The following is a 57,264-nucleotide window of genomic DNA, read 5'->3' on the forward strand; positions in this document are numbered from 1 at the left end:
CATGCCGGCCAAGCTGGTGGAGTGCCGCTCGAAGGGCGTGGCCGAGACCGAGTTGTTCATCGTCGAGGGCGACTCCGCGCTGGGCACCGCGAAGCTCGCCCGCTCTTCGGACTTCCAGGCGCTGCTGCCGATCCGCGGAAAGATCCTCAACGTCCAGAAGGCCTCGGTTGCGGACATGCTCTCCAACACCGAGTGTGCCGCTCTGCTGCAGGTCATCGGTGCCGGCTCCGGTCGATCCTTCGACCTCGACGCCGCCCGCTACGGCAAGGTGGTGCTGATGACCGATGCCGACGTCGACGGCGCCCACATCCGCACCCTGCTGCTGACCCTGTTCTTCCGCTACATGCGCCCACTGATCGAGGCTGGCCGCGTCTTCGCCGCCGTGCCTCCGCTGCACCGGGTGGAGATCATCCACCTGGGCCGCAGGGCGAACGAGGTCAAGTACACCTACTCCGAGGGGGAGCTGAATCAGCTCCTGGCCCAGCTGGAGCAGGACGGGTTGAACTATAAGGAGCCGATACAGCGATACAAGGGTCTGGGCGAGATGGATGCCGATCAGCTCTCCGAGACGACCATGGACCCGCAGCACCGGGCGCTGCGCCGGATCAGGGTGCAGGACGCCGAAGCCGCCGAACGGGTCTTCGACCTCCTCATGGGTTCGGTGGTCGCGCCCCGCAAGGAGTTCATCATCGAGGGATCCCAGGCGCTGGACCGCGACCGGATCGACGCCTGAGCCGACGCGGGACTACCAAGACCGGCCGACCCAGGCGCGCGCCGATCGACACCGCGCCATTTCTACGAGCTGTAGAAACAATTCGGCGCACAGGCCGGTCGGCTCTGCCGAGGCCATGCGCGACCGGTACACTGAACGACGACGACGAGTGCACCTCGACCCCCTGTGAGCTGAGACGTGACCCAACAGACTTCTGTCGCCCCGACCGGCGATTCCGCATCCCGAGCAGCTTCCGCTGCCCCCGGTGTGGAGGCCGCGACGCCTCGATGGCGACGCAAGATGGCCGCATACTGGTCTCTGACCAAGCCGCGCGTCATCGAGCTGCTCCTGGTCACCACGTTGCCCACCATGTTCTTCGCGCAGCGGGGTGTGCCCGACTTCTGGCTGGCACTGGCCACGCTGGTCGGTGGGGCCATGGCCGCTGGTTCCGCGGGGGCCTTCAACTGCTATATCGATCGCGATATGGACAAGCTGATGAACCGGACCAAGAAGCGTCCGCTGGTCACTGGGGAGCTCAGTCCCCGTGAGGCGCTGATCTTCGCCTCGGTGCTGGGTGCCGCCGCCATCGCGGTCCTCTGGTTCGGAACCAACCCGCTGGCCGCAGGTCTCGGCGCGGCCGCCATCTTCTTCTACGTTGTGGTCTACACGATCATCCTCAAACGCCGCACCGAGCAGAACATCATCTGGGGCGGCATCGCGGGGTGCTTCCCGGTGGTGATCGCCTGGGCCGCGGTGCGCGAGACGCTGGAATGGCCCGCGGTGGTGCTGTTCGTGATCATCTTCCTATGGACCCCGCCGCACTACTGGCCGTTGTCGATGAAGTACCGGACCGACTACCAGACGGCGCACGTGCCGATGCTCGGCGCCGTCGCCACGGCGCGCACCGTGTCAGTCCAGGTGGTGCTCTACGCCTGGGCCACCGTGATGTGCTCGTTGCTGTTGATCCCCATGGGATGGGCCGGCATCACCTACACGGCGTTCGCCCTGGCCTCGGGCGCATGGTTCATCTACGAGGCCCATGCGCTGCACCGGCAGGCGGAGGACGGCACCCTCACGGACAAGAAGGCCATGAAGGTCTTCCATCTCTCGATCCTCTACCTCACCCTGCTGTTCATCGGGCTCTGGATCGATCCGTTCATCGGGACTCCCCTGATGGGCTGATGCTCGCAGCTCCGGAGGACTCCTGGTCCCGACGCCAGGCGCTGATGCTCCCGGGCAGCAGGATGCCTGCGGCTTGGTCCTGATCCAGGACCAGCAACGGTCGGGTGGTGTCCAATACCGGGCTGACCAGCAGCTCACGGATCGGGGTGCTGCGCTGCAGTGCCTGATCGCTCGTCCGGACCAGAGCTGCGCAGCGGCGCTTGGACCAGCCCTTTGGCTGCCGCTGCCGCAAGGACTCGATGTCCGCGCGGGTGATGAGCCCGATGGCTCGGTACGAAAGGTTCAACACCACCACCGGGTCGGACTCTTCGAGAACCTGCGCCGCATCGGCCAGAGACCTTGTGCCGAGAATGGTGGCACCCAGGGGTGCCATGATGTCTTCGATGGCGGTCATGCCCACAGTCCTCTCGGGGTTGTGGCGTGCCCTGTCTGACCCCGACGCGACCGGCGTGTGGAGAGCGTTCGATGCGGAAGCCGCGAAGTCTTGCGGCGCGCCTAGCAGTGGGCGGATCATATCTGCTCCTATGAGTGATGAGCTGAGCCCACTGCTGAACTCGTTTCCCAGTCTAACCACTGACCTCCCCGCCGGGAACCCGTGGAGAAAGAGCTCTGGACAGAGCGGACGACGCTGAAGGATTCAAGTAAACTTGTGGCGTCGCTGAGGGCGGCGCATACGTTCCGAGCGGAGATAACTATGAGCACAGAGTCAAAGCTGAGCGATCACATCCTGGAGACCGACACCCAGACTGTGGATGACGCCGTCCTGGATGCCATCGACACCGATGCCGCGGGTCTCGACGCCTCCGCGGACCTGCAGGTTCTGCTCGAACAGGACACCGACATCTCCAGCTTCCTGCAGGGTCTGGCCCAGGTCTCAGCCGAGCGGTTCAGCGGAACCCAGCCGGTGCTGTGCAGCATCATCCTCGACCGATCCAAGCGCAACGTCGTGGTCGCCGCCAGCAGTCCGGAGGCGGCACGGCTGGATGAGGTCCAGGCAGGCTTCGATGAGGGACCCTGCCTGGAGGCCCAGCGCACCAACACCGTGATCAGCGTGTCCGATGTGCGCTCTGAGCGACGCTGGCCCGGGTATATGGCCGCGGTGCGGGAGTTCGGCATGCGCAGCGTGCTTGCGCTGCCGCTGACCCTGCAGTCCGAGTCCGCCGCCGCGATGAACCTCTACACCAGCACGCCGGAGGCCTTCGGCCCGGCCGAGATCGAGGCGGCCCGCCGCTACGCGGAGCTCGCCTCCAAGGTCGGCGTGATCGCACTGCGACTGGCGGCCTACTCCGAGAACGTCGAGCACCTTCGCGCCGCCATGGAGTCACGCACCGCGATCGACATCGCCATCGGCGTGGTCATGGCGCAGAACCGCTGTACTCAGGAGGAGGCCTTCGCGATCCTGCGCAAGGCCTCGAGCCACCGCAACGTCAAGCTGCGCACGCTCGCCGAAGAGCTGGTGGCCAAGGTGGGACGCCAGTCCGCCTCGACGGTCTTCGACACCTGAGTCACCGGTCCACCCAGCGCTGACCCGCTGGCGTCGGAATCACCGTTCCGGCACTGAGCGCGGCGATCCTGCGATGCAGCTCCTGGGTCTGCACCTCGGTGTCTGGCACCGAGAGTCGGATCTGGGCCTGCGCACCGTCGCTGCTGTACTCGGTCGCGGTCACCTCCACCCCGGTGGCGCGGAGCTCATTCTCCCAGCGGCCTGCCTCAACGATGGGTGCCTCAACGTCGAAGACCCGCATGGAGGTCCGGCTCCGGAGCTGACCCTGTTCCCGGGCGCGGTGCAGCGCGCCGGTCACCGAATCTGAGTAGGCGCTCACCAATCCACCTGGACCGAGCAGCGTCCCACCGAACCAGCGCAGCACCACGGCCACGACATCACTGAGGTCGGCTGCTCCGCCGGGCATCTCGGTCTTCTGCAGCGCCGCCAAGATCGGGGCTCCCGCGGTGCCGGATGGCTCGCCGTCGTCGTGGGACCGCTGGAGCTGCCGCTCCGGCCCGATGACCCAGGCGCTGCAGTGGTGCCGCGCGTCGGGGTGGGCCCGGCGCAGCTTCTCGACCCAGGACTGCGCCTCGGCTTCGTGCTCGACGCGGCGCAGGAGGGTGCGGAACCGTGAGCGTCGACGCTCGATCTCATGGGTGATCTCCGCGCCGGAGCTCAAGACGGTATAGGGCCGGGCGAGCTGCGGGAGATCTGTCCCGGTGGGACCGGCAGAGAATGCGGACATGACTGAGCAGTCTACGATGCCGCTCGCCGAGTCGCCGGCTCACCGGCAGGGGCAGGGGTGGCGCGGAGTGGGCTGGAGCCTACGGCGTGCTGCGTGCCACCAGGACCGCCCGGCGCGGCGAGTATGCCGGCATCACGCGCAGCGCGGTGCGCACGGCGTCCTGGTCTTCGGCGGCCTCGGTGAGCTGCAGATAACGCCACAGATCCTCGGCGGAGCCGTCTGAGAGGACCGCCTCACGCAGCAGCGCCGAGAGTTCCCGGCGCACCCTCAAGACTCCCGGAGCCTCGCTGCCCGGCAGCAGCTGACCGCGATAGAGGTCCAGGGCACCCTGCCGGTCACCCGCGGTGAGAGCAGTATGGGCGTCTCGGGCGTCCACCCGCAACGGGGCGCTGAGCCGGTAGGGGCGCGAGAGCAGGTCGATGCTGGGGGAGTGGTGCTCTGCCAGCAGGCGGCGCAGCCGGACCAGCTCGGCGCGGACCGTCACCTCATGGTCGGCCTCGCCATAGAGCAGCACGGCCAGTTCCTCCGCGGTGAGCCCTCGCTCCGATCCGGGCTCCGAGTGCCACCCCAGCAGGAACAGGATCTCCGCGTGCCGCAGACCGAGCGGCTGATGCGCATCGAAGGTGCCCAGCACGGCCGGCCCGGCCCCGAGTGTGGTCAGTGTGGCCTGCGCCGGAACGGCAGGGTGCAGCCTGAGCTCCGCCTCCGCCGCGGATACCGCGGCGAGCAGCAGCGGCAGCGAATGGACTGCCACGGCCTGGGCATCTCCGGTCAGATCCACCACGCCCAGCAGCGCTCCGGTGGAAGGGTCGCGCACCGGCACCGCCGAACAGGAGAAGCGGTGTGCGGTGTAGGAGAAATGCTGCTCTCGGTGCACCTGTGCGCCGCGTCCTGTGGCCAGGGCGAGGCCCGGGGCCGAGGTGCCGATGGCCCGCTCAGACCAGTTCGCCCCCGGCTGGAAGGCCGAGCGCTCCGCCTGGCGCAGCGTCTCGCGCGCGCCCTCCACCCAGAGGAGCCGCCCCGCCGCATCACCGATAGCCACGATGAGTCCAGCCTCGGCGGCCGGCTCGATCAGCAGGCGCTGCAGCACGGGCAGCACCAGCCGCAGCGGGTGGTTCCTCCGGTACTCCCGCAGCTGGAGCTCGTCGAGCTCGATGGGCGGCAGCGCGCTGATCGGGTCTCGCACGCCCCCGGCGGAACGCAGCCAGGACTCGCGCAGCGCGTGGGGCAGCGCGGCCCAGGTCTTCGGCTCGGTGGAGAACGCCTCCATGACACTCCTTCGACGCTTTGCGGTGCCCGGGAGCTGCGTAAGACTGCAGCGCACCACAACTGCGTGTGTGCTTGCTCACAGTCTAACCATGCAACGGTGCTGCAACCTGAAGAGATCTAAGCTTGTTGCATGTGAGGCAGATCACAGCGCCGGGCGTGGACTCTCGCAATCCGGGAGGATCCTCCGGCGCAAGGCCAAGAGAAGGAGCCCAATATGACCATCTATGCCCAGCCGGGAACCGACGGCGCACTGGTGAGCTACAAGTCCCGCTACGAGAACTACATCGGCGGGGAGTGGGTCGCGCCGGTAGACGGCGAGTACTTCGAGAATCCCTCGCCGGTCACCGGTAAGAGCTTCACCGAGATTCCCCGTTCCAAGGCCGCTGACATCGAACTGGCACTCGACGCCGCCCACCGCGCCGCGCCAGCCTGGGGCAAGACCTCGGTGGCCGAGCGCGCCGTGGTGCTGAACAAGATCGCGGACCGGATCGAGGAGAACCTCGAGATGCTGGCCGTGGCCGAGACCTGGGAGAACGGCAAGCCCGTCCGGGAGACCCTCGCCGCGGACCTGCCCCTGGCGGTGGATCATTTCCGCTACTTCGCCGGAGCGATCCGGGCCCAGGAGGGCGGGATCAGCGAGATCGACGGCGACACGGTGGCCTACCACTTCAACGAGCCGCTCGGCGTGGTGGGACAGATCATCCCGTGGAACTTCCCGATCCTGATGGCGGTGTGGAAGCTCGCGCCGGCGATCTCGGCAGGCAACGCCGTGGTGCTCAAGCCCGCTGAACAGACCCCTGCCTCGATCCTGGTGCTGATGGAGGTCATCGGAGACCTGCTGCCGGCCGGGGTGCTCAACGTGGTCAACGGCTTCGGTGCTGAGGCCGGCGCCCCGCTGGCCTCCAGTCCGCGGATCCGCAAGATCGCCTTCACCGGGGAGACCACCACCGGGCGGCTGATCATGCAGTACGCCTCGCAGAACCTCATTCCGATGACTCTGGAGCTCGGCGGAAAGAGCCCGAACCTCTTCTTCGAAGATGTCGCCCGGGAGGACGACGCCTTCTATGACAAGGCCCTCGAGGGCTTCACGATGTTCGCGCTGAATCAGGGCGAGGTCTGCACCTGTCCCTCACGTGCTCTGATCCAGTCCAGCATCTACGACGAGTTCCTCGAGAAGGCCGTGGCTCGGACCAAGCTGGTCAAGCAGGGCAACCCCCTGGACACCGATACTCAGGTCGGGGCCCAGGCCAGCAATGATCAGCTGGAGAAGATCCTGAGCTACATCGACATCGGCAAGCAGGAGGGCGCTGAGGTGCTCACCGGTGGAAACCGGGTGGACCTCGGTGGAGATCTCGCGGAGGGCTACTACGTGGAGCCGACCATCTTCAAGGGTCAGAACTCGATGCGGATCTTCCAGGAGGAGATCTTCGGTCCGGTCGTCTCGGTCACCGAGTTCAAGGACTACGCCGAGGGCATCGCGATCGCCAACGACACGCTCTACGGTCTGGGCGCCGGAGTCTGGTCCCGCGAGGCGAACATCGCCTATCGCGCCGGTCGGGACATCCAAGCCGGACGGGTCTGGACCAACTGTTACCACCAGTACCCGGCACACGCCGCGTTCGGCGGCTACAAGAACTCCGGGATCGGCCGGGAGAACCACCTGATGATGCTCTCGCACTACCAGCAGACCAAGAACATGCTGGTCAGCTACAGCGAGGACAAGCTCGGGTTCTTCTAGGCTGGATGCCTCGGGCGGAGAGGAGCATGATCAAGGTATGAGCATCTCACGGATCGCGGTCTCCGATGCGGCCGCAGCGCTTCTGGTCCAGCTGCGAGAGAGTCATGGGCAGCCGCTGATGTTTCACCAGTCGGGAGGCTGCTGCGACGGATCGGCGCCGATGTGCTTCACGCAGGGGACCTTCATCACCGGGCCGTCCGACGTGCTGCTGGGTCGGCTGGAGCCCGGGACACCGGAGCCGGTGCCGGTCTGGATCTCGCAGGCGCAGTTCCAGTACTGGTCCCATACTCACATCACCATTGATGTGGCGCCGGGCCGCGGAGCCGGTTTCAGCATCGAGGGTCCGACCGGTCAGCGGTTCATCATCCGCTCCCGGCTGTTCACCGACGAGGAGACCAAGGCGCTGGCGCCGGTGACCACCGGCTGAACGGCGATCCGGGCCTCGGGCTCGATCGGTGACCACCTGCCGCAGCGGCGGGGGTCACCGATCGAGCCCGAGCTGTCTTGTTCCGGGCTGACTCAGATGACACCTTGGGCGATCATCGCGTCCGCGACCTGGGTGAACCCTGCGATGTTCGCGCCAGCCACGTAGTCCCCCGGGACCCCGTACTCCTCGGCGGTCCCGGCGCAGCGGGAGTGGATGTTCTCCATGATCTCCGCGAGCCGGGCCTCGGTGTATTCAAAGCTCCAGGAGTCGCGGATCGAGTTCTGCTGCATCTCCAGGGCCGAGGTCGCCACACCCCCGGCGTTGGCTGCCTTGCCGGGTCCGAAGAGCGCCCCCGCTTCGCGGAGCCGATGGATGGCCGCCGGAGTGGTGGGCATGTTCGCGCCCTCGACCACCGCCTTGACCCCGGCCTTGAGCAGGATCCGCGCGTCGTCGTCGTCGAGCTCATTCTGGGTCGCGCAGGGCAGGGCCACGTCGATGTCGTGCTTCTCCGCCACGGCCCAGACCGAGCGGCCCTCGATGAACTCGGCGGAGCCGCGCTGCTCGGCGTACTCGCTGATCCGCCCGCGCTGGACCTGTTTGATCTCACGCATCAGCTCCAGATCGATGCCTTCACGGTCATGCACCGCGCCGGAGGAGTCGGAGGCGCCGACGACGAGGCCGCCCAGCGCGTGGATCTTCTCGATCGCGTAGAACGCGACGTTGCCGGAGCCAGAGACCAGGACCCGGGAACCGTCGAGGCTGCGGTTGATGGCGCCGAGCATGTGCTCGGTGAAGAACGCCGCCCCATAGCCGGTGGCCTCGGTGCGCACCAGGGACCCGCCCCAGGAGGTCCCCTTCCCGGTGATGACCCCGGCCTCATAGCGGTTCGCGATGCGCTTGTACTGACCGAAGAGATAACCGATCTCCCGGCGCCCCACACCGATGTCTCCAGCCGGCACGTCCACCGAGGACCCGATATGCCGGTAGGCCTCGGTCATGAAGGACTGACAGAAGCGCATGATCTCGCCGTCGCTGCGGCCCTTGGGATTGAAGTCGCTGCCGCCCTTGCCGCCGCCGATGGGCAGCCCGGTGAGTGCGTTCTTGAAGATCTGTTCGAATCCGAGGAACTTCACCGTGCCGAGCATGACCGTGGGATCGAAGCGCAGTCCGCCCTTATACGGGCCCAGAGCGGAGTTGAACTGCACGCGGAAGCCGCGATTGATATGCACCCGACCAGTGTCATCGGTCCACGGGATCCGGAAGATGATCTGCCGCTCCGGCTCACAGATCCGTTCCAGGATCGATTCCTCCACATATTCCGGGAACTTCGTGAGCACCCGCCCCAGCGAGTCGAAGACCTCCTTGACGGCCTGGTGAAACTCATGTTCCCCAGGATTTCGCGCGATGACCTGGTCATACACCGTGGCGATGCGCTGGCTGCTCGGGCTCATGGTCGACTCCTCGATACTCACGCGCCCGGTCCGGACGGCGGAGCCCAGCCTAGTGGACGGCGATGCGCGGCACCTGCGCCGCGGCACTCACTTCACGCTGCCAGCGACCAGTCCCGAGACGATGTAGCGCTGCAGCCCCAGGAACAGGGCCACCGGGATGATCGCGGCGAGGACCGCGCCGGCGGCGAAGATCGACCAGTTCTGTGAGGTCTCCTGGGAGATGAACTGGTAGAGCCCGACGGCCAGCGTCTGCTTCTCCGGATCCCGCAGCAGCACCGAGGCGATGACGAACTCGCTCAGCGTGGCCACCAGGGACAGCAGCGCGACCACGGCGAGGATCGGGGAGACCAGCGGCAGGATGATGGTGAAGAAGATTCGGGCGTGACCGGCCCCGTCGATCCTGGCCGCCTCATCGATGGAGACCGGGATGGTGTTGAAGAAGCCGTACATCAGGTAGGTGTTCACCCCGAGGGCGCCTCCGAGGTAGACCATGATCAGGCCGATCTGGCTGTTGAGTCCGATCGCCGGGAAGATCTCCCCGATCGAGAGCATCAGCAGGAAGATGGCCACCATGGCGAGCAGCTGCGGGAACATCTGCACCAGCAGGATGGTGATCAGACCGAACCGGCGTCCGGTGAACCGCATCCGGGAGAACGCGTAGGCGGCCAGCGCGCCCAGCATCACGCTGCCGGCGGAGGCGCTGAACCCGATGAACAACGTGTTGACGTACCAGGCGGCGAAGGGCTGCCGCGGCAGGTTGAACAGGTCCACGTAGCTGCGCAGGCTCAGATTCCCGAACAGCGTGTTGGCCGTGATCAGCGTCCCACCGGGGTTCAGCGAGGCGGAGAACACGTAGACCAGCGGAAAGGCGGCGAAGATGACCACGGCGATGCCGACCAGGTGACGCCAGCCGGTCTGGGAGAACCAGCGGCGGAAGGGCCGACGACGGGTGGGCGTGCGACGGGAGACCGAGGGGGGCTCGGCTGGGCCTGGGCGGGGTGTGCGGTGCGTCGCGGTGCGCAGTGACTGGGCCATCTCAGTTCAACTCCTCTAGAGCTCGGGTGCGCCGGAAGGCGATCACCGAGATGGTGCCGACGATGAAGAAGATCAGGATTGAGAACGCGCTGGCCAGGCCATAGTCGCTCTGGGATCCCACGAACGCCACCTTGTAGACCATGGAGATCAGGATGTCGGTGGAACCCACATTGATCCCGGCCTCGATGTCTCGGGGACCGCCCCCGGTGAGCATGTACACAAGGTTGAAGTTGTTGAAGTTGAAGGCGAAGGAGGAGATCAGCAGCGGAGCGATCGAGACCAGCAGGAGTGGGAACTTGATCTGCCGGAAGGCCTGGAAGGGTCTGGCCCCGTCCATCTGAGCGGCTTCGGTGAGCTCCTCGGGGATCGACTGAAGCGCTCCGGTGCAGACCAGGAACATGTAGGGGAAGCCCAGCCAGAGATTCACGATCAGGATGCTCAGCTTGGCCAGCCATGGGTCGCTGAGCCAGGGGATCGAGGCCCCGCCGAAGAGCACGTTGTTGATGAACCCGAACTCCTGGTTCATCATCCCGGCCCAGACCAGCGCGGAGAGGAACCCCGGGAAGGCGTAGGGCAGGATCATGACCAGCCGGTAGTACTTACGGGACTTCATCCGAGCATCGTTGAAGACCACGGCCAGGAACAGGCCCATGACGAAGGTGGTTGCCACCGAGAGGAACGCGAACCCGAAGGTCCAGGCCGTGACGTAGAGCAATGGGCCGCGGATGGACTCCTCGGTGACGGCTCGCACGAAGTTCTCCAGCCCCACGTTGACCCGCCAGCCGGGCATCACCTCCGCGCCGTCGGGGGTGACGAACGCGCCCTCCCCGCCGTCGGTGTAGATCTCCCCGCTCGCGGTATTGGTCAAGGTGTCGGCGGACTCGTCGTAGACGAAGCGCGAGGTGTAGACATAGGCCCGCTGCCCGTCCTGGGTGCGCAGCGCCCCGGCATTGGGGTCCTCCGAGAGCGGCACCGACAGGCTGGTCAGCTCCTGCTGACGATCCACCAGTTCCGCGAAGCTCAGCACCTCATGATCGGGCACCTCGATGACGCGGCCGTCCTGGACGACGGCGCCCGGCGCAGCCTCCAGAGGGGCCTCTGCGGATCCGAGAAGCACCTCGCCGTCCTCCGTGGTCACCGCGAATCCCAGCTCCCCGGAGCGTTCGATCACCGTGAGCTGATACGTCGGTGAATCCGGCACTCGGTCCTGGGTCTGGAGCATGATCGCGTGGATCGCGTGATCCTTGGTGCTGTTGTGGCCGGTCCCGTAGTTCGTGAACGCCACGTAGCCGGAGTAGAAGATGACGAAGACCTGGAAGATCAGCAGGAACACCACTCCCGGGGCCAGATACTTCGCTGGCAGTGCTCCGCGCTGGAAGTAGATCCAGGTCAGGAGGGCGCCGCTGACCACCACCAGAGTGCCGATGAGCCACCGCTCGTTGAAGAAGAGCACCATGGCGGCATACACGCAGACGGCGTTGAGCAGCCCCAGCACGGTGATCTTCAGCAGCAGCAGCTTCCACCCGATGCCGGCGGTCTCGGCGGTGCGCCGGGCGCGACGTCGGTCGGCGGTGCGGTCTTCGGTTCTGGTGGTGGTCAGTGGGCGCATTGATCAGTCGATCGCCGAGGAGATGTCCTGGGACATCTTCTGCCAGAGTTCCACCGGATCGCCGTCGCCCTTGATGATCGCGGCCTGGCTGGATCCCCAGTCGTCCCAGACCGCGCCCATCTCCGGAATTGCGGGCATCGGCACGGCCTCGGCCCCGACCTCGCCGAATCCGGCGACGATCTCGTCCTCGCTCAGAGCCTGCTCGAAGGACTCGGTCAGCGCAGGGGCGCGCCCACCGGTCTCATACAGCGCCGTCTGGACCTCAGCGGTGCCGACGTAGTTGATCAGGAAGTTGCTGGCGGCCAGGACGTTCTCGCTCTGCGAGGAGAGGAAGAAGCCCTGGACTCCGGCGAAGGGCTGGGCGTCCTGATCTCCTGCGGCCGGGATCGGATCCACGGCGACGTCGATCCCCGCGTCCTGCGCGCCGGTCACGTTCCACGGACCGGTCAGGAAGAACGGAGAATTGCCGTCGTTGAAGCTCTCCAGGGCCAGGTCGCCGTCGATGTTGAGGTTCAGCACGCCGGCCTCGCCCTGTTCCGCCAACCAGCCTGCGAACTCTTCCCCGCCGGCCTCCGCCATGCTCAGCTGCGAGGGGTCGTAGCTGCCGTCCTCGGCGGTGCCGAAGACCGGGGCGCCGAAGGAGGTCTGGAAGGGGTAGAGGTGGTAGGGGTCGCTCTCATTGGGGTCCAGGCCGACCAGGAACGGATACTCGGTCCCGGCCTCCTCGCCCATCTGGATCATCTCCTCGAAGTCGGCCGGAGCCTCGGGGGCCAGTTCGGTGTTGCGCAGCAGCGCGATGTTCTCGATCGAGTAGGGCAGGCCGTAGGTCTGGCCCTCATAGGTCCAGGCGTCCACGGCGATCTCCTCGAACTCCGCCGCAGCGTCCCCGAGCTCGACCGGTGCGACCACGCCGTTGTTCACCAGGACTCCGAGCCAGTCATGGGCGCCGACGGCGATGTCCGGGCCTTCGCCCGTGGGGACCTGGGAGACGAACTGGTCTCGGATCTCCTCGAAGTCCTGCTGGACGATCTCCACCGTGATGCCGGTGTCGGACTCGAAGTCTTCCGCCACGTCGGTGAGCACCTCGGCGCGGTTGGCGTCGGCCCAGATGGTCAGGCTGCCGGAGGCGGCATCTTCGCCGCCCTCGGTCTCTGTGGTGTCCGAATCTGTGGTGTCCGAGTCCGTGGTCTCTGACTCTGCAGCCTCGGACTCGGTGGTCTCCGAGTCGGCAGGCTCTGCGGCGCCAGCGTCGCCGGAACCGTCTCCCGAGCCACAGGAGGTCAGCGCCAGTGCTCCCAGTCCCAGGAGCGCGGTCATCGTCGTGATTCTTCCGGTGTTCACCGTCATCGGTGTCCCTCTCTGTGAAGAAGCGGAGGCGATCGCCCCGCCATCCTGAGTGCAAGCGCTTCCAGTATGGGGACAGAATGTGATCCACGCAACTCTTGGAGCGTGGTGGTGCTGTGAACTGCCTACCGACCGTTGACCAGTATTTATGCCTCGCGGTGTGGTCTTATCCAGCATAGAGACGCTTGCTGGCTCCAGTGAAAGCGGTTGTGCCGCGTGACGCTCCATGTGGAAGCGCTTGCATATATGCTGGAGACATGACCGCTCAACAGGACCTGCGCAGTTCCCCCGACACCGCCGACGTCGTCCCTCGCGAAACGGGGGCGCCCCCGGGGCCGGGGATGCCGGCCCAGTGGTGGCGCAGTGCAGTGATCTACCAGATCTACCCCCGCTCCTTCCATGACTCCACCGGCGACGGCGTCGGGGACCTTCCGGGGATCACGGCCCGACTCGGTGCGCTCCAGGAGCTCGGCGTGGACGCGATCTGGTTGAGCCCCTTCATGACCTCACCGCAGAAGGACGCCGGCTACGACGTCGCGGACTACTGCGACGTGGACCCGATCTTCGGCACGCTGGCCGACTTCGACGCCCTCCTCGAGCGGGCCCATGGGTTCGGCATCAGGCTCATCGTGGACCTGGTGCCCAACCACTCCTCGGACCAGCACCTGTGGTTCCAGCAGGCCTTGGCCGCAGCCCCGGGCAGCCCAGAGCGCGCCCGGTACATCTTCCGCGAGGGTCGGGGAGAGCAGGGAGAGCAGCCGCCGAACAACTGGCAGTCGATCTTCGGCGGCCCCGCCTGGACCCGCATCACCGAGACCGACGGCACGCCGGGTCAGTGGTACCTGCATCTCTTCGACTCGAGCCAGCCGGATTTCGACTGGTCCCAGGAAGAGGTCAAGGAAGAGTTCCGACGCATCCTGCGCTTCTGGCTCGACCGCGGGGTCGACGGCTTCCGCGTCGATGTTGCCCATGGTCTGGTCAAGGACCAGGACTTCCCGGACTACACCCCGGATGTCGACGCCGCCTCGATGGGTGGGGAGGAGACCCCGGCGCCCTACTTCGAACAGACCGCGGTCCATGAGATCTACCGGGACTGGCGGCTGGTCCTGGAGGAGTATCCGGGGGATCGGGCGCTGTGCGGTGAGGCCTGGGTGTCCTCCGTGGCGAAGGCGGCGCTCTGGGTGCGCCCGGACGAGATGCACCAGACCTTCAACTTCCAGTACCTCGAGACCCCCTGGGAGGCGGAACAGCTGCGCGGAGTCATCGACGATTCCCTGTACGCCTTCAATGCAGTGGGCGCTCCGAGCACCTGGGTCCTGTCCAACCACGACGTGGTGCGTCACGCCACCAGGCTCTCGTTGACCGGGGAGAACCCGCAGGGGACCGGGATAGGACCCGCGCATCCGGGCCTGCCCGACCGCGAGACCGGGCTGGCACGTGCCCGCGCCGCGACCGCCCTGATGTTGGCGCTGCCCGGCTCCGCGTACATCTACCAGGGCGAGGAGCTGGGTCTGGACGAGGTCCACGACCTCCCCGATGCGGCCCGTCAGGACCCCACCTGGTTCCGCACCGCCGGCGAGCGGTTCGGTCGCGACGGATGTCGGGTGCCGCTTCCCTGGGCGGGCGAGGCTGAGAACTTCGGATTCAGCTCCGGGGGCACACCCTGGCTGCCGCAGCCTGAACGCTGGGAAGACCTCTCCCGGGATGTGCAGCGCGCCGATCCCGACTCGACGCTGAGCCTCTACCGGCGGATGCTTGCCCTGCGCGCGGAACACGACCTGGGCCTCGGAGAGGTGCGCTGGCTCCCAGGAGCCGAGGATGCCGTGCTGATGTTCAGCAACCAGGATCTGACCGTGCTCGCGAACACCGGCACAAAGCCGGTGGCGTTGCCCGCGGGGCACCAGGTGCTCCTGGCCACCGCGCCTCTGGCAGGATCCCAGGTACCCGCCGACTGCACCGTATGGCTGCAGCGGCACGCAGGCTGATGACCAGCCTCGATGATGTCGCCAAGGCCGCAGGCGTGTCCGCCGCCACGGTCTCCCGCGCCCTGAGCGGCCGAGGCAACGTCTCGAAGGCCACCCGGGCCAAGATCCTGGCTGTCGCCGCGGAGCTCGACTACGTGGCCTCCTCCGCGGCCTCCAGCCTGGCGTCTGGTCGGATGCGCAACCTCGGGGTGATCATGCCTGAGCTGCACCGATGGTTCTTCAACACCGTGCTCACCGGGATCTCCGCCGAAGCGACCCGCACCGGGTATGACGTGACGCTCTACAACGTCACCGCAGACCCCGAGGTCCGGCAGGAGATCTTCGGCGCCTTCCTGCGACGACGCAGGGTGGACGCCGTCATCGTCGTGGCGCTGGAGCTCAGCGACTGGGAGGAGCGGGAGCTGGCGCGGCTCGGCATCCCGGTGGTCATCATCGGCGGCAGCTCCGGGACCCTGCCCGGGGTCTCCATCGATGATGCGGCCGTCACCGAGCTCGCCACCGCGCACCTGCTCGAGCTCGGCCATGAGGTGCTGGGCTTCATCGGAGGCGCCGAACAGTTCGACGCCGACTACAAGGTGCCGAGTCAGCGACGAGCGGGCTTCGACCGAGCGCTCCGCGCCCGCGACATCTCTTCCGACCCGTCCCTGATCGGAGAGGCAGACTTCACCATTCCTGGAGGCTTCCATGCGGCGCGACAGCTGCTGGGCACTCCAGGAACCGGGATGACCGGACTGGTCGCAGCCTCGGACGAGATGGCGATCGGCGCGATCCTCGCCGCGCGGGAGCTCGGGATCAGGGTCCCGGAGGACCTCTCGGTGGTCGGGGTCGACGGTCACGAGCTTGGCGCCCTCTTCGAGCTCACCACAGTCGACCAGCACGCCCAGAACCAAGGGGCGACGGCGGCGAAGCTCATCCTCGCCACCGTCGAGTCCGAAGACACGTATCCGAAGAGCCTGGACCGCAGCTTTGACCTGCTGGTCCGGCGCAGCACCGCCCGGGTTCCCCGGGAGCCCTCCGCCTGATCACCTCGCGCCTGGTGGCGCTCCTGGCCAGCGTGCCTGCCGCCCGGCGGCGCTGCGGGTCATTGCCGCCCGGCGGCCCTACGGGTCATTGCCGCCCTGCGGCCCTGCGGGTCATTCCAGCCCGGCGGCCCTACGGGTCCGACGGCTAGCGTGGACCGAGTAGCGCGGGAGCCAGCGCAGCAGCCCGGCACTGGCCAGCGGGCCCATGGCTGAGGCCACCCAGATGCCTGCCGCCAAGGAGCCCAGAGCGGCACCGGCGGCCAGGGTCAGCGGTCCCGCGGCGATCCCGAGATCCTGCATCAGCCGCCATGCTCCGAGGAACTGCGGGCGCGCCTCGGCGGGGGCGATGTCGGAGGCGATGGTCATCATGACCCCCGAGCCCAGACCGTTGCTGATTCCCAGCAGCACCGCCACTCCCGCGAGCACGGGCACCGAATGGGCCAGCGGCACCAGCGCCATCACTGATCCGAGGCAGACCATTGAGGGCACTCCGATCCAGAGCCGGCCGAAGCGGTCCATGATCTTGCCGGCCGGATAGAACAGCAGCATGTCGATGCCACCGGCGAGACCGAAGAGCAGCGAGATGGTGGTGGGGTCCAGCCCGATGTGCTCGCCCCAGAGCGGGAGCACCTGCTGACGTGCCCCGCGGATCGTGCCCACCAGCATCGAGGCCACGCCCAAGGTCAGCAGCAGCTTCCGGTGGGTGGCGATCACCTGGGCAAAACCGGCCTGGGCGATGCCCGGTGCTCGCGCCGCGCGGGTGTCGATCTCCGGGGCCAGCAGCACCGTCACACCCGCGGCGATCGCAGTGAGCAGCGCCAGCAGGAACACCGCGCGCAGGTCTCCCAGGACGATCACTCCGGCGCCGAGGAATGGTCCGATGAACTGCCCGATCCGATGCACCCCGCCCAGCGTGGAGAGCACTCGGGCACGCTGATGCACCGGGGTCACCTCGGTCAGATAGGAGTGCCGGGCCAGATGGAAGACCGCATTCGCGGCGCCGACCAGGGCGACGGCGGCCCCCAGCGTGATCAACGAAGGCGCCAGCCCTGCAGCGAGGAAGCCGAGCGCGGCGGCCCCGGCGGCGAGCAGCATCGCCCGGCGGTCACCCACACGCGCCGCCAGGGCGCCGGCGGGCAGATCCGCGAGGATCTGACCCAGCGGGAGCATCGCGGCGATGATTCCGGCCACCGCCAGCGTGGCGCCGCGCTCCACGGCGAAGGGGGCCAGGATCGGGATCATGGCCCCGGCGCCGAGGCTGAAGATGAACGCCGGCAGCAGGGCCCCGAGCAGGATCTGTCGTCGGGGGGAGGGAGCCGTGGTCACGGCTGCAGTCTAACCAGGTCTCATCCCAGGTCGGCACGCCCGCCCAGGCCCGGTTCCGCTCACCTGTCGCATGCCTATGCCATGTCCCATCGATTTGGACGGAAATAGCGATGGGACATGGCATAGGCATGCGACGGATCGCCGGGGGAGCCCTCTGGGGACGGATATGCCATGTGAAGTCCACCCGGCGGTGATGTCATAGGCTGGAAGCATGAGTTCACCGGCCGAGCGCTACGCACAGTCACGTCGACGAGCTGCGGAGGCCAAGACTCAGCTCGGGGTCTTCCGCCAGGCTCAGGCCTTCGACCTCGACGACTTCCAAGTCGAGGCCTGTCAGCATCTGGAGGCCGGACGGGCCGTTCTGGTCGCGGCCCCCACCGGGGCAGGCAAGACCATCGTCGGTGAGTTCGCCGTCCATCTCGGCCTGGCCTTCGGGACGAAGACGTTCTACACGACCCCGATCAAGGCCCTGTCGAACCAGAAGTACCAGGAACTGGTGGAGGCCCACGGCACGGACAAGGTGGGACTGCTCACCGGGGACACCTCGATCAACTCCGAAGCGCAGGTCGTGGTGATGACCACCGAGGTGCTGCGCAACATGCTCTACCAGGACTCGGCGACGCTGCGCGACCTGGGCTACGTCGTGATGGACGAGGTCCACTACCTGGCCGACCGCTTCCGCGGCGCGGTCTGGGAGGAAGTGATCATCCACCTCCCGGAGCATGTCCAGGTCGCCGCGCTCTCCGCGACGGTCTCCAACGCTGAGGAATTCGGAGCCTGGCTGGACACGGTGCGCGGGGAGACCTCCGTGGTGGTCTCCGAGCACCGCCCCGTGCCGCTGTGGCAGCACATGTTCGTCGAGAACGAGCTGCACGACCTCTTCATCTACGAGGAGGACGATGACGCTCCGACCCTGGTCAACCCGGAGCTGCAGCGTCTGGCGCACCAGGGCGAGGCTCCCGGTTCCCGGCGCAGCGGCGGAAACCGATCTCGCGGCAACGGCCGCGGTCCCGGGCGAGGACCCGGTCGAGGCCGTGGCCCCGGCAGGGGTGGCCCGGGCCACGGCGGCCCCCGCCAGGAGCTGCGCAGCAGCGCCTCCTCCAGCCGGGGCGGCGCGGGCGGCCGCAGTGGAGCGGGACCCTCCGGTGCTTCTGGGATCTCCGGGTCCGGGGCAGGACGCCCACGGCTGAATCGGCCCAAGATGATCCGCGCCCTGGACCGGGACGGGCTGCTGCCCTGCATCGGCTTCATCTTCTCCCGCGTCGGCTGCGAGGCCGCAGTGGAGCAGTGCCTGCAAGCCGGCATCGTGCTGACCACCCGCGAGGAGGCCGCTGAGATCACCTCCCGGGTGGAGCAGATGGGTTGGGACCTTCCTGCCGAGGACCTTGCGATCCTGGGCTTCGAGAGCTTCCGCGAGGCTCTGATCAACGGGGTCGCCGCACATCACGCGGGCATGCTCCCGCCGTTCAAGGAGCTCGTCGAGCAGCTCTACGCCGAGGGGCTGCTCAAGGTGGTCTTCGCCACCGAGACCCTCGCGCTGGGGATCAACATGCCCGCGCGCACCGTGGTGCTGGAGAAGCTGGACAAGTTCAACGGCGAATCCCACGTGGACATCACGCCTGGGGAGTACACCCAGCTCACCGGTCGGGCTGGCCGGCGCGGCATCGATGTGGAGGGCCACGCCGTCGTCGTCTGGCAGCCCGGAATGGACCCGCGCCAGGTCGCGGGACTGGCGTCCAAGCGGACGTATCCGCTGAACTCCAGCTTCAAGCCCTCCTACAACATGGCGGTCAACCTCACGGCGCAGTTCGGACGACGGCGCGCGCGCACCATCCTGGAATCTTCCTTTGCGCAGTTCCAGGCCGACCGTTCGGTGGTCGGCGTCGCCCGGGATGTGGCGAAGCGGGAATCCTCCATGGCCGGATACGAAGAGGCGATGGCCTGTCATCTCGGGGATTTCCGTGAGTACGCGGCGCTGCGCCGGAGGCTCAACGAGGCCGAGAAGGACCAGGCCAAGGCGCGCCACCGGCAGCGCCGCCGCGAGATCATCCGGGTCCTGGCAGCGCTGCAGCCCGGTGATGTCATCGAGGTCGGTGGCAAGCGTGGCTTGGGCGAGTCCCTGGTGGTGCACAGTGCGCCGGAGCATGATCCGCGTCCCGGAGTGATCACCGCCGACGGCAAGTTCCGCAATATCACCGCCGAAGACTTCGTGCAGCCGCCGGAGGTGATCGCCAGCATCAGGCTCCCGCGCAAGCCCCAGGTCAAGGTGCCCAAGGTCCGCCGGGATCTCGCGTCCTCGATGCGCGCCGCGATGCATGAGCGGGTGCCTCCCCGAGCGGGGGCGCCGACCGCCGGATTCGGATTCCGCGAGGAGGAGACCGAGTCGGAGTCGCTGGAGCAGCTGCAGACCGCCTTGCAGCGCCACCCCTGTCACGGCTGCAGCGAGCGGGAGGACCACGCTCGCTGGGCCGAACGCGCCTGGAAGCTGCAGCGGGAGATCGACCAGCTCAAGCTCAAGATCGACAGGCGCACCGGCTCTATCGCGAAGATCTTCGACCGGGTCTGCGGGGTGCTGCACGAACTCGGGCACCTGGAAGCGGTGGATCCGGAGCTGATGCCCCATGTGCCACCCGCCGACCCGCAGCAGCTCAGCCCCGCTGAACCGGCACCGCAGCGTCCGGGATTCACCGCCGAGGAGTGGTTCGCCACTGAATTCGCGGTGACCGATCGCGGACAGCAGCTGCGCCGCATCTACGGGGAACGAGACCTGTTCACCGGGCTGCTCATGGAACGTGGGGTCCTCTCCGGGCTCACGGCGCAGGAGCTCGCCGCGTTCGTCACGGTGCTGGTCTACCAGGCCAAACGTGAGGATGAGGGGGCCATGCCGGTGATGCCGACCAAGCGCCTGGCCCAGGCCACGCGCACCGGGATCGAGGTTCACGCGGAGCTCGAGGGTCTGGAGAAGCGGCACCACCTGGAGCCCACTGCGGCACCGGAGCTGGGCCTGGTGCTGCCCATGTATGCCTGGGCGGGGGGCCAGAGCCTGCGCAGCGCGCTGGACGACTCGCCGCTCGCCGCAGGAGACTTCGTGCGGTGGACCAAGCAGTGCATCGACACCTTGGACCAGCTGAGCAAGATCCCCCACACCCCGGCCAAGCTTTCGGCGCGCTGTCATGAGGCAGTGCAGCTGATCGGCAGGGGAGTGGTGGCATACTCCTCGGTGGCCTATCAGAACCTGGAGGAACCCGCTGATGACTAGCACCGGTGCCGCGCACCCGCCGCGGCTGCTGACCAACGGCACGATCCATTCCCCGTCCGAGCCCTACGCCGACGCGATGCTGGTCGAGGACGGGCTCATCGCCTGGGTCGGCTCGGACGAGACCGCCGCGGAGCGCAGCGACCCCGACCTGGTGATCCAGGATCTGGACCGCGCCCTCGTGGCGCCCGCCTTCGTGGGCTGGGTGGATGTGGCTGCCCCCGGTGCTGAGGAGGGCTCCGGGACGCCCGAGCCCAGCTCCAGCTCCGTGGAGACCGACTCCTGGGAAGACCGCATCACCGCCGAGCTGGACGAGACCGCGGCGCAGGGATGCGGCGCGGCACGGCTGAACATCGACCTGCCGGTGAGCGCACTGAGCGACGCCGAGGCGGCACAGGCCTCGTTGAACGCCTCGTTCCGCGCCGCCGCCGATCACCGGGTGCGGGCCTATCCGGTGCTCACGCTGACCGGTCTCGGCGACTCAGGCGTGGCAGACCGGCTCGACGCGGTTCGGGGCGCCGCGGAGCTGCTTCGCACCGTGGACGCGATCATCGGCCGCCCGGCCGCCCTGCAGCTCCCCGCCGAGGATGTGCTGGAACACCTGCTGAGCATCCGGATCGCGGTCGCACTTGCACAGCGTCAGCTCATCCTGCGTGTGGAGCAGCCCAGCGACCCTGCCGTCGTGGTCGCCGCCCTGGTGGAGTCCACCGCCGAGATGCGCGCCAAGCGGCAGAGTCCACCCGGCGGGCTGCCCACGATGCTCCACGGCTTCGATTCCGCCTCCCGCGAGGACTGGGAATTGCTGCTGAACACCGGTGTGCAGGTGGTGCTGCGCGGTCGAGGTCACCTGGCCACGGCGCTGAGCGTCGGTGTACCGGTCAGCGCCGTGGCGGAGGCCGGGCACCATCCATGGGCGGCGGTGAGCGCGCACGTCCATCATGAGGACGATCCGGTCTCGGTGCGGGCGGCCTTCAACGCCCAGACCCGCGGCGCCTACCGCTCGCTGCCCGAGTCCAGCGGTACCCCGGCCACCTCCGCGCAGCTGGATCCGGGCGCCCGGGCCACCTACGCGCTCTGGGAGGTGGATTCCCTGGCAGTCCAGACGCCGGATTCGCGCACGGCCGCGTGGAGCACCGACGTGCGGGCCCGCACGCCGCTGCTGCCCTACCTCGACGGAGAGACGCTGCCCACGCTGATCGCCACGGTGATCGACGGTATGACGGTGACCGCTGGACCGGGCGCCGGTTCCGGAACAGCCTCCCAGGCCTAGCTGCCAGCACGTGACCGTAGACTGACCCCGACCCTCCGCCCCCAGCCCCACGACCCCCAGAAGGACGCGAAGCGACTCGTGAAGATCCTGACGATCATCCCGACCTACGACGAGATCGACGCCCTGCCGGGCACGGTGGCACGTCTGCGGGCGGCAGTGCCGACCTCAGATGTGCTCATCGTCGATGACAACAGTCCCGACGGGACGGGAGACTTCGCCGAGGAGCTCGCCGAGCAGGACGCGCAGATCAACGTGCTGCACCGCAAGGCCAAGAATGGACTTGGCGGCGCCTATATCGCGGGATTCCACTGGGGACTCGAACGTGGCTACGACGTGCTTGTGGAGCTCGACGCCGATGGTTCACACCAGCCCGAACAACTGCCGAAGCTGCTGGCCAAGATCGATGAGGCCGACCTGGTCATCGGGTCGCGCTGGGTGCCGGGAGGTTCGGTGGTCAACTGGCCGCTGCACCGGGTGGCGATCTCTCGGGCGGGCAGCCTCTACTCCCGGACCCTGTTGGGCCTGAAGGTCCGCGACATCACTGCCGGATTCCGGGTGTTCCGACGTTCGGTGCTCGAGGAGATCGATCTGGGCAGCATCGAATCGGTGGGCTACGGCTTCCAGGTCGATATGACCTTCCGGGTGGCGAGCATGGGCAAGACCATCGCCGAGGTGCCGATCACCTTCGTCGAGCGCACCCAGGGCGAATCCAAGATGAGCTCGAACATCGTGGTCGAGGCCATGGTCAACGTCACGCGCTGGGGACTGCGCGCTCGGGCCCAGAAGCTGGGGCAGAAGCTGCGCCAACGCTGAGGATCCGCCCCTACGGGCTGGGCGGCAACGCCTCCACCGGGAGCGCACCGAGCCGCAAGATCCGAATCTGCAGCGAGGTGTGACGGCGGAAGAAGGACTGCTGAGCAGCAGATGCATAGAGCGACGGCGTCCGTCCCGAATTCTCGGGAAGGACGCCGTCGCTCTATGGTCGGCAGGCTTCTCAGCTCAGCCGGGTATCCGCTGCAGCAGTGTCAGGCGGCTTCGCCGCGACGCTCCTTGAGCAGCTTCAGCCGGTCCTGCAGGATCACCTCGAGGTCCTCCGTGGAACGGCGTTCCAGCAGCATGTCCCAGTGGGACCTGACCGGCTTCACCGGCTCGGCCTCGGGCCGGTCCACGTCGACGCGCAGACCTTCCTTGCCGGTGGGGGAGACCCAGGTGGCTGGGACGTCGGCCTCAGCGGAGAACATCACCCGCATCCGCTCGCCATCCTCAGTGCGGTACTCGATCTCCTGGCGGGGCGCCGGCTCGACGCCCTGCTCGGTTTCCATGGACTGCGCACCGAGGCGCATTCCGCGCAGACTGCGATCACTCATCGATTATCCTCCAGTGTGATGGGGAGAGTCATTCCTAGCTATAACTCTAGAGCACCGCGGTGTTATTCCCATCTTGGTCAGCGCTGGGGGTCCTCCAGTGGCTCCGGCTGCTGCTGGAAGACTGGCTGCTCGGTGAGCTCGGCACCTTCTTGGCTGGGAGCCTCGGTGCGTGACTTCGCGGCCTCGGCGTTGCCGACCTGAGCCTTGCGGGCCTCCTGCTCAACCTCCTGGCGACTGGTGTAGTGCGGGTTCTCGTCGGTCACCGAGGTGCTGCGGGCCGATTCGGCCAGATCCGCGATGGCCGAGGAGATTGCGGGCTTGCCCTGGTTCTGCGCGTTCTCCTGGGCCTTCTCCTGACGGCGCTGCCTCAGCCGCTCCGCGCGGGCCGCGCGTTCGGTCTCTCGGTCCTCGAGGCTGATGCCGGACTGCTGGGCTGACTCCGGGCCGCCGAACGCGCCGGAGAGGTTCTTCAGCGCGTCGCTGAACTCTCCGGGGATCATCCACATGGTGTTGGACTCGGACTTGGCGATCTCCGGGAGGATCTGCAGGTACTGGTAGGAGAGCAGCTCTGGGCCGGGCTCGGAGTCGTGGACCGCGTTGAACACGGTCTCGATAGCCTGCGCCTCAGCGTTGGCGCCCAGGATTCGTGCCTGTGCATCACCCTCGGCGGCGAGGATCGAGGCCTGGCGCTCACCTTCTGCGGTGAGGATCGCGGCCTGCTTGGTGCCCTCCGCGGTGAGGATCGCGGCGCGACGTTCACGCTCGGCGCGCATCTGCTTCTCCATCGAGTCCTGGATGGAGTGCGGCGGCTCGATGGCCTTGAGCTCCACTCGGGCCACGCGGATGCCCCAGCGTCCGGTGACCTTGTCCAGTTCTCCGCGGAGCTGTCCGTTGATCCGGTCTCGCGAGGTCAACGCCTCTTCCAGATTCAGTCCGCCGACCACGTTGCGCAGGGTGGTCGTGGTGAGCTGTTCCACCGCGATGATGTAGTTCTGGATCTCGTAGGTCGCAGCCTTCGGATCGGTGATCTGGAAGTACACCACAGTGTCGATGGAGACCACCAGGTTGTCTTCGGTGATCACGGGCTGTGGCGGGAAGGAGACGACCTGCTCACGCATGTCCAGCATCGGCAGCAGCCGATCAACGAAGGGGACGAGCAGGGTCAGTCCCGGGCCCTGGGTGCGCTGATACTTGCCCAGACGCTCGATCAGTCCCGCGCGAGCCTGCGGCACGATGCGCACGCTGCGAGCGATCACGATCACCACCAGGGCGACAAGGACCAGGAGAACTACAAGTGCAGTGACTTCCATGACGTTCCGTTCTTTTCAGTGGAGCGCCTGATGATCGCTCAGGCGCCTTCCGGTCGGGGAGTGTGGGGCCCGAGGGTGTCAGGTCCCGCGTCATCCCATTTGATCTCTCGCGCCGGCCTAAGGTAAACGGTCGCGCCGTCCACCGAATCGACGACGGCGGTCATGCCGGGTTCGATGCGCACGTCGTCGAGGGTGCGGGCCGTCCAGGTGTCGCCGTCGACCTCGGCGAGTCCGGAGTCTCCCGTGATGGCTTCCAGGACATGTGCTTCCATGCCGGCCATCCGGTCGATGTTGGTCAGCTGGTTCGCCGGACCCTTCTTGAGATGTTTGAGCGCGATGGGCCGGACCGCGCCGAGCATCAGCAGCGCGGTGGCGCAGCCGACCAACACCTGCAGCCAGGGCTCGCCCCCTGCGAGGGCGACAGTGGTGGCCGCGCCGGCTCCGACGGCGAGCATCAGGAAGAGCAGATCGAGCGTGATGGCTTCCAAAACCAGCAGTCCCAGGGCCAGTGCCAACCAGGGTGCCCAGAGGTTATCGCCGAACCATTCGATCATCTCAGCTCCTCATCAACCCATATACGCGTGGGTTCAGCCTATCCGCGCCACAGGCTCACGTCGAGGTGGACGGTGACTTGTGACACCTCCCGCGCCTGAAGGCTCTGGCGCAGCGTGTCATAGTCATGGTGATGTCCGGCAGGACCCATGAACACCAGGTCAGCCGCGAGGCCGGCGTCGACGGGAACCGCCGCGGTGACCTGTGTGGTCTGCTCGAGGGCCCCGAAGGACGGTGTCATCTGCTCCTGCAGCTGATGCAGCTTCTGGCCCGGCACCTCGAGCATCCCGGCTGAGCGCAGCTCGATCAGGTGTGAGTCCCCCGGGGTGACCACCACAGCAAGACCGTTCGGCCGGAGCACGCGCGCGTACTCGCCCACGTTGCGGGGCGCGAAGATGTCGAGCAACAGGTCCACCGAATCCGAGGCCAGGGGGAGTGGCTGCCAGAGGTCCCAGGCCAGCGCCAGGGTTCGCGGGTGGCGGGCCGCGCGTTTGAGTCCAGCGGTGGAGAGATCCAGGGCTATCCCACGGGCCTGGGGGACCACCTCGAGCAGCTGGTGCAGGTAGTGCCCGGTGCCGGCGCCGCAGTCCAGCAGCAGCGCAGGTTCAGCGGGGGAGGCGGCTGCCTGCTGGGGCAGGTGCTGGGTGAGGATCCGTGCCAGTTCCTTGCTCAGAGCCGCGAAGATCCCGGCATCCTGAACGCTTTCACGGGCCATGATCATCTGCGCCGAATCGGCGGTGAAGCGGGTGCCGCGGCCCGATAGCAGGTTGACATAGCCCTGACGTGCCGCGTCGAAACGATGACCGGCGGGGCAGCTGAGCGCCTGCAGCGCCGAGGGTGACGATTCTCGCCGCCGCAGCTCGATCCGTTGTGACGCTCGGTTATTCACGGTGGTCCTGGCGTGCTCCTGCAGCCCGGCACTGGTCGATGAGGCGGGTGATTCGCGCTTCAGGGTCGCCTCCAGCGGTGCGGCGCAGGCGGGGCAGGTCAGGGGCCAGGGTGGGGTCACGTGGTCCAGGCTATCGCTCGGGACCGGTGCCGCCGGACGATCGAGCCGAGCCATCCACCGAGCTGAGCCCTCCACTCGGGGCCGGGCCTCATGGCAGGCCAGGCGGGATCGGATCCCGCGGATCTGATCCCTGCGAGTGACGCATCAAACGGTCGCAGGCATGTCCTCTTGCTTGTTCTCCTCGCTGCTGCCCCCGGCGGGACCATCCCCGGCCGGCTCTAATCTGATGATCACGCCCTTCGAAACCGGAGTGTTGCTGCCGACCACGGTGTCATCGAGCGGCACCAGAACGTTGCCCTCCGGGTAATACACAGCGGCGCAGCCGCGGGCTGTGGGACAGGCCACCGCCCGGAACTTGCGCAGCACTCTGTCCTTGCCGTCGGCATACTCCCCATGCACATCCACCAGGTCACCATCGCTGAAGCCCAGCTGCACCAGATCCTCAGGGTTCCCGCAGCTCGCTGATCGGGTGTTCGGCCCAGAAGTCGGAGGCCACCGTCACCGGTGTGGCTTCCCAGGTGACTGTCTTCGCCCCGTTCTCGCAGTACTCGAACTTGCTGCGGTGACCACTTGGGTCCGGCCACGCGCAGCTCATGCAGTCGAATCCCTGTTTCTGGTTCATCGTCAGCAGCGTGCGAGCGCTTCGCGAGGCCCCCATGTGCTTGAGCGCTGGCTGCAGCGAGTGGTACACCCCCGGCATTCCGGCCGCCCAGTCCTTGGGCTTGTCAACTTCGAGATCGTTCTCGTCAGCTTCCTCCACGGGTGGATTGGAGCGAGTCATGAGCATCCCTTCTAGACCGCGTCTCAATGTTCAGTGGCCCTGCTCCTGCCGTTGTGATTCACAAGTCGGGTCCAGGTCCCTGGGTGACGTCCGGCTTCGAGCGGATAGGGCCGCCGTCACAGCGATATGACCCTCACCGCGAAGCGCGGTGAGGGTCTTCGACCATCGCGGTTCACTGGTTGGCGGCTCGCGGCGCACCGATCCCGGGAGTGATCTGGAACGGGCCATCTGCGGATGGCTGCACGTCGAAATCGAAGATCGAGGTGGGGATGTATACCGTCGAGCAGGAATTCGGAATGTCCACCACCCCCGAGAGTCGGCCTTCGATCGGCGCCGCACCGAGCAGCAGGTACGCCTGTTCGGGTGAGTATCCGAACTTGGCGAGGTAGTCGATGGCGTGAAGGCAGGCTCGCTGGTACGAGAGGTGTGAATCCAGGTAGCGCTGTTCGCCGTCGAGGGTGACCGAGGTTCCGGAGAACGCCAGCCACTGGCTGAATTGAGGTTCTACGTTGCCGGGCATGAAGATGGCGTTCTCACTGACCCCGTAGGTCTCCATGCCGCCCTTGATCACATCGACATGCAGGTCGATGAAGCCACCCATCTCGATCGCGCCACAGAAGGTGATCTCACCGTCACCCTGGGAGAAGTGCAGATCACCCAGGGAGAGGTTGGCCCCGTCGACGAATACCGGGTAGAAGATCCGGGTGCCCTTCGAGAGGTTCTTGATGTCTTGGTTTCCGCCGTTCTCGCGGGGTGGCGCAGTCCGGGCGGCCTCATGGGCCACTCGGTCGAAGTCCTCCGCGGCCAGGGACCCGAGAACCGCGTGTTCTGCCTCTGGAGGCAGCGCCAGGGGAGGTACTCGGTGTGGGTCGGTTGCGATCAGATCGCCTTCTCGCTTGTTCCACTTGGCCAGGAGTTTCGCCGACGGCGCGGTGCCCATCAGCCCCGGATGGATGAGTCCGGTGAAGGACACATGGGGGATATGGCGGGAAGTGGCTGTTTGACCGGTGAAATCCCAGATCGCCTTGTACGCGTCGGGGAACTGATCTGTCAGGAAGCCGCCACCATTATTGCGCGAGAAGATTCCGGTGTAGCCCCAGCCTTGCCCAGCGAGGGGGCCGGAATCCTCCATGGGGATGGGTCCCACGTCAAGAATGTCCACCACCAGGAGGTCCCCTGGCTGAACGCCTTCCACGGCGAATGGACCGCTGAGCTTGTGGACGGTCAGCAGCGGCGCGTTGAGTATGTCTTCAGCAGAGTCATCGTTGACGATGGCGCCGTCGAACCATTCGCGGCAGTCCACCCGGAATGACGTACCAGGCTTCACCGAGGCGACCGGCGGGATCTCCGGGTGCCAGCGGTTGTGTCCTACTTTCTCCTGATCCTCGAACTTCTTGGAAGAATCGAGTGGAAATAGCAGCTCGGGCATGGTGTTCTCCTTCGTCGGATACGTCGGATCGGGCAGTTAGGGGCGGGGAAGCTTCTGGTGCAGCGGGTTCGCGGTGTACTTCTGTGCAGGCCCAGAGGGGCGGCCGGGAGCAGGAGAGTCCACGACGTCTGGTTCATGTGCACTGCGCTGAGTGGCTTCGATGAGTCGAGCTGCGGCGGAACCACCCCGAGAGAGCCGGGGCGCGCTGACTCGGCGTCTGGAGGAACCTCCGCAGGTGGGGCAACGTGCGGTGTCCGGCACCGAGCGCATCTCAAAGACCAGGTCGAAGTCGGTGCATTCTGGGCATCGGAACTCGTAAGTCGGCATGATCAGCTCTCAGGTGGCGATGGGTGCGGTGGTCGATGCCTCGGACTCTGCTGCGGCGCTGCTCCGGCGTCCGATGGTCACCGCGATGGCAAGCGCCAGAACTCCGAGGGCCGCAAGGGTCAATGCGAGGGTCGTGTTGGATTCGTATCGGCCGAGCAGCAGGACGAACGCTGGGATCGTGCCGGTGAGGTGGCTGATCAGAATCGTGAACCAGCCGGTGGTGAGGGTCAGAGAGTCCATGTTCAGTCCCAGCAGCAGGAAGAAGAGGAACCACAGGACGGCCCAGATCCACCAGATGACCGCGAACACGGGGTCATCGAGCGTGAGTTGGATGAACCCGATCACGACTGCGCATACCGAGACGAACAGCGAGAACCAGCCGAGGCCCTCCCCGCTCAGACCAGTGAGCTGCAGAATGCCCACATAGAGGTAGGTGAACCCGAAGAGGTAGAGGCCTGCGGCCCCAAGGATGATCCCCGGGTCGTTGTCGGCCTGTATCAGGATGATGGTCGGGAAGACCACCTGCATGCCACCTACGAAGAAGTTGAGTATGGCGGCGGACTTGCCGGGGATCACCCCGATCAGCATGAGCCCGTTGATGAATAGAACCGCACCGACGTACAAAAGTCCGACGTTGCCCATGATTCGGTCGCCTCCCAAGTGGCCTTCGGCCTATTTCAACCATGGTCCCGGGGTGCGAGGGCGGATAGGGCCTAAGGTCCTATGAGCCTGGTCAGCGGGCGGCGTCAGGGCTTCAGGATTGGTCCCCAGGCCGCCGGATCCCGGGTTCGGTATCGACGGTGGACGGTGAGCGTGCCGACCTGGGGGAGCGGGTCGTCGATCTTCCCTGCTTCTGCAATGGGTCGGGCTCGGGGCGCAAGCTTCGAAGACGTCGACGAGGACGAGACCTGGTTGGTGTGATGGCCAATGGCCCTGCTGCTGAGGAGTCTCGGGAGAAGCCAGGGGCCGTTGGGCCCTGGCGTGGACACTCACCTCGCGCTGGGATGTGGAGATGAGTGCCCATCATGGCGAGTCAGAGCGAGGGTCAGCTTCTGCCGCGGAATCCGGACGCAGTGACGAACTGTCCATCCAGGATCCGACGGAGTCTCTCGAGCGGCTGCTGATTGACCTCCGGACTCGGCGGGGTGGCCTGTCATCGAGGGAAGCTGCGCGTCGGCTTGTGGTGGCAGGTCCTAATCGGCTGATCCGCGATGAGAAGCGTGGCTGGGTGCGGGAACTGTTGAACCAGTTCATCCATCCGCTCGCCCTGCTGCTCTGGGCGGCCGCCCTGTTGGCCGTCATCACCGGCACCACAGCGCTCACTGTCGCGATCGTGGCGGTCATTCTGCTCAATGCGATCTTCGCCTTCCTTCAGGAGAGGCACGCCGAGAAGGCGGTCGAGGCCTTGGCGGCCTACCTGCCAGAGCGCTGCCAGGTGATTCGGGACGGCACTCTAGCCACGATCGAGGCCACCGAACTCGTCCCGGGAGACGTGATCGCCATTCAAGAGGGAGATCGGATATCAGCCGATGCCCGTCTGCTCACGGGATCACTTGAGGTCGATCTATCGACCTTGACTGGAGAATCCCAGGCAGCGCTGAGGACCCCGGAGGCGGAGATCAACGCTGAGACTTCCCTGCTGCAGTCGGTCGACGTGGTCTTCAGCGGCAGCAGCTGCGTGGGAGGTGAGGCCACGGCGTTGGTCTACGCGACGGGAATGGGCACCGAACTTGGACGCATCGCCGCGCTGTCCAAGCGCGTGGTGAAGGACCCGAGTCCGCTGGAGCAACAGGTTGCTCGAGCAGCCCGGCTCATTGCGCTGATTGCTGTCGGCATGGGTATGGCGTTTGTTCCGGTGGGACTCTTTCTGGCGGATCTTCCGCTGACCGACACCGTCAACTTCGCCATCGGTCTGCTGGTCGCCAATGTCCCGGAGGGTCTGCTTCCTACCATCACCTTGGCCCTGGCCGTCGGGGTACGAGTGCTGGCCCGCAACGGAGCGTTGGTCAAACGCATCTCTGCGGTGGAGACATTGGGCTCCACGAGCGTGATCTGTACGGACAAGACCGGGACACTCACGATGAACCGGATGCAGGTCACGGCTTTCTGGACATTCGGGGGGCCCCAGGATCCGCCGGCATCTCCGCCGGCCGAGTTGCTGCCGGGCATGAGGGTCTCGGAAGCGATGCGGGCTGAGGCTGGAGCGTCAGATCTGCTCGGGTTCAGGTTTGGGCGAGCGTCGGCGGCCTGTTCCAATGCCCGCTTGGTGAACCCGACAGTGTTCCCGACCGAAGCTGGGCCGTCGGCGTCTGAGGACCTGGGAGATTCCTCGGATCCGGTCCACTCGCGAGCTCAAGACGTCGGAGACCCCACGGAAGTGGCGATGCTTCGCCATGCGGTGACCCTGGGTGCCGTAGGCGACAGATCGGATCTGGAGAGACTAGTGCACTTCCATTTCGACCCTGTGCTCAGACGCATGTCCACGGTGGATCGTGTCGGGCACCAGGCGGTGGTTCACTCGAAAGGAGCTCCTGAGGAGATACTTCGGCTGTGCACCCGCGTGGCAGGGGCAGGGGAGGATCGCCCCCTGGGGGATCATGATCGGCGCTTGGTCGAGGCCGTCGTCCAGGAATGGGCGGCCCGGGGCCTCCGGCTGATCGCTGTCGCTGATCGGGTGCTCCACGATAGGGACCTGGGAGGTCTCTCTCGGGCGCAGGCGGAGAAGGATCTGACACTGCTGGGTATGGTGGGATTGTCGGATCCTGCTCGCCCCGAGGTCGCCGCCGCGGTGACACAGTGCCACGCCGCAGGGATCAGACTCATCGTGGTGACCGGTGACAACGGTCTGACCGCAGCCGGAATCGCCCGGCAGGTGGGCATCGGCGTCTCAGGTTTGGCGGTCGTCAACGGTTCCGATCTCGATCTGATGAGCGAAGCGGAGCTGGACGAGCTCCTGGAACGCAATGAGGAGCTCATCTTCGCGCGCAGCTCGCCGGAGGCGAAGCTCAGGATCACTGATGCGTTACAGAGCCTGGGGCACATCGTGGCTATGACCGGTGATGGCGTCAACGATGCGCCAGCTCTCCGCCGGGCCGATATCGGCGTCGCGATGGGCGGATCAGGTACCGACGTCGCGCGCGAGGCAGCCACCATGGTGCTCACCGATGACAACTTCGCTTCCATCGTTGCTGCCGTGGAAGCCGGTCGGCGGGTCTATGACAATGTCCGGAAGTTCATCGTCTACATCTTTGCCCACGCCACACCGGAGGTCGTGCCTCTCCTGATCTACGCGGCCTCTGGTGGTGCAGTTCCGCTGCCACTGACGGTCATGCAGATCCTCGCCATCGACCTTTTCACCGAAACGCTGCCGGCGCTGGCGCTGGGGCGCGAAGCACCGGAGCCGGGTCTGATGGAGCGTCCTCCCCGCCGACGGAGGGAGAACGTGATCAACTCCGAGATGTTGATCCGGGCTTGGGCGGTCATGGGAGGGGTATCTGCCGTCCTGGTCACCGGACTCTTCTTGCAGACCCTGGCCTCCGGAGGGTGGGCCTTCGACTCTGCGACGGGGGCGACCCAGCCGGAGCTTCTCTGGAGGGAAGCCACCACGATGACCTTCCTGGGCATCGTGTCGTGTCAGATCGGCACCGCGATGGCGTCCCGGACGCAGACGGAGTCTCTTCTCCGGGTCGGGGTGTTCAGCAATCGACTGCTGCTCTGGGGAATCGGCTTCGAAGTCCTCTTGGCTGCCGCCATCGTCGGGATAGCACCGCTGCAGGTGGTCTTCGGCACCGCGATACCTGAGACCTGGTTGATGTTTCTGCTGATTCCGCTGCCCTTCCTCGTCTGGGGAAGCGACGAGGCATTCAAGTGGCTCAAACGATCGCGCCTGACAGAGCAGGTCGAGGCTGCTCCGCGAGACTTCGGCGCGCCCCAGGCTCACTGAGACCTTCGGGACGCTCAGGGGAACGACGGAGTTCGCGGAGTGGGCCATCGGGACTCGTCGAAGAACCCAGCAGCCACCCCGGCCAGTTGCTGGACGTCAGCCGGTGAGCTGACGAAGCCCACGCAGGGATCTCAGGTTTGGTCGCACTGTGCCAGGCCAGGCTCACCCCATGCTGCTGGCAAAACTAGAGCCCAACCAGCGACCGGAGTATGGTCCCTTTCATGTCAGGGACGACGCCGCCACCGAGGACCGAGGTCTTGGAGAGTCGTGACTGCTGGGAGCTGCTCCGAGAGAACTCGATGGGTCGGCTGGGCGTGTGGACCGTGGATCACCCCGAGATATTTCCGCTGACGTATGTCACGGATGGACAGACCATCTTGTTCCGCACCGGTCCCGGAACGAAGCTTGATGCAGCACTAGGGACTGCACCGGTGGCATTTGAGATCGATGGCGTCAACACCGGCACCAACACCGCCTGGAGCGTCGTGGTTCAGGGCAGAGCAGACACGATCTCAGCACCTCTGGCGTCCAGTGGCAGTCGTGCGCACAGACTCATCTCCTGGCAACCCGGGACAAAGGACCACTTTGTATGCATCACCCCAGAACTGGTGACAGGTCGGCGATTTACGGTCGTTCCTGCTCATGATTGGGAGATCTCACTCGATGACGCGACACGTTCGGGCCTGGATTGAGACGGTGATCAGCTGTGCCTTGCTCTGAGGCGTCCGGTACCTGAGGGTCCGTCACCCACTGCAAGAAGTTCAGATGTAGCACCGGGACGAGGCCAAAGGCCCTAGGAGCCCAGCGGCTGGCTGATCAGGATTGGGTCAGAGAGCTAAAAACGGGGAGGCGTCTCGACGCTCAGCGGTCGGGATCCGAGAGCATCGGGCGACGGTTGGACCAGCATCTGAGTGGAGGCATCGAGGGGGTCTTCTCAGGGGCGAGCATCCGCAGAGCGGGAGATCGTCATAGACCGGGCACACGTTCAAGCAGGAGCAGCTGATGGTCAATATTCTTTGGTTCGATGACACCACCCTCGCCGATATGGCCGCTGTGGGCGGGAAGAATGCCTCATTGGGAGAGATGGTGACTCATCTTTCTGCCGCAAAGGTTCGCGTGCCAGGAGGCTTCGCCACGACAGCGGAGGCCTACCGGTCTTTTCTTGCCGAGCGCGGTCTCGACCGGAGGATCTGGTCTGCCCTGGAGGCACTGGAGGTCGACGATGTGGGGGAACTTGCTCGCGTCGGCACCCAGATTCGTTCGTGGATCCACGACCAGCCTCTCTCGGAAGGACTGGAGCACGATATTCGCGAGGCATATACCAGGCTGATCGCACGGGATCCCGACCCAGAGGGCGTGACCTGGGCGGTCCGTTCCAGCGCGACAGCAGAGGATCTCCCAGACGCTTCCTTTGCAGGCCAGCAGGAGACCTATCTCAATATCGGCGGAGTGGACAATCTGCTCTCCGCGATTCGGAGGGTGTTCGCCTCGCTCTACAACGACCGCGCGATCGCCTACCGGGTGCACCATGGATTTACCCACCACGAGGTGGCACTCTCGGCCGGGGTGCAACGCATGGTCCGTTCCGATATCGGAACCTCCGGAGTGATGTTCACTGTGGACACAGAGACCGGATTCGACGAAGCGGTGTTCATCACCAGCGCCTATGGTCTCGGTGAAGCTGTGGTCCAGGGAGTGGTGAATCCCGATGAATTCTACGTCTACAAGCCTGGGCTGCGCCGCGGAGACGAAGCCATTCTGAGCAGAACACTCGGCGACAAGGCGGTGGCCATGCGGTACTCTTCGGGGCTGAGCTTGGAGAGCAGCACGGTACTTGAAGGCGTGGCATCCGCCGAGCGCTCCCGGTTCTCGATCACCGATGAGGAGGTCACAGAGCTGGGCCGCTGCGCCCTGGCGATTGAGGATCATTACGGTCGGCCGATGGACATCGAGTGGGCGCGTGATGGAGTCGACGGGCGGGTCTACATTCTTCAGGCGCGTCCTGAGACCGTGGTGTCCCGCACGAAACGACAGGAGCTACGTCGTTTTGTCCTACACGGCCGCGGGGAGGTTCTGACCACGGGGCGCGCGATCGGACAGCGCATCGGAACCGGCCCGGTGCGAGTTCTCCGTTCTCCTGCGGACATGCATCTGTTCCAACCCGGTGACGTGCTCGTCGCTGAGATCACGGACCCGGATTGGGAACCAATCATGAAGCGGGCCTCAGCGATCGTCACCGAACGTGGAGGTCGCACCTGCCACGCAGCGATCCTCGCGCGCGAGCTGGGGCTGCCCGCCGTCGTCGGAACCGGCGACGCCACAACGATCTTGGCCAATGGTGAGCATGTGACGGTCTCCTGCACGGAGGGAGACAACGGCATCGTCTACGCCGGTGCCCTGCCCTTCGAAGAGGTCGTCACAGACTTGGAGCAGCTTCCGGTACCTCCGGTGAAGATCATGATGAACGTCGGGACCCCCGATAAGGCCTTCTCGTTCTCCCAACTTCCGCACCATGGGGTCGGACTGGCTCGCATGGAGTTCATCATCAACCACCAGATCGGTGTGCATCCACGCGCCCTGCTGGCACGTGACGCCTTACCGGATGAGCTGGGCGAGGAGATTGATCGGCGGGTCCAGGCGTATGGGTCACCCAGGGAGTTCTTCGTGCGCAGGGTGGCAGAAGGGGTCTCGACCATCGCCGCGAGTTTCGCGCCTGAACGGGTCATCGTGCGGTTCAGTGATTTCAAGACGAATGAGTATGCCAAGCTCCTCGGCGGTGAACTCTACGAGCCGCAGGAGGAGAACCCGATGCTCGGTTACCGCGGTGCTTCCCGGTACCTCTCTGAGAACTTCCGAGAGTGTTTCGCCATGGAATGCCAGGCGCTGCGATTCGTTCGCGAAGAGATGGGCCTGGAGAACGTAGCCATCATGGTTCCCTTCGTCAGAACCGTCGAAGAGGCCGCAGCGGTCGTCGAACTTCTGGCCAGTCATGGCCTTCGCCGTGGAGAACTCGGCTTAGAGATCATGATGATGTGCGAGGTGCCCAGCAATGTTCTGCTCGTCGACGAGTTCCTGGAACACTTCGACGGTTTTTCCATAGGGTCGAATGATCTGACTCAATTGGTGCTCGGGGTGGACCGGGGTTCGGATCTGGTGTCCCACCTCTTCGATGAGCGCAATCCAGCAGTGCTCAAGATGCTCACCAGCGTGATCGACGCGTGTCGGTCGCGGGGTAAGTACGTGGGGATCTGTGGACAGGGACCCTCAGACCATCCGGATCTGGCGCGGTGGCTGGTCGCCCAAGGCATTGAGTCGATATCGCTGACGCCTGACACGGTGGTGCAGACCTGGGTCGATCTGACCGGGAAGGCTGATCGGTAGCCGATCATTGGGCCTCGGCGTCAGGAGGGGTGGACCTCGAGATAGTTCTCCACTTCTGTCACATGGGGTGAGGACCATGCTGCTGCGACAGCCTGCTTCTTCTCCGCCCAGGACCGCACCTTTCCGGTCAGCGTGACCGTGTTTCCCTGAACGGTGACCGTGATGTGCTTCGCGTCGAGTTGAGCATTGCGCACCAGCGCTCTCTCGATGCGTTCTGCTGCGTCTTCTGAGGAAGGCCGTGCGGCAAGTGTGACGCGGTTCTCCACGTGTTCCACGCCCCGGAGGTACTGGATTGACCTTTGGGCGGCTTCGCGCTGGAAGTGCCAGTCGGCTTCCCCCGTGAGGGTGACATTGGCCCCCTTGATCTCAGCCTTGACGGTGTTGGGCACGTTGCTGGACCAGGCCAGGGCGCGTTCGATGTCCCGAGCCAGATCTGTCTCGGTGAGATCCAGGGGTGCCTGAGAGCGCACGGTGAGCTCGTCGACCAGGGTTGTCACGCTGTGGACCCGCAGAGCGGCCCGTTTCGCGGCGAGGAACTCTGAATATGTGTCCACTTCTCCGGAGAGCGTGACGGTCCCATCCTGGACAGCGACCCCGATGCCGGCGGCGTCGAGGTCGCGAGTCCACTGGAGTTCTTCTCGAACGGCGTTCTGGAGGTCTAGATCGCGGTCCGGAGTGTTGGCGATGCTCATGGGAGCAGTCCTTTCGTGAAGCCGAGATTCGCACTACGTCGAAGGTCCGGGGACCCCGGTGGTGCAGGGGTGTGCTGTGAGGAGGGCAGCAGCTGTTCTGAAAGAGGATTCGGTCAGTAGGGACGAACCACCAAGCGGTTATCGACCTGTGTCACGCTTGGGCAGCCCCAGGTCGCTGAACCAGCTTGTTCCCATTCGGCCAGGGAGGAGACATAACCCGTGAGAACCGCCGTATGGTCGATGACTGTCGCGGTGATCCGGCTTGAGTCGAGCAGTGGATTACGTTCCATGGCATCCCGTAACTGCTGCTCAGCGTTCTCGACCGGAGTGCGTGTGGTGAGATGGATCAGGTTCTCCACCGATTCCACGCCCCTGAGGTCGTGGACCGCTCGCTGGGCTGCTCGACGCTGGAAATCCCAGCTCACCTCCCCAGTGAGGGTGACGTGACGGTTCAACACGCGAGACTTGACGGTTCTCGGGACGGTTGTGGACCAAGTCAAAGCGTGATCCACGATTCTTCGGATATCAGCATCGGTCACCCAACGGGAGTTCTCGGCTTGCACCACCACTTTGTTGATCGCCGAGGTCACTCCGCGGACGCGCCGCATGGCACGCCCTACGGCGAGAAATTCGGCGTAGGAGCCGACGACTCCCGAAGCAGTCACCGCTGAATCTTCTACGTGAATTTCTATCCCGGAGGCATCGAGGTCCGGGGACCACGAAAGTTCGGCTTCTACCCCACGTTGCAGCACGCGGTCTGTGTGAGCCATTTTGGGCGATACACGATGCATGGACGAACTCCTCGAGTCTTTGTCGCTGAGGCGCGAACCGGACTTCAGTGTGCTCAGGGAAGTCCGAGTCGAGTAGGGCCATAGGTCTCACTCACGGCCGGTGGAGATCCCTCCAACAAGCCGGACGCAGCGTCTGATGAGCCATCTTTCCCGGACGGGTCAGGACAGGGGCTGCGAGAGCCAGAACTACCGAGGCGCCACACAGGTTCGAGCAGCGGATCGTAGCTTCGCCTCACCTGCTGGGGGCCTCGAAGATCACGAGGGCGTCAACCCTGGAGAGTCAGCCGGTCAGCGCGAATCTGGTGTTCTGTTCCGAGAGTTCGAAGGAGAGAGCACGGCCCGCGTCCTACAGGTTCCTTCACCAACTCGTCACACACTGTCTTGGCACTCCTTTCGTGGGTTCAGTGAACCCACGTGATCAGCGTGAGATCGGTCAGCTGCGGTCAGATCTACCGGATGGGTCCTGGCTGGTCGCTGAGCCGGTCGTCCTGGAGGTCTGGAACAACCATGACCGGACCGGCAGCCCGCAGGAGCACCCCGCGGGAGACGGACCCCAAGAGCACACCGGTGAACACGCCGTGCCCTCGGGTGCCGACCACCACGAGCTGGGCGTCGTGGGTTGCCTTGGTCAGCTGTGCCACAGCGTCACCGGGCTTCACTGCCGCGGTGACTGACAATCCGGGGTAGTGGCCAAGCAACCACGCGACCTCTGCACGGAGAGACTGCTCCAGCTGCGACTGCCTGCGATTGATCACCCCTTGGTCTATGGGGTCCAGCTCCGGGTACCAGTCCAACCAGCCCTCCAGCGAGGGCAGCGTCATGAGGAGCTGCAGTGTCGCATCACGGTCCTGCGCCGCTCGCGCCGCATGCAGGGCGGCGACCCTGCTGTGCTCAGAGCCATCGATGCCAACCACGACCGGACGTGGGTCTGATTGGGGGACGAAACGCGCAGCCCCCTCCGTCTCGCTCGATGCGGACCCTCCAGAGACCACGATGGTGGGGCACTGGGCATGGGCGGGCAGCGCTGTGGCCACCGAACCTCTGATCTTGCCGAGAAAACCGCCCCGTCCACGGGCTCCGACGATCACCAGCTGCGCCACGGTGGACAGCTCCCGCAGCACCACAGTGGCGTCTCCGCGCTCGGTTCGGAAGTTCACTCGTCCTGGATAGCCCTGCAGGTGCTCCCGGGCATCGCTGAGAATCTTCTTGGCCGCATCGCCAGGGACCTCGTCTCTGAGCTTTGACGGCAGGGGAGCGGTGGAGACCGGGAGCGGGGCTCCGGATGCGGTGACCACGGTCAGGACGCGTCCGCTTCGTTGCGCCTCCAGCGCCGCGTAGTCCAGGGCATGGATAGATTGGGTGGACCCGTCGAAGCCGACGATCACATCCAGGTCCCGGGTCACCGGGTCAAAGACGACGGGGCGGGGTGGGGCGTGTGGATCAATGTTCATGGGATGCCTCCAGAGCGGCTGGTGATGGGTGAGGATCGACGCTGTTGTGTCCCCCTGGGGGAGGAGGTTCCGGATGCACTCTAAGCAGAACATCGACCCCGGCACGTCCGGTCAGTGGGACCAGCGGACGCGCGGACCTCAGATCGCTGGCGCGGTCGCTGGTGGGGTCGCTCACGGGGATGGTGACTCGCAGAGTCCCGTCCTGGAAGTCCGCGCAGATGAGGTCTTGCTGGGCGCCGGAGGGCAAGGTGACCCTGCGGTAGAAACTGCTGCCACCCCGGACCAGGTACTGCGTGCCCTCGCCGTCGGCATCGTGCTCTGCTCGGATCGAAAGTTCTCCCTGGTGAACGTCGATGGTGATGTCGGATGCGTCGAAGTTGGGCAGCATCGCCTCGATGACGAGTCCTTCACCTGGTTCATCGCGCAGGTGAATCGTGTGCAGCTTTCCGCGCAAGGCACGGAGAATGACGTCTTCGGGTAGGTCGCAGCGCGGTACTTCGGCGCCCGTGATCGGGTCACGTCGCACCAGTGTCTCTGCCATGGAGGATTCCTTAGTCTTCACAGTCGATGTCAGTACGCGTATCCGGGGGCTGTGCTGTTCGCGGTTGCTTGTTGGCCTTTGGAAGGTGAGGTGGATGACGGCGCCCAGGGCCAGGACGATCACCACCGTCTTGGACGTGTACCAATCTGGTGCGCCTGGTACACGGCGGGTTGTCGGTGCGGTGGCGTCAACCGCCGCGCCCCGCCAACCTGCCAGCAGATCCGATGACTCAGCTCTGCTCAGGCGCGGGGTGTCCGTTGTGTCCACCCGTGATGGGGATGCGGGTGGGAGCTGAGAGTTCCTTCAGCGGCACGGTGACTTTAAGGACCCCGTCGTCGAAGCTGGCGTTGATCCGCTCGGTCTCTGCTTGTTCCGGGAGGTCGATGCTGCGATAGAAGCTGCTGCTGCTCTCCCTGATCACGTACTTTCTCTTCTTGTCCTCATCGTGTTCGTGACGTTCGGCTTGGATCACCAAGGCGCCCTGCCCGAGGCTGACGGTGACGTTCTCCTCCTCGAAGTTCGGCAAGTGCGCCTCGATGACGAGTTCTTTGTTGTCGTTGGTGTAGACATCCGTGGTGGGCAGCTTGCCGAGCCGCCCGCGCAGCGGACCGTCATCGAAGAGCTCGCGGCGGAGGCTTTCGAAACCAGCGAACGGGTCGAAGCGGACGAGTGTGTGTGTCATGGTTCTGTCCTTCTGCTGGGGGCTTGGGGTGGGGTGCTCAGCTCGGGTGTACTTCGAGACGGTCATCGACGTGGGCAACGTGCGCGGAGGACCAGGCTGCTGTTCGGGCCTGCTGCTTCTGCGCCCATGACCGCACATGGCCGGTGAGGGTCACGGTGCTCCCGGTGACGCTGACGGTAATGTGAGTGGCGTCGAGTTGAGCGCTAGTGGTCAGCGCGGTCCGTATCCGCCGGGCTGCCTCTCCAGAACAGGGCCGGGCGGTGAGGGTGATCTGGTTTGTCACGGTATGGACACCGCGCAGGTGCTCAATCACGTGCTGGGCCGCTTCGCGCTGGAAGTCCCAGTCGACTTCACCGGTGAGGGTGACATTGGCCTCTTTGACCTGGGCCCTGACGGTCGGCGGCACATTGGTGGCCCAGGTCAATGCGCATTCGATCTCTTGTGCGATGTCGGCCTCGCTGAGATGTCGTGGCGTCTTGGGGCGAACGACGAGCTCATCGACGATGTTGGACACTCCGTGGACCCGCATGGCGGCCCGTTTCACGGGGAGGTATTCCGAGTCCGCAACTTCTCCGGAGAGCGTAACGGTGGAGTCGTGGACTGTGACTCTGATGCCGGCCGCCTCCAGGTTCGGCGTCCAATGCAGCTCCTCTCGGACTGCGGACTGAAGCTGCAGGTCCTGAGAAGCGGTCGTCAGGGTGCTCATCGCGGGTGATCCCTTCGCAGTGCATCAGGTCGCATGCTGGATACGCATCGACGTCTGGGCAGGTCGGAGACGCGCAGGTCTTGCTCTGCGCGGAGGGTGGCTCCACGTGACAGGTCCCAACCGACCCCCGGTGACAAAGTCCGCGCGTTCTGGCCCGCGATGTTGCGGGCCTGACTCCACCATGAGCTCCGGCGAGGAGTTATCCCAGGGTCATTGGTCCTACCGGGAGTCCAAGTTGTCGGCAGTGCAACGACGCAAATATCGTGAAGGCCCCAAGCAGCACCTAGGCTTCGTCGGCATCAGGGGGAGCAGCGCTCTGACCTTGATCCTGACAAGAAGCTCCAGGTCATGGACCCGGGCCCAGGCAGGTCGATGCAATCTCGGCTATGCCCGCCGACTGGTCGCGATCCTTGTCGGGTCATTTCTGGCTGCCCTTGACGCTTGGCGGCCTGCAGCAGTTGCTTGAGGTTCAGCGCCGGAGCATCTCTGTTGCTCAACGGGAAGAACAGGACGGCGACGCCGGATGCGATGGCACAAGGCACGGGTTCCCAAGCGTATGCGCCACTCCCGACAAAGCGCCGATAATCTACATTATGTCAGGTTGAAGCGAGAGCCGTCTCTTGCGCGTCCCGAGAGTCACCTTAGCCCCGGGTCGGTGGAACGACATCGCCATACCGTCAACCCCGCGATCCGACGGCTCGTTCCAAGCTCCTCCGCCGCTGCCGACGTTTCGTTCCCCGCAGTTCTGGGACAGACTTGGCCCATGTCTGATGTCGAGGAGATCACCACGCAGCGCTCAACCGTCGATGAGTGGACCGAGGGCCTGGCCCAGTCCACCGGTTCCCCGGGCGGTGGCGCCGGGGCCGGAGTGATGCTTGGCATCGCCGCATCGCTGACCTCTATGGTCGCCGGATACACCGAGGCTGATCCCGAGCGGCGAGACCGCCTGAGCGCCATCCTGACTCGAGCAGAGACGCTGCGGCAGTCGGCCCTGCACCTTGCCGACGACGACGCGACCGCCTCTCGCGCGTTCGGGGCAGTCTTCAAGCTGGACCAGGGCCCGGAACGCGACGAGGCGATCCGCGAGGCCGCCATCGGCGCGGCGCAGACCTCGGCCGAGCTCGGCGACCACGCCGTCGCGGCCATCGAGGACCTCTCCTGGCTGGCAGACCACGGCAAGCGAGCCGTGATCGCCGACGTCGTCGTCGCCTTCGGCGCCCTGCGAGCTGCGGTCGCAGGCGCACGGACCAATGCGAGCTTTGACCTTGCCACACTGAAGTCCTCGGGTTCCACGCTGGAAGAGATCCACGCCCAACACCCCAGGCTCTGGAACAGCGTCGAGACGCTGACCACCGCTATCGAGCGCATCGATGCCTGCACGGCCTCGATCGATCATCGGGCGGCCCCGACCCACGCCGATGGATCGACCTAGACTCGGCACATGCACTCCTCCCCCGCCCCGCAGCCAGCCCCGACCCGTCAGGCCGTACTCCCCTGGCTGCTGCTGGTGCTCGACGGCCTCCTCGTGGTGGGTTTCGCCGCGCTGGGCAATCGCTCCCATGAGAGCGGCCTCGCCCTTCTCGACGTGATGGGCACCGCAGCTCCGTTCCTGCTCGGACTCCTGGTCAGCTCGTTGGCCGTGCGCTTCTGGCGCGGCCCCTCGCGACTCTGGCCGGACGCCGTCGTGGTGATCCTCGGCACCGTGGCACTGGGCATGACGGTGCGCGTGCTCAGCGGTGGTGGAGGCACGGAATGGTCCTTCATCCTGGTGGCACTGGGAGTGTTAGGGGTGCTCCTCGCGGGCCGTCGGTTGGTCACCGGGCGGCTGCTCACGCCTCGCCGCGAGAACCTTGCCGGTTAATCTCATGCTGGCGTTCAGCCAGCGTCAAGGTGAAACTCGATAGCGTAGGCGTGTAAGGGTGAGAAAGGCAGTGACGTCTGACGTTCGGCCCTCGACTCGCCCACCGACAGACTTCTGAGGAGACACCGCGTGAAAGCAGTGACATGGCAGGGCCATCACAAGGTCAGTGTGGAGACCGTTCCGGATCCACAGATCCAGCGGGCGAACGACGCGATCATCGAAGTCACCTCCACCGCAATCTGCGGTTCCGACCTCCACCTCTATGAGGTGCTCGGCCCGTTCATGACACCCGGGGACATCCTCGGCCACGAACCTATGGGCCGTGTGGTCGAGGCGGGTCCCGACTCGAACCTTGCCACCGGTGACCGAGTGGTCATCCCGTTCCAGATCTCCTGCGGCAGCTGCTTCATGTGCCAGCGCGGCCTGCAGACCCAGTGTGAGGTCACGCAGGTCCGCGAGCAGGGCATGGGTGCAGCCCTCTACGGCTTCTCCGCGATGTACGGAGCCGTCCCTGGCGGCCAGGCCGAGTACCTGAGGGTGCCGCATGCGGACTACAGCCCGATCAAGGTCGGCAACGAACTGCCGGATCACCGCTACCTCTTCCTCTCCGACGTCATCCCCACCGCCTGGCAGGGTGTGGCCTACACCGGGCTCAAGAGCGGTGACAGCATCGCGATCATCGGACTCGGTCCGATCGGTCAGTTCGCCGCACGGATCGCGAAGCATCACGGCATGAAGGTCTACGCCATCGATCCCGTAGCCGAGCGCCGCGCGATGGCCGCGCGCCACGGCGTCATGGTCTTCGACACCGGCGAGGAGTCGCTGAACCAGATCCGCGAGGCCACCGGTGGCCGCGGCCCCGACGGCGTCGTGGACGCCGTGGGCATGGAGGCCCACGGCTCCCCCGTCGCCAAGGCTGCCCAGATCTCCGCCCAGTTCCTGCCCGACGCGGCGGGCAAGGCGATGATGCAGACCGTCGGCGTGGACCGCCTCGCGGCACTGTACTCGGCGATCGATCTGGTCCGCCGCGGCGGCTCGATCTCACTGAGCGGCGTCTACGGCGGTGCCGCCAGCCCACTTCCGCTGATCACCATGTTCGACAAGCAGATCAGCTTCAAGATGGGCCAGGCCAACGTGAAGAACTGGGTCGACAAGATCCTGCCGCTTCTCGAGGACCCCGCAGATCCCCTGGGTGTGGACGACTTCATCACCCACACCCTGCCGCTGACCGACGCCCCTGGTGCCTACGAGACGTTCCAGAAGAAGGAAGACGGCTGCATCAAGGTCGTCCTGGACCCCTCGAAGTCGGCGGTCTGATCGGTAACTTCAGCCTGGGCCGACCCCCGGTCGGACCCGACACACTCGAAGGGATTCAGCCATGACGACAGATTCATATACCCAGCAGGACCCCCGGACCAAGTATCGCCACAGCGACCTTCCCGAGCAGGAACAGTCGGATCAGCCAGGACTCACCGGAAAAACCGGCCCAGACCCAGATCACGGTGAACAGAGCTGGGTCGGCCACGGTCGGCTCAAGGGCCGCAAAACGCTGATCACGGGCGGGGATTCCGGCATCGGTCGAGCAACCGCGATCGCTTTCGCGCGTGAGGGATCGGACATCGCGATCGCTTACCTCCCGGAGGAGGAGGAAGACGCGCAGGTGACTGCGCAGCACGTCCGCGATGCAGGCCAGAAGTGCGCCACCTACCCGGTGGACATCACCGAGGAGGAGAGCGCCGTCGGGATCGTACGACGCACCGTGGAGGACCTCGGCGGCATCGATGTGCTGATCCTCAACGCTGCGTATCAGCGGGCGCGCGACGGCATCGATGCGGTGCCGACCGCTGAGGTGCGCAAGGTCTTTGAGACCAACCTGATTGCGCACATCGTGGTCACCCGTGAAGCAGTGCCTCATATGAATCCCGGTGCCTCGATCATTGTCACGACATCGATCCAGGCGGTCGAGCCCAAGGCCCCGTTGTTCGACTATGCGATGTCCAAGGCCGCGCAGGTCGCGTTCATCGAGTCGATGGCCGCGGAGCTCGCCGAGAAGGGCATCCGGGTCAACGGTGTGGCGCCAGGGCCAATCTGGACTCCGCTGATCCCGGCCACCGGGTTCGACGGTGTGGCTCAGTTCGGTCAGGACACTCCCCTGGGCCGACCAGGACAGCCCGCGGAGCTCGCAGGGGCGTACGTCTACCTCGCAAGCGAAGAGGCCTCCTACGTCTCCGGCTCGGTCATTCCGGTCACCGGCGGCAAAGGCTTCTGAACCGCGGCTCCGCAGAGCAGCACGAGACTGGGAAGAATCGGCGAGATGGCACGTTCAAGCGTGAAGGACGAGGAGCTCTACGAACGCCTCCGCGAGGAGGGCAACTCCAAGGAGAAATCGGCCCGGATCGCCAACGCCGCTGCGAAAGAGGGCCGCAGCAGCGAAGGCGAGAAGGGCGGCGAGGCGTCGAACTACGAGGACCGGACCGTGGCGCAGCTGCAGGACCGGGCCAAGAAGCTCGGTCTCAGCGGGTACTCGCAGATGAACAAGGATGAGCTGATCGACGCACTGCGCAACCACTGAGCCGCCTTCTGGGACAGACGATCCCCTGCTGAGCGGGGGCTTCGCCGCACGGCGATTCAGCATAGAAGTTGGACACACAGCAATGGCCGGGAACCCCGCAGGGTTCCCGGCCATTGTCATATCAGCCGAAGGTGGCGAGTCCGGAACTCATCACTTGCTGTAGCTGAGGCTCCCCAGGTTGCCGGAGAGCACGTCTTCGCCGGAGACCTGGCGGTTCTCCACCGAAGCGGTCCAGGTCCCCCACTGCTCGGGATCGATGGAGTCGCCGTTGTTGCCGAGGTTGGCGAGGCGCTGCTCCTCCTCCTCGGTGAAGTTCTGCACCGCCAGCGGCTTCAGGTGCTTGACGTCATCCACGGTGAGACCGATGTTCTTCGCGATCCGCTGACCATAGTCGTCGTGGATCATGAAGAAGTGCCAGACGATGCGCTCCTGCACGTCGCGCTCCGACTGCTCCAGCATGCCGGTGAGCACGTTGATCAGCTCATCGCGCTCCCAGTCCATCATGGTGTTGTAGCGGCCCCGTGCCTGCAGGTAATCGTTGCGGCGATCCAGGTTCGCCTGCACCAGCTTTCCACCCACGGCCGGAGCGTTGTTCGGCTGCGGCTCCGGGGACTCGTGCAGTCCGTTGTGGATGGAGGGCTCGTAGTTCACGTGCGGGTTCTGCTCAGGGTGCACGTCGTTGCCGAAGGACATCAGTCCGCCGCGCTGGTTCGTGTAGACCTGGCCGTCGCGGCCCTTGGGCTGGTTGACCGGCAGCTGCAGGTAGTTCGGACCCACGCGGTAGCGCTGAGCGTCCGAGTAGGAGAACGTGCGCCCCACCAGCATCTTGTCGTCCGAGAAGTCCAGACCGTCGACCAGGACACCGGTGCCCATGGCGATCTGCTCGTTCTCGTTGTGGTGATCCCCCACGTTGCGATTCAGCGTCATGACACCGATCTTGCGCAGCGGGAACTGATCCTCGGGCCAGATCTTGGTGTCATCCAGCGGATCCCAGCCGAGCTCAGGGTGCTCGTGGTCTTCCATGATCTGGACATGGACGTCCCACTGCGGGAAATCGCCGCGTTCGATCGACTCGAAGAGGTCCTTCGAGGCGTGGCCGAGGTCCTGGCCCTGCACCTTGGCGGACTCAGCCTCAGTCATCGAGGCGACGCCGGCGCGCGGGTGGAAGTGGTACTTCACCAGCACGGTCTCGCCTTCGGCGTTGACCATCTTGTAGGTGTTGACGCCGAAGCCCTCCATGTGGCGGTAGGTCGCCGGGATGCCGCGCGGGCTGAAGAGGTGGGTCAGCATGTGCATCGACTCGGGAGTCTGGCCCATGAAGTCCAGGATGCGGTTGGGCTCCTGGCGGAAGGTGATCGGGTCCGGCTTCAACGAGTGGATCACGTCGGGGAACTTGATCGCATCGCGGATGAAGAACACCGGAAGGTTGTTGCCGACCAGGTCCCAGTTGCCGTCTTCGGTGTAGAACTTCACGGCGAAGCCGCGGGGGTCCCGGGCGGCCTCGGAGGAGTCACGGCCACCGATGACGGTGGAGAAGCGGATCGCCAGGTCGGTCTTCTTGCCGGCTTCCTGGAAGAGCTTTGCGCGGGTGTACTTCGATGCCGGCTCGTCACCGATCATCCCGGTGGCCTCGAACTCGCCGTAGGCGACGAAGCCGCGGGCGTGGACCACACGCTCCGGGATCCGCTCCCGGTCAAAGTGGCTGATATTCTCGAGGAACTGGTAGTTCTCCAGCGTGGCGGGCCCGCGGTTGCCCACGGTGCGCTGGTTCTGGTTGTTGGTGACAGGGTGACCCTGTCGAGTGGTCAGGATCGGATCGGTCTGTGCCAATTCGCTCTCCTTCTCGCTGAGGCGAGATCCCTTGCGCCTGACGCAGGCAGAAGGGGATCTCACCGGCCCGACACGTGGCGGGCAGACTTATCTTGTGGACTCTTCGACCTTAGCAAGATCGAGATGTTATTACGAGTAATTCAGAACTACATGCTCAGCGTGTCTTTTCGAAGGTGCTGCGGTCTCGACGGAACGCGCGGTGCCGGGCGTATTCGTGGACGGTCTCCAGCTGCTCGCGCTGGGCCTCTGCATCGTCGATCAGCCCCTGGAAGACCTTCGGGTCTACTCCGAGGGCTGCGGCGTGGTCCTTCATCACGGACCATCCATGAAGCTTGCCCGTGACAGCAGTGATCATGACCTCCGCCTCGAGCACCAGCGTCGAGGGTGATCGACCGCCAGGGGGCCTGCCATTGGGCTTGAGCCGTCCCACCCGCTCCCCCAGCCAGGCGATGGTCGTGGATCCGGGTGGAGTCGAGAAACCCTGGCGCTGGATCAGTTTCACCAGGAAGCCGTGTTCACGCGTGATGGCTTCGGCCACCTCGGAGATCTGAGGAAACACGGGGGTGTCCACATAGTCCGCCGCCATGCGCTTGATCCGATTCGTTCCCGCTGTGGCACCGGCGAGATGGTCTGACATGTATTGGCGCAGCAGCAGGGCGTCCACCTCGCCACCGAGTTCGTGGTCGGTCGAGGGAAGCTCCGGCCGTTCCGCGGCGTCGATGTCCCGGGGGCGCAGAGGAACCGAGGGGGCGCCGACCCCGGCGGCCATGCCCTGAACCAGCTCCTCGAGGGCCTGGGCCCCGGAATGCTGCGGCGCCCAGCCGAGCTCCCGCTTCGCTCGTGAGTTGTCCATGACCGGCACATGACGGCCCATATCTAGCCAGCCTTCATCTGCTGGGAGGATCCGGGCCCGATGAGCGGCCTTCATCAGTGGTCGCAGCGCGGCGGCTGGCAATCGCAGGGGAATCCCCTGGGTCTTCTCCCCGGAGACGACCTTCGCGATGGCATCACCGTCGAGGAGGTCATCCGCGCAGACATTGAACGCACCCTGAGCCCCGAGGATAGCGGCCTGTGCGTAAGCGGCAGCCAGATCGTCTGCATGCACGGCCTGGGTGCGGATCCCACCAGGGACCGGTACCACCGGCGGGCGGAAGAGCTGCAGCAGCTGCACCGGTGCCAGATCTCCGGCGAAGTAGCGCTGGATCTCGGAGCCTGCCTCTCGCTGGAAGACCAGTCCCGGGCGCAGCCGTGCCAGAGAGAATCCAGGGTGCGCCTCGAGGAACTCATCCATGACGCGCTCCTGGGCCACCTTGTCCTGGCTGTAGTGCGACCCGGGAATGCCCTCGGTGGGCCACTGCTCGTCGCGCGGGGTCGCGTCCTCGGCCGGTGAGTACACCCCGACCGAGGACGCGACGACGGCCTGGCGCACCCCGGCCAGTGCCGCGGCCTCCAACACGTGCCGAGTCCCGTCCACGTTGACCCGGCGCAGCAGGCTCCGCTCGCTGTTGGGCTGGATCAGCCAGGCCAGGTGGATCACGGCATCACAGCCGGACAGCGCCTCGGCGAGCTCCGGCACGACTTCGCTGTACTGGATGTCTGCGCGGTGCCACTGGGCATCCGCGTAGGGAGCGGCGTCGGTGTCGGGGAGTCGTCGCGCGATCCCGAGCACGCTCTGCACCTCGGTACGGCCGCTCAAGTGCCGCAAGACCGCCGTTCCCACGTTTCCTGTCGCTCCGATGACGGCAATGCGCATAGGTCCTCCTGCTCAAAGGTGTCTGTTCGGTGTTCTCTGCTCGGTGGCGCCTCCGGGAGGGCCTACCAGCGGTCCTGAACCGAGGGGGCGATCCTATCGGCATAGAGCTTCCGCACGGCGGCCCGGAAGTCATCGGAGAGCTGGGGTGCGGCGCCGGCCTCAGCGTTCTGCTGGGCCTGCTCGGCATTGCGCGCCCCGGGGATGACGGTGCTCACGCCGGAGGACTGGATGATCCAGGCCAGGGCCGCCGTCGTGGGCTTGAGTCCCTCCTGTTCCGCGAGTTCGGAGAACTGCGCCGCCGCATCGACTCCAGTCGCGAAGTCCACTCCGGAGAAGGTCTCCCCGATGTCGAAGGCCTCACCAGAGCGGTTATAGCTGCGGTGATCCGAGGCTTCAAAGGTGGTGTCCTTGGTGTACCGGCCGCTGAGCAGTCCGCTGGCGAGCGGGACGCGCGCGATGATGCCCACTCCGGCTTCACGTGCCGCCGGAAGCACCTTCTCCAAGGGCTTCTGCCGGAAGGCGTTGAGGATGATCTGCACCGAGGCCACATTCGGCCGGGCGATGGCGCTCAAAGCCTGGTCCACGGTCTCCACACTGATGCCGTAGTGGGCGATGGCGCCGGACTCCACCAGGGCATCCAGGCGATCGAAGACGGCGTCTGAATCGAAGACGTCATCGTTGGGGCAGTGCAGCTGCACCAGGTCGAGGGTGTCTCTACCGAGATTCTTCCGAGAACGGTCCACCCAGGCCTGGAAGTTCTCGGCCGTGGCGTGCTCCAGGCTGGGCTCTTCTGCGCGGCGGATCATCTTGGTGGCGACCAGGCCCGTCCATTCGGGGTTCTTCGCCAGCCACTTGCCGATCAGCTGCTCGCTGAGTCCGTCACCGTAGACGTCGGCAGTGTCAAAGATGGTGACCTCGTGCTCGGCTGCGGCATCCATGACGGCATAGGCGTCTGCCTCCTCGACACGACCGAAGTCCCCGCCGAACTGCCAGGTGCCGAGACCGATGGTGGATACTTCGCGGCCGGTGCGGCCAAGGACACGGTGCTGCATGAAGGGACCTCCGAGGTTTGGTGTGACGTCTGCCTCCACCCTACTCCTGACCCAGGACACGTCTCGGGTGCCTGACTCGGAGCGCCGTAGAGGTCCAGCTGCAGGTCAGGGTGCAGGCTGACGGAAAGATCCATGAGGACGAATCTGGGCATACGAAAAAGGTCCGGAGTCCTATTGGACTCCGGACCTGCTTCGCTCTGGTGGAGGTAAGGGGATTCGAACCCCTGACCTTCCGCATGCCATGCGGACGCGCTACCAGCTGCGCCATACCCCCAGATCATCACCCCGGATCAGCGTCTGCGCCGCGGCAACTCCCCTACTCTACTGTGAACCCGAATCGCTGCGCAAATCGGATCCCATTCCCAGGAGAATCGCTCGGATCAGTCGCTGACCTGGGGCTATACAACCCTCTTTACTGCGCGTCGGGGAGCTGCAGATCGACCTTGTCGACATCGGCGTAGAGCCGGTCGAGGCCATAGACGGCGCGCTCCTCTTCGTGCTGGACATGGACCACCATATGTCCATAGTCCAGCAGCACCCAGGTGCCGGTGCCGCGACCTTCTCGGCGCAGCGGCGAGGAGTCGTGGACCTCCTTGAGCGCTCGCTCGACCTCATCGACGATGGCGCCGATCTGCCGTTCGGAGGGTGCCGAGCAGACCAGGAAGGCGTCAGTGATGCCGAGCCGTTCCCCCACGTCGAGCCCGACGATGTTCGTCGCAAGTTTGTCCGCTGCCGCAGAGGCAGCGGTGCGGAGTTCAGAGAGCACAAGTTCGGTGATAGCCATGACGTCCAAGCTTAGAGGATGAATGAGAGTACAACACCGAGCGCGACGATCAGCAGCACGGCGAGAATGATCACGAGCCAGCCCATCATGGACTGACGCGCTCCCTGACGCGTGCTGTGTTCGACCATCGCGTCGATTTCCAGACCGTGGGCTCCTCGAGCGTGGATCGGTTCGATGGCTCCGGTCGGGTGGTCGGTGGGTTCTGCGGGTTCATCGGATTCCACGTGCGCCCGCAGGGTCTTGCGCGTGATCACCTCGGACTCGGGCCGCAGTCGACGTCGAGGATCTTTCGCGTCACGCTCGGCTTCGACCTGTTCCTTGCGCAGCCGCTCCTGGTTGGCCTGCATCGCCCGAGCCGCCAGTGCCTGCTGCTTCTTCAGCAGCTCTGGATCTACGCGGTTCGGGTCGTCCGTGGCGGCCAGCGCCGCAGTGAGCCCCTGCAGGTCTGCGAGCTTGTCCTCGGAGAGTGCGGCGATGTTCTCGGTCACCTGCAGGCTTCGGCGAGACTTCCGGGAGGCGGGCACCGGGGCCTCCTCCTGGTCATCGAGCTCGGTGCCTGGGAGATCCTGCGGCCGTATGGACGGCAGTTCAGAGGCGGGCTCGGTCTCGGGGGCGTTCGCCAGGTCCGGCCGGGGGTCTTCACCGTCCTCGGACGGCTCCGAAACCTCGGAGTCGTCCTCAGGCTCCTTCTCCGACACCTCGTCGACCGCCTCACCGGCAGTCTCCTCTGGCGCCTCAGGCGCGGCTTCGGCTTCGGCTTCGGCTTCGGACCAGTCTGTCTCCGCCCGATCCTCCGGCGTGTCGGACTCTTCGGTGCCGAAGAAATCGGCTTCTGCCTGAGAATCCGCAAGTTCTGCTTCCGCGGCCGCTACGGGTGCCGAAGCAGGTGTGGCGTCCGGAGCGGAGGCGGCTGGCAGGGAGAACTCCCAGGACCCGACAGGCGCTGAGCTGGAGCTGAGTCCGCCGGTGGACTCGGAACCGGTCGTGAACGCAGGAGCAGCACCGGCACCCTGGTCCGTTCCAGTGTCCTGGTCCGTTCCAGTGTCTTGGTCCGCTCCCGTGTCCTGGTCGGCCTCGGGCGTGAGATCAGTGGCGGAGTCGACATCGACGTCGGCGCCCGTGTCGACGACAGTGCCACGCTGGCGTTCGGTGCTGGAATCGACGGCGGTGCTGGGCTGGTCCTCGGTGCGGGACTCGGCGTCCTCGCGCGGGGTTTCCTCACGGGACGCACCATCAAGCGCAGAGACGGGCGCAGGGGCGGCGGTGGTGTCGATGGCCGGCTTCGGCGGGCGACGTCGTCCCGGGCGCTTCTTGGCAAGCTCGGCCTCGCGCTGGCGGCGCAGCTCCTTGCGTGAGACCGGTAGGTACCGTGCGCGCAGATCATCCTTGCCTGAGGCGTCGTTCGGCTCGGTGTTCTCTGCGGTCATCCTGCGGCCTCCTGAGGTCCCTGGTCGGACAATGCTGTCCGAGCCGGAACATTGCCCTGGTTCAAAGTGGTCTCGACGGTGAAGAACCGGTGTCCATCGTATGCCGAGGCGTGAGGGTGCGAGACACTCAACGCGCGGGGTCTGCTGGATCTCGTTGGTACAGCCGGTGTTTGGCGATGTATTGCACGACCCCGTCGGGCACCAGGTACCAGACGGGCTTCTCGGCGCGGACCCGCTGGCGGCAGTCCGTGGAGGAGATCGCCATCGCGGGGATCTCCATCAGAGAGATCTCTTTGGTCCGACCGAAGTCCTCGGAGATGTACCCGGGACGCGTCACCGACACGAAGTGCGCGAGCTCCCAGAGCTCATCGACGTTCTTCCAAGACATGATCTGGGCCATCGCGTCGGCCCCGGTGATGAAGAACAGTTCGGCATCTGGGTACATCTCGCGGAAGTCCCGCAGGGTGTCGATCGTGTAGGTCGCTCCCCCGCGGTCGATGTCCACCCGAGAGACGGTGAAGCGGGGGTTCGCCGCTGTGGCGACTACCGTCAGCAGGTAGCGGTGCTCGGCCGGCGCGACCTCGCGCCCGACCTTCTGCCAGGGCTCCCCCGTAGGCACGAAGATGACCTCATCGAGCCCGAACTCGGTGGCCACTTCACTCGCCGCGACCAGGTGCCCGTGGTGGATGGGGTCGAAGGTGCCACCCATGATTCCCAGCCGCAGTCGACCTGGAGCTCGCTCTGAGGTCGCCGCGACGCGCGGGTGACGCTGCGCCAAGCGAGGTCAGTGGTCGCCGTGCGGCGCGGCGGGCAGCTGGCGACCCTTCCCGGCGAAGCTCACGGTGATCAGCAGCAGGAACATCAGCAGGATGAACATGATGATGCCGTACCAGTGCGCCTCGATGGGCAGCGCGGCAGTCTCCTCGGCGCCCAGGACTGTGGCGATGACGTGCAGGTTGAACATGCTTCTCCCTCGTATGGGATGAACGTGGATTGATCGGTCCCCAGTGTACGCCGAATCAGGCGCGGACCTGGCCCTCGCCCCGGACGATCCACTTCGTGGTGGTCAGCTCGGCCATGCCCATGGGCCCGCGGGCATGCATCTTCTGCGTCGAGATCCCGACCTCGGCGCCGAGGCCGAACTGGCCGCCGTCGGTGAACCGGGTCGAGGCGTTGACGATCACGGCGGCGGCATCGACCTCGGCGACGAACCGGTCGGCGTTCGAGACCGAATCGGTCACGATCGCCTCGGTGTGGCCGGTGGAGAAGCGGGTGATGTGCGTGATGGCCTCATCCAGGGAGTCCACCACGGCGACCGCCAGCTCCAGATCGTGGTATTCGGTGGCGAAGTCCTCCTCGGTGACCTCGGTGACGGTGCCGAACTTCACCGGGTCCTCGGTGAGGCTCTCCGGCTGGGTCGCGGGCAGCCATTCGCGGGCCCGGGAGTCCACGTGCAGGTTCACGCCGCTGCGCAGCAGCCCGCGCAGGACCTCCTGGCCGGCATCGGCGGCATCGGCGTGGAGCAGCAGGGTTTCTGCGGCGTTGCAGACGCTGGGCCGGGAGGTCTTGGCGTTGACCACGATGTTGCGCGCGGTCTCGGGATCGGCCTGGGCGTCGATGTAGATGTGCACGTTGCCCTCGCCGGTCTCGATCACCGGGACGCGGGAGTTCTGCACCACATGCTGGATCAGCTCCCGGCCGCCGCGTGGGATCAGCACATCCACGGACCCGCGCTGAGTCATCAGCGCGGTCGCGCCCTCGCGGCCGAAGCTGTCGATGGACTGCACCGCGTCGACCGGCACCGCGGTGGTGCGCAGCGCATCCCGAATGATGGCCAACAGCATCTCGTTGGTCTTCTGTGCGGCTGACCCGCCGCGCAGGATCACCGCGTTGCCGGACTTCAGTCCGAGTGCTGCGATATCGATGGTGACGTTGGGACGGGCCTCGTAGATCACGCCCATCACCCCGAGTGGGACGCTGACCTGGGTCAGGCGCAGGCCGTTGGGCAGCGTTCGGCCCTGCAGCACCCGGCCGACGGGATCGCTGAGACCCATGATCTCCTCCACAGAGGCGGCGAGGGCCTCGATGCGCTCGTGGCTGAGCGCCAGGCGGTCCAAGAGTGAACGGCTGAGCCCGGCCTCACGACCCCGATCCAGGTCCTCCTGGTTCGCTTCGGTGAGCGAGGCGAAGGACTCGCGCAGCCCGGAGGCCACGGCCGCCAGGGTCCTGTCCTTGTGTTCGCGGTCCAGGCCGCGCAGTCCGCGAGAGGCGTCGCGAGCCCGCTCTGCGACCGCACGGATGCCCTCGGCGATCTCCCCCGAGACGTCCTGGGAGTTCTCGCTCGAGACGTCCGGGGCGTCCTCCCCCGAGGCGTCCTCGACGGTCTCTGCCGCGGTGTTCTGCGTGGAACTGGTCTCGGTCTTCTGAGTCTTCTGCTCTTCAGCCATGCTCACAGCCTAGTCTCGATCCGCACGATGTCATCTGCGTGAATCACGGCGCGCTCATATTCCGGCCCCAGGTCGGTGCCCAGCTCGGCGGTGGAGCGGCCCAGCATCTGCGGGAGCTCGGTGGAGGAATACCCCACCAGTCCTCGGGCTCGCACGGTGCCGGCGCGGTCGAGGATCTCCACCGGGTCAGAGGCTTCGAAGTCTCCGGTCAGCGAGAGGATCCCGGCGGGCAGCAACGAGCGACGACCCTCGACCACCGCGGCGACCGCCCCGTCGTCGATGCTCAGCCGGCCTTTCGGGTGCGCCAGGTGCGCGATCCAGGCCGAGCGGGCGCCGCGGCGTCGTCCCCTGGCCTCGAAGAAGGTGCCCACGTCTTCGCCGTGGAAGAGTCGGCGGGCGTTCGGCGCGGAGGTCAGCAGCGCCGGGATGCCGCTGGAGGCCACGATCTGCGCGGCTTCGACCTTGGTCACCATGCCGCCGGTGCCCACACCGGCCTTCCCGCGACGACCCAGGGTCACCCCGATGAGGTCCTCCGGGCCGGAGACCTGCGAGACCGGAGTACCGCCCTGCTCGGGCGGACCGTCATAGAGCGCATCCACATCGGAGAGCAGGATCAGCGCGTCGGCGCGCAGCAGGTTCGCGGTCAGCGCGGCGAGCCGGTCGTTGTCGCCGAAACGGATCTCGTGGGTGGCCACCGCGTCGTTCTCATTGACCACCGGCACCGCCCCGAGGCTGAGCAGCTTCTCCAGGGTGCGCAGCGCGTTGGTGTACTGGGTGCGCCGCATCAGGTCCTCCACGGTGAGCAGCACCTGCGAAACCGTGGTCTGGTACTGGGCGAACGCCCGGGTGTAGTGCGCCAGCAGCAACCCCTGGCCGACGGCGGCTGCCGCCTGCTGGGTCGCGAGGTCCGCGGGTCGGGTGCCCAGACCCAGCGGCGCCAGACCGGCGGCGATCGCGCCGGAGGAGACCAGCACGACCTCGGTGCCGCGCTCACGCAGCACCTGCAGATCCGCCACCAGTAGATTCAGCGCGTCCACGGAGATGCCCCCGTCAAGGGTGGTCAGCGAGGAGGAGCCGATCTTGACCACCACGCGTCGGGCATCGACCAGATCGGTGCGGGAGGTGACCATCGACTCGGTCAGCCGGGGCGTGCTCATGACCGGTCGGTCTCCGCCTCGTCCGTGCCGAAGCCCTCGTCCTGCAGATCATCAGGGTTGCCGTGCGGGTAGAAGATCTCCACGCCGTCCTCGTCGGTCACGCTGGTGGGCGCGCCGTCGTCCTTGCGCTTGGTGGGTGCACCGTTCTGGGAGCGGTACTCCACGTCCATCTCGGCCCGGGTGGCGACCTTCGCGGCGCGGCGGTCTGCCTGTTCCTGCTTCTTCTCCGCACGGGTGGGCCGGGAGTGGTCGTCCAGGCGCAGGTCGGTGCCGCGAGGACCGCCGAGGTGCTCGGCGCCGGCAGCCATGGTGGGCTCCCAGTCGAAGACCACGCCGTCCTCTTCGGAGCCGATGACCACGGCCTCGCCGGGCTTGGCGCCCTGCTTGAACAGCTCGTCCTCGATGCCCACGGCCACCAGGCGGTCGGCGAGGTAACCCACGGCTTCGTCGTTGCCGAAGTCGGTCTGCAGGATCCAGCGCTCTGGCTTGTCACCGCGCACCCGCCACAGCGGCTCGCCGCCCTTGGACTCTGCCGTGACGGTGAACTGCTTGCGATTGACCGAGCGGGGCCGCACGGTGACCGGCACCGGTGCGGGCTCGATCTCGCGCTGGGCTCGTGCCTCGAGGACCAGCTCGGCCATGGCGAAGCCGAGGTCGCGCAGACCGTCGCGGTTCAGCGCGGAGACGTCGAAGACCCGGTAGCCGCGGTCGGTGAGATCGGCACGCACCATCTCGGCCATCGCGGCACCGTCGGGCAGATCGGTCTTGTTCAGCGCGATCAGGCGGGGCCGCTCATTGAGCGGAACGGCGTTGGAGGAGTTGTCCTCGGTGCCGCCGGCGCCCTCGACCTTGTCCGGGGCGTAGGCCGCGAGCTCTGCCTCGATGGCGTCGAGGTCGCCCAGCGGGTCACGGTCGCTCTCCAGCGAGGCGCAGTCGAGCACGTGGACCAGCGCGGCGCAGCGCTCCACGTGGCGCAGGAACTCATGTCCCAGGCCCTTGCCCTCGGCGGCGCCGGGGATCAGCCCGGGCACGTCGGCCACCGTGAAGCGGGTCTCCCCGGCCTGGACGACGCCCAGGTTGGGCACCAGGGTGGTGAAGGGGTAGTCAGCGATCTTGGGCCGCGCGGCGCTCATCGCGGCGATCAGGCTGGACTTGCCGGCGGAGGGGAAGCCGACCAGGGCGATGTCCGCGACGGACTTCAGCTCCAGGACGATGTCGTTAGCCTCGCCGGGGGTGCCCAGCAGCGCGAAGCCGGGGGCCTTGCGCTTCTTCGAGGAGAGTGAGGCGTTGCCGAGGCCGCCCTGGCCGCCTTCGGAGATGGTGTATCGGGCACCGGGCTCGACCAGGTCAGCCAGGACCCGGCCGTCGCGGTCCTTGACCACGGTGCCCTCGGGCACGGGGAGCTCCAGCACGGGACCACGGGTGCCATGGCGGAGATCGCCCTGGCCGACTCCGCCGTTCTCGCCGTGGCGGTGGGGCCGGTGGTGGTACTCCAGCAGGGTCGTGGTCTGCGGGTCGACCACGAGGACCACCGAGCCGCCGTCCCCGCCGTTGCCGCCGTC

The 57,264-nt window shown here is 66.0% G+C and carries 48 protein-coding genes, 1 tRNA gene and 3 pseudogenes (2 of these 52 running past the window's edge); 18 read left to right on the forward strand and 34 right to left on the reverse strand.

What is annotated here, in order from left to right; translation table 11 throughout:
- Both EV640_RS09670 and EV640_RS09675 read left to right on the forward strand, forming a co-directional pair.
- Nucleotides 1-733 carry the final stretch of a DNA gyrase/topoisomerase IV subunit B gene (locus EV640_RS09670; RefSeq protein ID WP_036475282.1) on the forward strand. It extends 1,349 nt beyond the left edge of the window, so only the last 733 of its 2,082 coding nucleotides appear in the window; the start codon falls outside the window, past its left edge; its stop codon occupies nt 731-733.
- A gap of 246 nt (nt 734-979) precedes the next feature.
- Nucleotides 980-1,894, forward strand: a complete 915-nt coding sequence (locus tag EV640_RS09675; RefSeq protein WP_036475280.1) for a heme o synthase — start codon at nt 980-982, stop codon at nt 1,892-1,894.
- On the opposite strand, the gene EV640_RS09680 is transcribed toward EV640_RS09675, so the two are convergent.
- Complete coding sequence (locus EV640_RS09680; protein WP_036475277.1) at nt 1,869-2,288, reverse strand: CBS domain-containing protein; 420 nt, start codon at nt 2,286-2,288, stop codon at nt 1,869-1,871. The two genes, EV640_RS09675 and EV640_RS09680, sit on opposite strands and share 26 nt — an antisense overlap.
- 300 nt (nt 2,289-2,588) lie before the next feature.
- Between EV640_RS09680 and EV640_RS09685 the strand changes: the two genes are divergently transcribed.
- Nucleotides 2,589-3,398 carry a GAF and ANTAR domain-containing protein gene (locus EV640_RS09685; RefSeq protein ID WP_133726354.1) on the forward strand — a complete coding sequence of 270 codons (810 nt, stop codon included), beginning with the start codon at nt 2,589-2,591 and terminating at the stop codon, nt 3,396-3,398.
- A 1-nt stretch (nt 3,399) separates the two neighbouring features.
- Here EV640_RS09685 and EV640_RS09690 read toward each other — a convergent pair whose 3' ends face one another.
- Nucleotides 3,400-4,125 (reverse strand): IMPACT family protein, encoded by a 726-nt coding sequence (locus EV640_RS09690; protein WP_036475276.1) that lies wholly within the window; start codon nt 4,123-4,125, stop codon nt 3,400-3,402.
- Between the two features lie 79 nt (nt 4,126-4,204).
- The gene (locus EV640_RS09695) at nt 4,205-5,395 is read right to left on the reverse strand and encodes a sigma-54-dependent transcriptional regulator family protein (RefSeq protein WP_133726355.1); all 1,191 of its coding nucleotides are present in this window, start codon (nt 5,393-5,395) and stop codon (nt 4,205-4,207) included.
- 213 nt (nt 5,396-5,608) lie between these two features.
- Here EV640_RS09695 and adh point away from each other — a divergent pair, with 213 nt between their 5' ends.
- Together adh and EV640_RS09705 are read left to right on the forward strand one after the other, a co-directional pair.
- On the forward strand, nt 5,609-7,132 hold the full coding sequence (adh, locus tag EV640_RS09700) for an aldehyde dehydrogenase (RefSeq protein WP_036475274.1): 1,524 nt from the start codon (nt 5,609-5,611) through the stop codon (nt 7,130-7,132).
- A gap of 37 nt (nt 7,133-7,169) precedes the next feature.
- Nucleotides 7,170-7,559 (forward strand): DUF779 domain-containing protein, encoded by a 390-nt coding sequence (locus tag EV640_RS09705; protein ID WP_036475272.1) that lies wholly within the window; start codon nt 7,170-7,172, stop codon nt 7,557-7,559.
- A gap of 92 nt (nt 7,560-7,651) precedes the next feature.
- On the opposite strand, the gene gdhA is transcribed toward EV640_RS09705, so the two are convergent.
- From gdhA to EV640_RS09725, 4 genes are all read right to left on the reverse strand, one after another.
- Nucleotides 7,652-9,010: an NADP-specific glutamate dehydrogenase gene (gene gdhA / locus EV640_RS09710; RefSeq protein ID WP_133726356.1), complete on the reverse strand. Its 1,359-nt coding sequence runs from the start codon at nt 9,008-9,010 to the stop codon at nt 7,652-7,654.
- Between the two features lie 87 nt (nt 9,011-9,097).
- Complete coding sequence (locus EV640_RS09715; protein ID WP_084479537.1) at nt 9,098-10,045, reverse strand: sugar ABC transporter permease; 948 nt, start codon at nt 10,043-10,045, stop codon at nt 9,098-9,100.
- A gap of 1 nt (nt 10,046) precedes the next feature.
- Entirely contained in the window at nt 10,047-11,654 is a 1,608-nt protein-coding gene (locus EV640_RS09720) for an ABC transporter permease subunit (RefSeq protein ID WP_133726357.1), read from the reverse strand.
- 3 nt (nt 11,655-11,657) lie between these two features.
- A complete protein-coding gene (locus EV640_RS09725; RefSeq protein ID WP_133726358.1) occupies nt 11,658-12,971 on the reverse strand; it encodes a sugar ABC transporter substrate-binding protein in 1,314 nt (437 codons plus the stop codon).
- Between the two features lie 284 nt (nt 12,972-13,255).
- On the opposite strand from EV640_RS09725, the gene EV640_RS09730 reads away from it, so the two are divergent.
- Together EV640_RS09730 and EV640_RS09735 are read left to right on the forward strand one after the other, a co-directional pair.
- A complete protein-coding gene (locus tag EV640_RS09730) occupies nt 13,256-14,983 on the forward strand; it encodes a glycoside hydrolase family 13 protein (RefSeq protein ID WP_133726359.1) in 1,728 nt (575 codons plus the stop codon).
- Nucleotides 14,959-16,005, forward strand: coding sequence for a LacI family DNA-binding transcriptional regulator (locus EV640_RS09735; RefSeq protein ID WP_243832292.1), 1,047 nt, complete (start codon nt 14,959-14,961; stop codon nt 16,003-16,005). The genes EV640_RS09730 and EV640_RS09735 overlap by 25 nt, the downstream gene beginning before the upstream one ends.
- Before the next feature lie 111 nt (nt 16,006-16,116).
- On the opposite strand, the gene EV640_RS09740 is transcribed toward EV640_RS09735, so the two are convergent.
- Nucleotides 16,117-17,331 carry an MFS transporter gene (locus EV640_RS09740; protein ID WP_243832293.1) on the reverse strand — a complete coding sequence of 405 codons (1,215 nt, stop codon included), beginning with the start codon at nt 17,329-17,331 and terminating at the stop codon, nt 16,117-16,119.
- Between the two features lie 211 nt (nt 17,332-17,542).
- Here EV640_RS09740 and EV640_RS09745 point away from each other — a divergent pair, with 211 nt between their 5' ends.
- The 3 genes from EV640_RS09745 to EV640_RS09755 all read left to right on the forward strand — a co-directional run bounded on the left by EV640_RS09745 (nt 17,543) and on the right by EV640_RS09755 (nt 22,670).
- A complete protein-coding gene (locus EV640_RS09745; protein ID WP_051501148.1) occupies nt 17,543-20,590 on the forward strand; it encodes a DEAD/DEAH box helicase in 3,048 nt (1,015 codons plus the stop codon).
- Complete coding sequence (locus EV640_RS09750; RefSeq protein ID WP_133726360.1) at nt 20,583-21,857, forward strand: hypothetical protein; 1,275 nt, start codon at nt 20,583-20,585, stop codon at nt 21,855-21,857. The genes EV640_RS09745 and EV640_RS09750 overlap by 8 nt, the downstream gene beginning before the upstream one ends.
- Nucleotides 21,858-21,935: 78 nt before the next feature.
- Nucleotides 21,936-22,670, forward strand: coding sequence for a polyprenol monophosphomannose synthase (locus EV640_RS09755; protein ID WP_036475406.1), 735 nt, complete (start codon nt 21,936-21,938; stop codon nt 22,668-22,670).
- Nucleotides 22,671-22,882: 212 nt separating this feature from the next.
- On the opposite strand, the gene EV640_RS09760 is transcribed toward EV640_RS09755, so the two are convergent.
- From EV640_RS09760 to EV640_RS09800, 9 genes and pseudogenes are all read right to left on the reverse strand, one after another.
- Nucleotides 22,883-23,224 (reverse strand): RNA polymerase-binding protein RbpA, encoded by a 342-nt coding sequence (locus tag EV640_RS09760; RefSeq protein ID WP_036475408.1) that lies wholly within the window; start codon nt 23,222-23,224, stop codon nt 22,883-22,885.
- 442 nt (nt 23,225-23,666) lie between these two features.
- Nucleotides 23,667-24,534: pseudogene (locus tag EV640_RS09765) on the reverse strand (SPFH domain-containing protein); the annotation flags it as partial.
- A 38-nt stretch (nt 24,535-24,572) separates the two neighbouring features.
- Nucleotides 24,573-25,088, reverse strand: coding sequence for an NfeD family protein (locus tag EV640_RS09770; protein ID WP_051501149.1), 516 nt, complete (start codon nt 25,086-25,088; stop codon nt 24,573-24,575).
- A gap of 38 nt (nt 25,089-25,126) precedes the next feature.
- Nucleotides 25,127-26,095, reverse strand: coding sequence for a putative RNA methyltransferase (locus EV640_RS09775; protein ID WP_161634813.1), 969 nt, complete (start codon nt 26,093-26,095; stop codon nt 25,127-25,129).
- A 144-nt stretch (nt 26,096-26,239) separates the two neighbouring features.
- On the reverse strand, nt 26,240-26,530 hold the full coding sequence (locus EV640_RS09780; protein ID WP_036475410.1) for a hypothetical protein: 291 nt from the start codon (nt 26,528-26,530) through the stop codon (nt 26,240-26,242).
- A 13-nt stretch (nt 26,531-26,543) separates the two neighbouring features.
- Nucleotides 26,544-26,876 (reverse strand): annotated as a pseudogene (locus EV640_RS09785) (hypothetical protein); the annotation flags it as partial.
- 172 nt (nt 26,877-27,048) lie between these two features.
- Nucleotides 27,049-28,305, reverse strand: a complete 1,257-nt coding sequence (gene fmdA / locus EV640_RS09790; RefSeq protein WP_036475415.1) for a formamidase — start codon at nt 28,303-28,305, stop codon at nt 27,049-27,051.
- A 36-nt stretch (nt 28,306-28,341) separates the two neighbouring features.
- Entirely contained in the window at nt 28,342-28,632 is a 291-nt protein-coding gene (locus EV640_RS09795; protein ID WP_036475416.1) for an FmdB family zinc ribbon protein, read from the reverse strand.
- Nucleotides 28,633-28,641: 9 nt separating this feature from the next.
- Nucleotides 28,642-29,274 (reverse strand): AmiS/UreI family transporter, encoded by a 633-nt coding sequence (locus EV640_RS09800; protein WP_036475417.1) that lies wholly within the window; start codon nt 29,272-29,274, stop codon nt 28,642-28,644.
- A 370-nt stretch (nt 29,275-29,644) separates the two neighbouring features.
- On the opposite strand from EV640_RS09800, the gene EV640_RS09805 reads away from it, so the two are divergent.
- The 3 genes from EV640_RS09805 (at nt 29,645) to ppsA (ending at nt 35,956) form a co-directional block, all read left to right on the forward strand.
- The gene (locus tag EV640_RS09805; RefSeq protein WP_133726362.1) at nt 29,645-32,575 is read left to right on the forward strand and encodes a cation-translocating P-type ATPase; all 2,931 of its coding nucleotides are present in this window, start codon (nt 29,645-29,647) and stop codon (nt 32,573-32,575) included.
- A 221-nt stretch (nt 32,576-32,796) separates the two neighbouring features.
- Nucleotides 32,797-33,267: a pyridoxamine 5'-phosphate oxidase family protein gene (locus EV640_RS09810; protein ID WP_084479565.1), complete on the forward strand. Its 471-nt coding sequence runs from the start codon at nt 32,797-32,799 to the stop codon at nt 33,265-33,267.
- A gap of 310 nt (nt 33,268-33,577) precedes the next feature.
- Entirely contained in the window at nt 33,578-35,956 is a 2,379-nt protein-coding gene (gene ppsA, locus EV640_RS09815; protein ID WP_133726364.1) for a phosphoenolpyruvate synthase, read from the forward strand.
- Between the two features lie 20 nt (nt 35,957-35,976).
- On the opposite strand, the gene EV640_RS09820 is transcribed toward ppsA, so the two are convergent.
- From EV640_RS09820 to EV640_RS09845, 6 genes are all read right to left on the reverse strand, one after another.
- On the reverse strand, nt 35,977-36,648 hold the full coding sequence (locus EV640_RS09820; RefSeq protein WP_036475418.1) for a BON domain-containing protein: 672 nt from the start codon (nt 36,646-36,648) through the stop codon (nt 35,977-35,979).
- Between the two features lie 113 nt (nt 36,649-36,761).
- Nucleotides 36,762-37,439, reverse strand: coding sequence for a BON domain-containing protein (locus EV640_RS09825; RefSeq protein ID WP_133726365.1), 678 nt, complete (start codon nt 37,437-37,439; stop codon nt 36,762-36,764).
- Between the two features lie 449 nt (nt 37,440-37,888).
- Nucleotides 37,889-38,890 carry a universal stress protein gene (locus EV640_RS09830; protein ID WP_133726366.1) on the reverse strand — a complete coding sequence of 334 codons (1,002 nt, stop codon included), beginning with the start codon at nt 38,888-38,890 and terminating at the stop codon, nt 37,889-37,891.
- Nucleotides 38,880-39,431 (reverse strand): Hsp20/alpha crystallin family protein, encoded by a 552-nt coding sequence (locus tag EV640_RS09835; RefSeq protein ID WP_133726367.1) that lies wholly within the window; start codon nt 39,429-39,431, stop codon nt 38,880-38,882. The genes EV640_RS09830 and EV640_RS09835 overlap by 11 nt, the downstream gene beginning before the upstream one ends.
- 229 nt (nt 39,432-39,660) lie before the next feature.
- Nucleotides 39,661-40,113 carry an Hsp20/alpha crystallin family protein gene (locus EV640_RS09840; protein WP_166645907.1) on the reverse strand — a complete coding sequence of 151 codons (453 nt, stop codon included), beginning with the start codon at nt 40,111-40,113 and terminating at the stop codon, nt 39,661-39,663.
- Between the two features lie 37 nt (nt 40,114-40,150).
- On the reverse strand, nt 40,151-40,819 hold the full coding sequence (locus EV640_RS09845) for a BON domain-containing protein (RefSeq protein ID WP_133726369.1): 669 nt from the start codon (nt 40,817-40,819) through the stop codon (nt 40,151-40,153).
- A 763-nt stretch (nt 40,820-41,582) separates the two neighbouring features.
- Between EV640_RS09845 and EV640_RS09850 the strand changes: the two genes are divergently transcribed.
- The 5 genes from EV640_RS09850 to EV640_RS09870 all read left to right on the forward strand — a co-directional run bounded on the left by EV640_RS09850 (nt 41,583) and on the right by EV640_RS09870 (nt 45,252).
- Nucleotides 41,583-42,251, forward strand: coding sequence for a cyclodeaminase/cyclohydrolase family protein (locus EV640_RS09850; RefSeq protein WP_133726370.1), 669 nt, complete (start codon nt 41,583-41,585; stop codon nt 42,249-42,251).
- A gap of 9 nt (nt 42,252-42,260) precedes the next feature.
- Entirely contained in the window at nt 42,261-42,680 is a 420-nt protein-coding gene (locus tag EV640_RS09855; RefSeq protein ID WP_036475424.1) for a DUF3054 domain-containing protein, read from the forward strand.
- Nucleotides 42,681-42,809: 129 nt separating this feature from the next.
- Complete coding sequence (locus tag EV640_RS09860; protein ID WP_036475425.1) at nt 42,810-43,997, forward strand: alcohol dehydrogenase catalytic domain-containing protein; 1,188 nt, start codon at nt 42,810-42,812, stop codon at nt 43,995-43,997.
- Nucleotides 43,998-44,058: 61 nt separating this feature from the next.
- On the forward strand, nt 44,059-44,949 hold the full coding sequence (locus EV640_RS09865; protein ID WP_036475426.1) for an SDR family oxidoreductase: 891 nt from the start codon (nt 44,059-44,061) through the stop codon (nt 44,947-44,949).
- Between the two features lie 45 nt (nt 44,950-44,994).
- Nucleotides 44,995-45,252 carry a DUF7218 family protein gene (locus tag EV640_RS09870; protein ID WP_036475427.1) on the forward strand — a complete coding sequence of 86 codons (258 nt, stop codon included), beginning with the start codon at nt 44,995-44,997 and terminating at the stop codon, nt 45,250-45,252.
- A gap of 150 nt (nt 45,253-45,402) precedes the next feature.
- Here the strand turns inward: EV640_RS09870 and EV640_RS09875 are convergent, their stop codons facing one another.
- The 11 genes and pseudogenes from EV640_RS09875 to obgE form a co-directional block, all read right to left on the reverse strand.
- Nucleotides 45,403-47,082 (reverse strand): catalase, encoded by a 1,680-nt coding sequence (locus EV640_RS09875; RefSeq protein ID WP_133726371.1) that lies wholly within the window; start codon nt 47,080-47,082, stop codon nt 45,403-45,405.
- A gap of 154 nt (nt 47,083-47,236) precedes the next feature.
- A complete protein-coding gene (locus EV640_RS09880) occupies nt 47,237-48,835 on the reverse strand; it encodes an NAD-dependent epimerase/dehydratase family protein (RefSeq protein ID WP_036475429.1) in 1,599 nt (532 codons plus the stop codon).
- 62 nt (nt 48,836-48,897) lie between these two features.
- Nucleotides 48,898-49,887, reverse strand: coding sequence for an aldo/keto reductase (locus tag EV640_RS09885; protein ID WP_036475552.1), 990 nt, complete (start codon nt 49,885-49,887; stop codon nt 48,898-48,900).
- A 198-nt stretch (nt 49,888-50,085) separates the two neighbouring features.
- Nucleotides 50,086-50,161, reverse strand: a tRNA-Ala gene (locus EV640_RS09890).
- 138 nt (nt 50,162-50,299) lie between these two features.
- Entirely contained in the window at nt 50,300-50,671 is a 372-nt protein-coding gene (gene rsfS, locus EV640_RS09895; RefSeq protein ID WP_036475430.1) for a ribosome silencing factor, read from the reverse strand.
- 11 nt (nt 50,672-50,682) lie between these two features.
- A complete protein-coding gene (locus tag EV640_RS09900) occupies nt 50,683-52,098 on the reverse strand; it encodes a hypothetical protein (protein ID WP_133726372.1) in 1,416 nt (471 codons plus the stop codon).
- Nucleotides 52,099-52,225: 127 nt separating this feature from the next.
- Complete coding sequence (gene nadD, locus EV640_RS09905; RefSeq protein ID WP_369797212.1) at nt 52,226-52,822, reverse strand: nicotinate-nucleotide adenylyltransferase; 597 nt, start codon at nt 52,820-52,822, stop codon at nt 52,226-52,228.
- A 60-nt stretch (nt 52,823-52,882) separates the two neighbouring features.
- Nucleotides 52,883-53,062, reverse strand: a complete 180-nt coding sequence (locus tag EV640_RS09910; protein WP_036475432.1) for a hypothetical protein — start codon at nt 53,060-53,062, stop codon at nt 52,883-52,885.
- A 55-nt stretch (nt 53,063-53,117) separates the two neighbouring features.
- Nucleotides 53,118-54,545 carry a glutamate-5-semialdehyde dehydrogenase gene (locus EV640_RS09915; RefSeq protein ID WP_036475433.1) on the reverse strand — a complete coding sequence of 476 codons (1,428 nt, stop codon included), beginning with the start codon at nt 54,543-54,545 and terminating at the stop codon, nt 53,118-53,120.
- Nucleotides 54,546-54,547: 2 nt separating this feature from the next.
- On the reverse strand, nt 54,548-55,702 hold the full coding sequence (gene proB, locus EV640_RS09920) for a glutamate 5-kinase (RefSeq protein WP_036475434.1): 1,155 nt from the start codon (nt 55,700-55,702) through the stop codon (nt 54,548-54,550).
- 89 nt (nt 55,703-55,791) lie between these two features.
- A pseudogene (obgE, locus tag EV640_RS09925) lies at nt 55,792-57,264 on the reverse strand (GTPase ObgE); its annotated part runs 105 nt beyond the window's last position; the annotation flags it as partial.

This window comes from Nesterenkonia aurantiaca (genome assembly GCF_004364585.1).
GTDB lineage: Bacteria > Actinomycetota > Actinomycetes > Actinomycetales > Micrococcaceae > Nesterenkonia > Nesterenkonia aurantiaca.

What these genes read in the sequence shown, in the direction of transcription:
- EV640_RS09840 (WP_166645907.1), bottom strand. Translation starts at nt 40,113, where the DNA reads ATGACACACACACTCGTCCGCTTCGACCCGTTCGCTGGTTTCGAAAGC.
- EV640_RS09865 (WP_036475426.1), top strand. Translation starts at nt 44,059, where the DNA reads ATGACGACAGATTCATATACCCAGCAGGACCCCCGGACCAAGTATCGC.
- EV640_RS09825 (WP_133726365.1), bottom strand. Translation starts at nt 37,439, where the DNA reads ATGCATCGTGTATCGCCCAAAATGGCTCACACAGACCGCGTGCTGCAA.
- EV640_RS09915 (WP_036475433.1), bottom strand. Translation starts at nt 54,545, where the DNA reads ATGGCTGAAGAGCAGAAGACTCAGAAGACCGAGACCAGTTCCACGCAG.
- EV640_RS09795 (WP_036475416.1), bottom strand. Translation starts at nt 28,632, where the DNA reads ATGCCGACTTACGAGTTCCGATGCCCAGAATGCACCGACTTCGACCTG.
- EV640_RS09690 (WP_036475276.1), bottom strand. Translation starts at nt 4,125, where the DNA reads ATGTCCGCATTCTCTGCCGGTCCCACCGGGACAGATCTCCCGCAGCTC.
- EV640_RS09705 (WP_036475272.1), top strand. Translation starts at nt 7,170, where the DNA reads ATGAGCATCTCACGGATCGCGGTCTCCGATGCGGCCGCAGCGCTTCTG.
- EV640_RS09900 (WP_133726372.1), bottom strand. Translation starts at nt 52,098, where the DNA reads ATGACCGCAGAGAACACCGAGCCGAACGACGCCTCAGGCAAGGATGAT.
- EV640_RS09880 (WP_036475429.1), bottom strand. Translation starts at nt 48,835, where the DNA reads ATGCGCATTGCCGTCATCGGAGCGACAGGAAACGTGGGAACGGCGGTC.
- EV640_RS09830 (WP_133726366.1), bottom strand. Translation starts at nt 38,890, where the DNA reads ATGAACATTGATCCACACGCCCCACCCCGCCCCGTCGTCTTTGACCCG.
- EV640_RS09685 (WP_133726354.1), top strand. Translation starts at nt 2,589, where the DNA reads ATGAGCACAGAGTCAAAGCTGAGCGATCACATCCTGGAGACCGACACC.
- EV640_RS09730 (WP_133726359.1), top strand. Translation starts at nt 13,256, where the DNA reads ATGACCGCTCAACAGGACCTGCGCAGTTCCCCCGACACCGCCGACGTC.
- EV640_RS09715 (WP_084479537.1), bottom strand. Translation starts at nt 10,045, where the DNA reads ATGGCCCAGTCACTGCGCACCGCGACGCACCGCACACCCCGCCCAGGC.
- EV640_RS09870 (WP_036475427.1), top strand. Translation starts at nt 44,995, where the DNA reads ATGGCACGTTCAAGCGTGAAGGACGAGGAGCTCTACGAACGCCTCCGC.
- EV640_RS09850 (WP_133726370.1), top strand. Translation starts at nt 41,583, where the DNA reads ATGTCTGATGTCGAGGAGATCACCACGCAGCGCTCAACCGTCGATGAG.
- EV640_RS09760 (WP_036475408.1), bottom strand. Translation starts at nt 23,224, where the DNA reads ATGAGTGATCGCAGTCTGCGCGGAATGCGCCTCGGTGCGCAGTCCATG.
- proB (WP_036475434.1), bottom strand. Translation starts at nt 55,702, where the DNA reads ATGAGCACGCCCCGGCTGACCGAGTCGATGGTCACCTCCCGCACCGAT.
- EV640_RS09750 (WP_133726360.1), top strand. Translation starts at nt 20,583, where the DNA reads ATGACTAGCACCGGTGCCGCGCACCCGCCGCGGCTGCTGACCAACGGC.
- EV640_RS09810 (WP_084479565.1), top strand. Translation starts at nt 32,797, where the DNA reads ATGTCAGGGACGACGCCGCCACCGAGGACCGAGGTCTTGGAGAGTCGT.
- EV640_RS09695 (WP_133726355.1), bottom strand. Translation starts at nt 5,395, where the DNA reads ATGGAGGCGTTCTCCACCGAGCCGAAGACCTGGGCCGCGCTGCCCCAC.
- EV640_RS09835 (WP_133726367.1), bottom strand. Translation starts at nt 39,431, where the DNA reads ATGGCAGAGACACTGGTGCGACGTGACCCGATCACGGGCGCCGAAGTA.
- EV640_RS09820 (WP_036475418.1), bottom strand. Translation starts at nt 36,648, where the DNA reads ATGAGCATCGCCAACACTCCGGACCGCGATCTAGACCTCCAGAACGCC.
- EV640_RS09745 (WP_051501148.1), top strand. Translation starts at nt 17,543, where the DNA reads ATGAGTTCACCGGCCGAGCGCTACGCACAGTCACGTCGACGAGCTGCG.
- EV640_RS09845 (WP_133726369.1), bottom strand. Translation starts at nt 40,819, where the DNA reads ATGAGCACCCTGACGACCGCTTCTCAGGACCTGCAGCTTCAGTCCGCA.
- gdhA (WP_133726356.1), bottom strand. Translation starts at nt 9,010, where the DNA reads ATGAGCCCGAGCAGCCAGCGCATCGCCACGGTGTATGACCAGGTCATC.
- EV640_RS09800 (WP_036475417.1), bottom strand. Translation starts at nt 29,274, where the DNA reads ATGGGCAACGTCGGACTTTTGTACGTCGGTGCGGTTCTATTCATCAAC.
- EV640_RS09720 (WP_133726357.1), bottom strand. Translation starts at nt 11,654, where the DNA reads ATGCGCCCACTGACCACCACCAGAACCGAAGACCGCACCGCCGACCGA.
- fmdA (WP_036475415.1), bottom strand. Translation starts at nt 28,305, where the DNA reads ATGCCCGAGCTGCTATTTCCACTCGATTCTTCCAAGAAGTTCGAGGAT.
- EV640_RS09680 (WP_036475277.1), bottom strand. Translation starts at nt 2,288, where the DNA reads ATGACCGCCATCGAAGACATCATGGCACCCCTGGGTGCCACCATTCTC.
- rsfS (WP_036475430.1), bottom strand. Translation starts at nt 50,671, where the DNA reads ATGGCTATCACCGAACTTGTGCTCTCTGAACTCCGCACCGCTGCCTCT.
- EV640_RS09725 (WP_133726358.1), bottom strand. Translation starts at nt 12,971, where the DNA reads ATGACCGCGCTCCTGGGACTGGGAGCACTGGCGCTGACCTCCTGTGGC.
- EV640_RS09910 (WP_036475432.1), bottom strand. Translation starts at nt 53,062, where the DNA reads ATGTTCAACCTGCACGTCATCGCCACAGTCCTGGGCGCCGAGGAGACT.
- EV640_RS09855 (WP_036475424.1), top strand. Translation starts at nt 42,261, where the DNA reads ATGCACTCCTCCCCCGCCCCGCAGCCAGCCCCGACCCGTCAGGCCGTA.
- ppsA (WP_133726364.1), top strand. Translation starts at nt 33,578, where the DNA reads ATGGTCAATATTCTTTGGTTCGATGACACCACCCTCGCCGATATGGCC.
- EV640_RS09885 (WP_036475552.1), bottom strand. Translation starts at nt 49,887, where the DNA reads ATGCAGCACCGTGTCCTTGGCCGCACCGGCCGCGAAGTATCCACCATC.
- EV640_RS09770 (WP_051501149.1), bottom strand. Translation starts at nt 25,088, where the DNA reads ATGATCGAATGGTTCGGCGATAACCTCTGGGCACCCTGGTTGGCACTG.
- adh (WP_036475274.1), top strand. Translation starts at nt 5,609, where the DNA reads ATGACCATCTATGCCCAGCCGGGAACCGACGGCGCACTGGTGAGCTAC.
- EV640_RS09805 (WP_133726362.1), top strand. Translation starts at nt 29,645, where the DNA reads ATGAGTGCCCATCATGGCGAGTCAGAGCGAGGGTCAGCTTCTGCCGCG.
- EV640_RS09735 (WP_243832292.1), top strand. Translation starts at nt 14,959, where the DNA reads ATGGCTGCAGCGGCACGCAGGCTGATGACCAGCCTCGATGATGTCGCC.